The following is a 57,671-nucleotide window of genomic DNA, read 5'->3' as shown; positions in this document are numbered from 1 at the left end:
CGCTGTCGCAGCGGCTGATGACCGAGCTGCTGGCGGCGCTCGCCGAGGCGAACGCCGACGAGCGGGTCCGGGTGATCGTGCTCGACCACACCGGGCCGGTCTTCTGCTCCGGGGCCGACCTGGCCGAGACCGCCGCCGCGGCGAAGTCGGGGCAGATGCCGGCCGCGCTGCTCGGCGACGTGCTGGGCGCGGTGGCGAGGTCGGCGAAGCCGGTGGTGGCCGCGGTGCGCGGACCGGCGCGGGCGGGCGGACTGGGCCTGATCGCCGCGGCCGACCTGGCCGTGTGCGCGGCCCAGGCGACGTTCGCGTTCACCGAGGTGCGGCTGGGCGTGGTGCCCGCGCTGATCTCGGCGACGGTGCTGCCGCGGCTGGCCCCGCGTGCCGCCGCGGAGCTGTACCTGACCGGCGATGTCTTCGACGGCGCCCGCGCCGCCGCGATCGGCCTGGTCACCGCGACCGCACCGGACGACGACCTGGACGCCGTCGTGGCGCGCTGGTGCGACAGCCTGGTCCGGGGCGCCCCCGCGTCGCTGGCGACCACGAAGGAGCTGCTGCGCCGCCGCCCGGAGCCGGAACTCGACGCCGAGCTGGCCTACCTGTCGGAAATCTCGCTGCGCTTCTTCGGCTCCGCGGAAGGCCGGGAAGGAGTCGCCGCATTCCGGGAGAAACGGGATGCCGCATGGGTTCCGCGGTCCGACGAGCACGGTGCCACGGCGGCGGGCACACCGTAGGGTGGCCTGAACGAGCCTGCGGCGGGGGGCACTTTCCCGGGAGAACCGGGAGGTGCCCGCCGACCGCATCGACGTCGAGGAGGCCGCCGTGAAGGGCCGGCAGGTGCTGACCGTCCTGGTGATCCTCGTCGTGGTGTTCGGCGTCGGCGGCTACCTCGCCCGGCAGCAGTTCGACGGCAAGCTGGAGCTGCCCCGGCTGGGCGCGCCCAAGTGCGTGGCCCGCGCCGACGGCGAGGTGCGGCTGGACCCCGAGCAGATGGCCAACGCGGCGACCATCGCCGCCGTCGGCATCGCCCGCAACGTGCCCGATCGCGCGGTGGTGGTCGCGCTGGCCACCGCCCTGCAGGAGTCGAAGCTGCGCAACCTGGAGCACCTCGGCGAGGGCAACGACCACGACTCGCTCGGCCTGTTCCAGCAGCGGCCCAGCCAGGGCTGGGGCACCGCCACGCAGATCATGGACCCGCGGCACGCGGCCCGGCGCTTCTACACCAGCCTGACCAAGGTCAAGGGCTGGCAGAAGATGCGCGTCACCGAGGCCGCCCAGCGGGTGCAGCGCTCGGCCTATCCCGAGGCGTACGAGAAGTGGGCCGACGACGCCACCGTGCTGGCCAAGGTGCTGACCGGCCAGCAGGCCGGCGGTGTGACCTGCGACACCTACGGTTCGGACGGGGTGGACGCCGCCGCGACGTCGACGGCGCTCGCCGACCTGATCAAGGCCGACTTCGGCGCGAAGGCCAAGGGCGTGACCATCGAGGGCACGGCGCTGCGCGTGCCGGCCGCGAACAGCAAGGCGGGCTGGCAGTTCGCGCACTGGCTGGTGGCCCACGCCCCGCTCACCGGGGTCACCCGGGTGACCTACGCCGACCAGCAGTGGTCCGCCGGTGACAGCGTGTGGTCGAGCGCCGAGAAAGTGGCCGAACAGGTGGTGGCCCAGGCCGTCGCGGGCGGGTGACCCTGGTGGCAAGCCGCTTTATCGGTCCCCGCGCGACGACGTCACTCGGGAACGCGAGTTAGTATCGGCACTCGTTCGCGAAGGTTGCTCATCCCGGCACGCCACCCCCCAAGTCGCGCGCCCCGATCCTGCCTTCGACTGTGCCCAAGTCTGGAAGGACGCAAGGGGAGGACATGACCATCACCTCTCAGGAGCCGGCGACGGACTACGCGCCGCTCACCGACGCCGAGCGCAAGGAATTCCACGAGAACGGGTACAAGCACCTCCCCGGTGTCGTCAGCCCCGAGATCGTGGCCGAGCTCCAGGCCGAGGCCGACCGCCTGTACGCCGAGAACAAGAACACCGGCCACATCGACAAGACCGGTTCGCTGCACCTGCTCGGCGCGGTCAGCCACAGCCCGGCCTTCGCCCGGATGCTCGACTACTCCCCGACCTTCCGCTGGGTCTGGGGTCTGGCCGGCTGGAACATCTACTCCCAGCACAACCACCTCGACGTCAACCCGCCGTACGAGGAGGACGAGACCCCTCGCTGGGAGTGGCACCAGGACGGCTGGCGGCAGAACTCCGACGCGGAGTACTACGCGCCGTACTACGGCGACGTCCCGCGGCCGATGCTGTCGATCAAGGTCGCCATCGTGCTCAGCGACATCTCGGAGCCGGGCCGGGGGCAGACCCTGTGCATCCCGGGTTCGCACCTGAACAACCACATGTACCGGCCGACGGACCCGGCGGAGATCGCCAAGGGCCCCGAGGGCGCCGTGCCGTGGCTGGCCAAGCCGGGTGACGCGTTCATCTTCGACCGCCGCCTGTGGCACTCGCGCTCGCGCAACCGCTCGGACGTGACGCGCAAGATGCTCTTCATGAGCTACACCTACCGCTGGATCCGCCCGGTCGACGACATGCCGATCGACCGCGAGTCCGCGTGGTACGCCGGCCTGACCCCCGTGCAGCGTCAGCTGATCGGCGAGGCGTTCGGCAACCTGAAGGTGCAGAACATGTGGGGCGTCGGCGAGGGCGGCTGGATCGACGACACGATCCCGCTGCGCGCCGAGCTCAAGGAGCGCGGTCTGCTGGACCGCAACGTTCCCTGGCTGCGCTGAGCACCGACGGAGCAGCCGCCCCGACGGGCGACTGAACGAAGCAGACAGGCCGGGCCGCATCTCGCGGCCCGGCCTGTCTGTCTGGTACGGGCGATCAGTCCAGGATCTTCTGCCCGCCGGAGACGCACTGGCCGCCGACGAACGCCGAGCTGCCGATCGGCAGCGCCGGACCGAGCTGGCCGAGCAGGCCGGACGACGCGCATGTCTGCAGCGGCAGGATGTCCAGGACCTGGTTGCTGAACAGCGGGAGCACCGCCGGGTTCTTGCGCTTCTGGATGGTGCTGTTGCTGTTGTAGCAGTCACCCAGCACGGTGGTGGGCGACTGGACGGCCGCCGCCACCCCGACGATCGAGGCGGTGGAACCGCAGACCTGGACCGCCGCGGCGTTGACGACCGAGCCGCTGAGCAGGGACACCAGGCTTTGCGGGCCCTTCTGCGCGCCCTCCTTGGGCTCGACGATGTACGTGTTGGCGTTGAAGCAGTCGCCCACCACGGTGGCGGGCGAGCTGACCGCGGCCGTGACGCCGGCGATGGCCGCGTTCGAGCCGCAGACCTGGATCGGCAGCGCGTTCACCGACGTGTCGTCCAGGATCGAGATGACCCCCTGCACCTGGTTCTGCCGGATCAGGACGTTGCCGTTGGCACAGTCACCCAGCACGGTGTTCGGGGAGCGGAGCGCGACCGCGGCCGACACGACCTGAGCCGACGCGGAACCACACGCCTGCCATGCCCCGGTGGTCAGCGCGCTGCCGTTCGCGATGGAGATCAGCGGCTGGCGCACTTCCCGCTGGGGCCCGCGGGCGACGTTCTGCACGGCAGCGAGTGCCTGCCCAGCGGCCTGCTGCACCGCCGCCTGCTTCAAGGTGGTCGCGGCGGTCCTGACGGGATCCGCATGCGCCGGTCCGGCCGCGGGCGCGGCGGTCGCCGCGGAACCCATCACCGCCACCGTAGCGAGCGCTCCGGCCGCGACAACCCCGGCCTTTCCTATCTGCATCGTCACTCCTTGTAGGATTTCTGGCCGCCGGCACCCGAGTCGCAGGGCGACGGCAGCGCGGCATGAGTTGTCGTTGGCGAGCATTCGAAGGGGCGAGTCGCGCTGGCGCGACCCGCCCCGTCTGCCGTGCCGGTTCAGCGACTAGTCGATGACCGTGTTGGCGTTGTAGCAGCTGCCGATGACCGTGTTCGGCGAGGTGATCGGAACCGCCGCGGCGAGGATGTTCGCGCTCGTGGAGCCGCAGGACTGCAGCGGGAGCACGTTCAGCGAGGTGTTGTCCAGGGCGGAGATGACACCCTTGGGGTCGTCCTTGCTGATCTTCACGTTGGCGTTCTTGCAGTCACCGATGACGGTGTTCGGCGAGGTGATCGGGATCGCCAGGCTGAGCACGTCGGGCGAGGTCGAGCCACAGGCCTGGGTCGTGATCAGCTGCACGGCGGTGCCGTTCAGCGCGGAGATCAGGCTCACGGAGTCCTGGTCCCACGGCGCGTCCCAGCCGCCGCCGCGCGCCTGCGGGGCAACGCGGGCGTTGGCTCCCCGCTTGGCCCACGCGCTGCGGTTCTTCAGCGCGCTGACCTTCTTGACCAGAGCCTGGCGAGCCATGTCCATGGCGACCGACTGGCCCATCGGCATGGCCTCGACCCGGCCCGACTCCTGCCAGTGGTCGTTGTCGTCCCACTCGTCGGCGCCGTTGATCTCGATGTTGCTGTTCTGGCAGTCACCGATGACCGTGTTCGGCGAGGTGATCGGCACCGTGATGCCCACGACCTGGCCGTCGGTCGAGCCGCAGGACTGGATCGACGCGATGTTGACCGCGGTGTCGTTGCCGACGCCGAGGATCGCCGCGCGCTTGTCGGTCTGCTTGATCTTGACGTTGGCGTTGGCACACGCGATGTCGTTCTTGTGGCCGTAGCCGTCGTCGTGACCGAAGCCCGAGACCACGGTGTTCGGCGAGGTGATCGGCACCGAGATGCCCACCACGTTGCCGCTGGTGGAGCCACACTGCTGGAGGGCGGCCACGTTGACGACCGTACCGTTGAGCAGTGCGACGACCGACGCCGAGTCGATGTCCCACGGCGCGTCCCAGCCGTTGTTGTCGAAGCCGCCGCCGCGGGCGAGCTTCAGCTGGTTGGCCCCGACCTGGCGCATCGAGCTGGTCTTGCCCTCGGTGGAGGTGCTGGCCTGGGTCAGCGCAGAGGCGTCCGTGCTGGGCGCCGCAGCGGCAGGAGCCCCCATGATCGCCACTGTAGCGAGAGCGCCCGTGGCGACGGCTCCGGCCTTCTTCATCTGCATCGTCACTCCTTGTGCGACTTTGGAACCTGCTTTGCCCTCATATCGGGCGAAAGCGGCAAAACACTGCACTTGGGGTAACGATGGGTAGATTGCCCAGTTACTACGGCTCCAGCCCTTTTGTCGGCAGATCTTGGCCGATCGGCCGACCCCATCGATCGGACGGCCATAACCCACACGGGCGACCGGCGTCCCGGATCACCCCACCATGATCGTCCGACTTGCAGTTTCGGGGAAACTGCACGAATCGCGGGCTCGATTCCGCCACTTTCCCCGAAACTGCGGGCCGGCGCCCGGGGGTGGGGTCAGTGGGTGGGGAGGAGGGTGGCGGCGGCGCGGAGAGCGCGGTCCATCGTGGTGAAGGCCATGGCGGGAGGGTCCGTCAGTGGCAGCCAGGCGGATTCGGACGACTCGTCGGGATCGAGCCGCAGGTGTGCGCCGTCGGGCAGGGTGGCGAGGAAGAAGCAGTCCAGCACGGGCAGGCGCTCGCCCTGGAACTCGTAGTCGCCGACGTACATGCCGACGAACGCGCCCAGCTCGACGTCGACGCCGAGCTCCTCGCGGGCCTCCCGGCGGGCCGCGTCGGCGGGCTCCTCCCAGGCGTCGCAGAAGCCGCCCGGCGTCTCCCACAGCCCTTCGCGGGGCGGCCGCGAGCGGCGCAGCGCCAGGAAGCGCCCGGCGCCGTCGAGCACGATGAGGCTCGCGGTCGGGCGGGCGTTGAGGTATTGCTCGTACCCGCAGCTCCCGCAGATGGACGGCGGCGCGGCCGGAAGGGCCGCGCCGCACCGGAAACAGTGTCCCGCGAAGGTCACTTCTTCTTGCCGCTCTCGGGAGCCTCCGAGGTGGACAGCGCGGCGATGAAGGCCTCCTGGGGCACCTCGACCCGGCCGACCATCTTCATGCGCTTCTTGCCTTCCTTCTGCTTCTCCAGCAGCTTGCGCTTGCGGCTGATGTCACCGCCGTAGCACTTGGCCAGCACGTCCTTGCGGATGGCGCGGATCGTCTCGCGGGCGATGACCCGGGAACCGATCGCCGCCTGGATCGGCACCTCGAACTGCTGGCGCGGGATCAGCTTCTGCAGCTTCGACGCGATGGTCGTGCCGTACGCGTACGCCTTGTCCTTGTGCACGATCGCGCTGAACGCGTCGACCGGCTCACCCTGCAGCAGGATGTCCACCTTGACCAGCTCGGACGCCTGCTCGCCGCTGGGCTCGTAGTCCAGGCTGGCGTAGCCCTTGGTGCGCGACTTCAACTGGTCGAAGAAGTCGAAGATGATCTCGCCGAGCGGCAGCGTGTAGCGCAGCTCGACACGGTCGGCGGACAGGTAGTCCATGCCCTGCAGCACACCGCGCCGGCCCTGGCACAGCTCCATCACCGCGCCGACGTAGTCGTTGGGCGTCAGCACCGTCGCGCGCGCCACCGGCTCGTACACCTCGGCGACCTTGCCGTGCGGGTACTCGCTCGGGTTGGTGACCGTGATCTCCTTGCCGTCGTCGGTGACCACGCGGTAGACCACGTTCGGCGCGGTCGCGATCAGGTCGAGGCCGAACTCGCGCTCCAGGCGCTCCTGGATGATCTCCAGGTGCAGCAGGCCGAGGAAGCCGCAGCGGAAGCCGAAGCCCAGCGCCGCCGACGTCTCCGGCTCGTACACCAGCGACGCGTCGTTGAGCTTGAGCTTGTCCAGCGCCTCGCGCAGCTCCGGGTAGTCCGACCCGTCCAGCGGGTAGAGGCCCGAGTACACCATCGGCTTCGGGTCCTTGTAGCCGCCGAGGGCCTGGGTGGCGGGGCGGGAGTTCAGGGTGACCGTGTCGCCGACCCGGGACTGCCGCACGTCCTTCACGCCGGTGATCAGGTAACCGACCTCGCCGACACTGAGCGACGGCGACTTGATCGGCTCCGGGGAGATCACGCCGATCTCCAGCAGCTCGTGCACCGCGCCGGTGGACATCATCTTGATCCGGTCCCGGGCGTCCAGGCGGCCGTCGATGACCCGGATGTAGGTGACGACACCGCGGTAGACGTCGTACACCGAGTCGAAGATCATGGCGCGGGCCGGCGCCTTGGCGTCGCCGCCGGTCGGCGCGGGCAGCTGCCGGACGATCTCGTCGAGCAGGTGGGACACGCCGTCACCGGTCTTGCCGGACACCCGCAGGCAGTCCTCCGGCTCGCAGCCGATCAGGTGCGCCAGCTCCTCGGCGTACTTCTCCGGCTGCGCCGCGGGCAGGTCGATCTTGTTGAGCACCGGGATGATGGTGAGGTTGTTCTCCATCGCCAGGTACAGGTTGGCCAGCGTCTGCGCCTCGATGCCCTGGGCGGCGTCCACCAGCAGGATCGCGCCCTCGCAGGCGGCCAGGCTGCGCGACACCTCGTAGGTGAAGTCCACGTGCCCCGGGGTGTCGATCATGTTGAGCACGACCTGCTCGCCGGCCCGGTCGCCGTCGCGCACGGTCCACGGCAGGCGCACCGCCTGGCTCTTGATGGTGATGCCGCGCTCGCGCTCGATGTCCATCCGGTCGAGGTACTGCGCCCGCATCTGCCGCGGGTCCACCACCTCGGTGATCTGCAGCATGCGGTCGGCCAGCGTCGACTTGCCGTGGTCGATGTGGGCGATGATGCAGAAGTTGCGGATGGCGGCCGGGTCAGTGTCGCCGGGCTTGTTAGATCCGAGCAGCGGAGGCACGGTGATCCGTTCTATAGAGCGTGAGGCGGAACGCGGGTCGCTGGCGACGGGCCGCGTTCAGCGGAGGCGGGTCATTGCCGCCCCTATGATCCCACGCCCGCGGACAGTGCCGAAGCGGGCTTCAACGTTACCGTCGCCGACCCGGCGACGGGAGTTCGCCGCCACCCGGCCCGAGGCCTGCCACAACGGCAGCGGTCAGCAGCGGCAGCCCTCATTGGCGGGCCAACCCAGCACCAGGGCGCTCAACCGGGGCAGCCGGTGCCGCATCTGGTCGTCGTCCTCGAAGTCCCAGTCCTCGCCCGCGGTGGGCGCCTTCGCCACCTCGGGCAGCACCAGCTCGGCCCCGGCGACCTCGCGGAACGCGTCCGCGGCCGCGTAGCCGACCAGCTCGGCGAAGATCGCGCTGTCGTCGTCCCACTCCACGGCCTCGACCACCGACGGGTGCCCGGCCAGCGCGTCCGGGTCGGCCAGCGCCGCCTCGTACCACTTGCGGCCGGCCGCGATCAGCCCGCTGCGGAAGTCGACGAACGCGTCGTCGGAGCATCCGCCGCCGATCAGGTGTGCCGCGCCCCACAGGTCGTAGCGGTCGGCCGCGGCGCGCAGCGTGTCGAACCGCGTCGCGAAGGCGGCGATCTCCGGCAGGCTCAGCGCCGACAGCCGCGCGGTCAGCGCCTTCGCCAGCCCGGTGCCGTCCTCGCCGATGTCACCCTCGACGTCCGTACGCGCCTGCTCGATCAGAGCCCAGAACCGCTCGATGTCCACAGCAACACAGTGTGCCATCCGAGCCGCGCCCGCCCTCGATCTACGAGCGGGTGTCGCGTCCCGTCACCCGTACGGTCCCCACCGGCCGCCGCCGGCCGCCGCGCGCCCATGATCGGCGTTTCGGGTCGAGAAGTGTGGCGGGACTTCACTTTTCGACCCCGGACGACGATCATGAGCCGCCGGGACACCCGGCCCGGCGCGGGGACGGACCCTGCGCGGTACGCTGTCCGGGTAGGGCACCGCGACGGGTGTCACGTCGGCCGTTTTGGCTGATGCCCAGGCCACCTGGTAACCTGGCACGTCGCGGCTGGTGCTTCGTTGCGCCGGCCCATCCGAACCAGTCAACCGAAACGAGCAGGACGAGGCTGTCGCGTGGCGAACATCAAGTCCCAGATCAAGCGCAACCGGCAGAACGAGAAGGCCCGGCTGCGCAACAAGTCGGTCAAGTCGTCGCTGAAGACCGCTGTCCGCAAGTTCCACGAGGCGACCGTCGCCGGTGACGTCGAGAACGCCACCGCGCTGCTGCGCGACGCCTCGCGCAAGCTGGACAAGGCCGTCAGCAAGGGCGTGATCCACAAGAACCAGGCGGCGAACCGCAAGTCGTCGATCGCCAAGAAGCTGGCTTCGCTCTCTGCCTGATCGTCGCAGCGTGCCTTCACGGCGCCGCCAAGACATCACATGATGCCCGGCTCCCCCCAGGGAGCCGGGCATCTGTGTGTCCACGTGGCGCTACGACGGAGCGAACGTCATTCGTAGCGGTATGCCGCCGACTGACGGGCGCGCTGCTCGGCGGCGCCCAGCCACGGCTCCTCGCCGTCCGGCCCGGCCTGGCTCGGAGCGCCGTGTCCGGAGTCTCCGGACTGCCCGGCGTACGCCTCCTGCTCGCCGTACCCGCCCTGGGCATAGCTGTCCTGCGCGCGGTGATCGGTCTGGCCCGCGTACGTCTCCTGCTCGCCGTAGCTGTTCTGACCTGCGTAGGTCTCCTGCTCGCCGGATCCGTATCGGCCGAGGTGGGACCCCTGGCCGCCGTTGCCGGACCAGCCGGCGAACCCCTCCGGCGCGCCATATCCGGCACGGGTCGGGTACGGGTCGCGGTCGTCGTCCACGGGCCGCTCGACGCGCCGGGGCGGCGGGGCCGTCTCGGCCGGGGCGGCCACCCGCAGGCGCACGGCCGGCTGACCGGGGGCCCGTCGCGCGGTCTTCGACCGGGTGGCCGTGCGCTCGGCACGGGCCGCCGGGGCGCCGGACCGGGTCGTCGCGCCCGCGATCACGTCGTTGAGCTTCACCATCACCGCCACCGAGACCGGCAGCACGACCACCGCCCACCAGCCGGTGAGCTCGGCCAGTGACAGCAGCACGGCCAGCGCCACGGTGCCCTCGAAGAACAGGAAGCACATCAGGTTGCTGGGGCGCACGTACTGCAGGCCCAGCACCCGGGCGTAGAGCGGCCGGTTGCGCGCCTCCTCGGGGCTGATCCCTCCGGCGCGCCGGGATCGGATACCCGCGGTCATCGCCCACCTCCCGCCTGTTTGGCCTGCGCGAACGCCACGATGGTGCGTTCGAGCGCGTAGTCGCGGTCCTCCTCGCCGCCCTTCACGGCGGCGTTGCAGTCGGCGGCCGCCCGCATCGCGAGCACCAGCGCGTCCGGGGTCCAGCCGCGCGCCTGCCGCTGCGCCTTCTCGATCTTCCAGGCGGGCATGCCGAGCGTCGAGGCCAGCTGGTACGCGTTGCCGCGTCCCGCCGAGGCCACCCGCGCGACGGTGCGCACGCCGTCGGCCAGCGCGTCCGCGATCGGCACCGGGTCCACGCCGCTGTGCCGGGCCCAGCGCAGCGCCTCCAGCGCGGCGGGCACGTCTCCGGCGACCGCCGCGTCGGCGACCGCGAAGCCGCTCACCTCGGCCTTGCCCCGGTAGTAGCGGGCCACCGTGGCCTGGTCGATCCGGCCGCCGGTGTCCGCCATCAGCTGGTTGCAGGCCGCCGCGAGCTCGCGCAGGTCGTTGCCCACGGCCTCGATCAGCGCCTCGGCCGCGTCGGGCGCGCAGCGGCCGCCCAGCCGGCGCACCTCGCCCGTGACGAAGTCGACCCGGTCGCGATGCTTGGTCAGCTTCGCCGCGGGCACCACGGACGCGCCCGCCTTGGTCAGCGAGTCGGCCAGCGCCTTGTTCTTCGCGCCGCCCGCGTGCGCGACGACCAGCGTCACGTCCGGGTCGGGCGACTTCGCGTAGTCGAGCAGCACCGCCGTGACGTCCTTCTTGGCGTCCTGGGCGGCGCGCAGCACCACCACCCGTACGCCGCCGAACAGCGACGGGCTGAGCAGTTCGGCGAGTTCGCCGACGAGCATCGCGCCCGTCTCCACCTCGCGGACCTCGGCCGCCGGATCGGCGGCGCGGGCCTGCGCGGCCGCGTCGGCGATCGCGCGCGCGACCAGGAGTTCCTCGTCGCCCAGCACGAGGACCACGGGTGTCAGGACGGGGGGCGGAACCTGGCTCACCACCTCGCTATCGTCGCACGTGCGAACTGGCGGCCGCCCACCGTCACTCCAACGGGCGCGTCGGGAGCACGACGGAAAGCTTCCCGTCGGCGAGCACCACCGCCAGGTCGCCGCTGACGTCGGTGCGCTGCACCCGGGCGCCCCGCCCGGCCAGCCGCGCCAGCACGGACGCGCTCGGATGCCCGTAGTCGTTGCCCTTCCCCACGCTGACCAGCGCGATCCTTGGCGCGACAGCGTCCAGGAGGGACGGATCCTGGAAGGCGCTGCCGTGGTGGGCGACCTTCAGGACGTCCGCGGACACGTACACGCCCCCGGCCAGCAGCGCCTGCTGCCGTTCCGTCTCGGCGTCGCCGGTCAGCAGCACCCGCACCCCGCGTACGGTCGCCACCAGCATCAGCGAGTTGTTGTTCGGATCGCTGCGGGTGCCGCGCTCCGGCGGCGCGGGCAGCACCTCCAGCCGTACGTCGCCGACCGTCCAGCCGCCGGACTCCGGGGCGTCGGACACCGGCACCCGGTGCGCGGCGGCGGCGCGGGCCACAGCCGCCCGACCGGCGGCGGGTTCAGGCCACGGTGTGGTGACCACCGCCCCGACGGGACGCCCGGCGAGCACGCCGTCCAGACCACCGATGTGGTCCACGTGGAAGTGGCTGACCAGCAGCAACGGGACCTCGTCGACGTCCAGCTCGCGCAGGCACCGGTCCACGTCGCGGGGCAGCGGCCCGGCGTCGACCACCACGGCCGCCCCATGGCCCGCGTTGAGCACGGTCGCGTCGCCCTGCCCGACATCGCATGCCACGACCAGCCAGCCGTCGGGCGGCCAGCCACCGGTGAGCACACGCACCGGCAGGGCCCCGAGCACACTCGCCAGTGCGACGACGGCCACCAACCGCCGCACCCCAGGGCGCCGGAAGCCGATCATGAGCAGGACCGTCAGCCCGGCCAACAGCAACGCACCCGGCGGCCCGCCCGGCCACGGCAATACTCCTGCGGGCACCTCGGCGCCCACCCGCGCGACGGTGACCAGCCACCATGCCGGCCAGCTGCCCAGCCACGCGGCGAACTCGGCCCCGGCCGGCCACACCGGCGACAGCAGCGCGGCGGCCACGCCGGTGACGGTCGCGGGTGCGATCGCGGGCACCGCGAACAGATTCGCCGGTACGGCGACCAGGCTCAACGTGCCGCTGATGCCCGCGACGACCGGGCCGCACGCCAGTTGCGCGGCGGCGGGCACGGCCAGCGCCTCGGCGACTCCGCCGAGGACCCCGCGGCGGCGCAGCGCGTCGCGCATCGGCGGTGCCAGCAACAGCAACCCGGCCGTGGCCAGCACCGACAGCGCGAACCCGGCGTCGGCGGCCAGCTCCGGATCGGCCATCAGCAGCACCGCCGCGCCCGCCGACAGCGCGGGCAGCGCCGCCCGTGACCGGCCGGACGCGAGCGCCAGCAGCGCGATCCCGCCCATCACCGCGGCCCGCAGCACGCTCGGCGACGGCCGGGCCAGGATCACGAACCCGACCACGGACACCGCGCACACCACCGCGGTCAGCCGCGGCCCGGCCCTGGTCCACCGGGCCAGCAGCAGCACCGCCCCGGTGACGATTGCCACATTGCTACCCGAAACAGCTGTTAAGTGAGTCATGCCGGTGTCGCGAAAGGACTGCTCGACGGCCGGGTCGAGCCGACTGGTGTCGCCCACCACGAGTCCCGGCAGCAGCCCGCCCGTGGCGGCGTCCAGCGGCGCGCAAGCCCGGCGCAGCCCCGCCCGCAGGCCGCCCGCCGCCCGTTGCGCCCACGACGCCTGCCCCAGCAGCTCCGGCGGCCGTTCGGTGGACAGCACCGCCGCCCGCAGGTCACCGCCGCGCGACGGGCCGAACCGCGCGGGCACCCGCACCCGCTGGCCAGGCAGCAGGCCGGCCCAGCCGTCACCACTGGCCAGCACCAGCACCCCGACCTCGGCACGCAGCTCACCGGCCTGCTCCAGGTCCGCCGCGACCACCCAGGTGGCAGGCCGCCCGACCACCACGGACGCCTGGCGCGGATCGTCGCGCACGGTCAGCACCACCGTCGTCGAGACACGCCCTTCCACCAGCGCAACGACCTCGGGGGCGTCCCGCGCCGCCAGTCGCGCCCCGGTCGCCGCCGCCCCGCACACCACCCCGAGGAACGCCCCGGCCACGATCCACCGCCACCCGCCGGACGTCCCGCCCCTGCCCCACCACGCGTGGACGGCCGCCCCGCCGGTCCGGTCCTGGTCCGACGGGTGACGGCGTGCGACACGCGCGCGGGCAACAGTCGACATGTCACGGCGCGCGACGTGGTCGCGGGCAAAGGTCAGGACGACACCGAGCGCGCCCGCCGCGCCGATCGCCAGGGTGACCCCCAGCCCGGCGAACAGCGCCGCAAGCGAGACCGCCCAGCAGCCCAGGGCGAACGGGACCAACCGCAGATCGGGACCGTCCATCAGACGGTGACCAGGTCCTTGAGCTGCGCGAACTTCGACTCGCCGATGCCCTCCACCTGCCGCAGGTCGCCGACGCTGCGGAAGTCGCCGTGCCGGGACCGATGGTCGAGGATGCGCTGCGCCAGCACCGGGCCGACGCCAGGCAGGGCGTCGAGCTGGGCGAGGGTCGCGGCGTTCAGGTTCACCGGCCCCGAACCGGGTCCCGCACCGGCGGCCGGACCATCCGCGGCGGCCACACCGGGCACCCCGATCGCGATCAGTTCACCGTCGGTGACCTTGCGGGCCAGATTCACCGCGGACAGGTCGGTGTCGGGCAGCACCCCGCCCGCCGCCTCGATGGCATCTGCGACCCGAGCACCCTGAGGCAGCCTCACCAGTCCCGACTTGCGAACCCGTCCGGTGACCGCCACGACCAGCATCGCCGGTGAGGACGGCGCGACCGGCCGACCCGAGTCGGCGACGGGCACCGGCACCGGTTCAGGCGCAGGCTCCACCGACGGCCGCGCCTGCCAAGCCAGGTACGCCGCGAGCGCCACCACCAGCACAGCCACCGCCGCCAGCGCCCGCAGCCCACGCCGCCCAGGATCAAACGCCGACCGACCCGGCAGCGCACTGGATGGAACCTCCGCCGACGGCACGTCCGGATCCGCCCTGACGTCATCCGATGGCCTGGCCGACATGAAGGCAGCCGGTACTGCACCTGAGGGCGCAGCTGTCATTGCAGTAGCCGACACGGAACCAGATGCCGGGAGCACTCCGTGTGACGTCGCCACTGGCAGCACGACATGGCGGGCTGCCGCCGACAGCCCGTCCGCCTGCGGCACGGCAGGCGGGGTCCACGGCCAGACATGTGCCTGCGCGTCGCCCGAGGTCGCCGGGTCCAGCGGCAACAACTGCCGGGTCGGACGTGGCCGCGGGTAGTCGGGCAGCACGTCGAGGAACGGCGCATCCAGGGGCTCCGGCCAGGACGGCGGCGCGGTGGCCGGGGCGAGAACGCGGTGCAGCCGGTCGAGGTCGGCCTCGGCGGGCTGCGGCTTGCGGAACGGGGTCGGCGGCACGCGGCCACGCTAGGCGCGAGCGCGCGGTGGGCGTACCGCTCAATTCTCTTGCCTGTGGACGACGGCCCGCTTGTGGACAACCGCCTGATCAAGACCCCGTGTGTTATGGCGGACGCCCTGGCTAACCCTTGTCCGGCACGAACACGCCCACACCCTGGTGCCCGTTCAACTCCCCCGTGGTGCGCAGTAGCAGAACCGCCTGGCGGATCGTGGTCATCCCCACGCCGTACTCCTCCGCAAGCTGCCGGTGCGTGGGCAACTTGTGTCCAGGCGGCCAGGTGCCGGCGGCGATGTTTTCGCGGATCAGGCGCAGAACACGGTCGAGGTGCGGCTCTATCGGCATGACGGCAGAACTCCCAGCTAGTCCCGCCCATACACCACGCATTTCATCCGGTCGTCTAGCGCCAAGGTCGCTAAAGTCCGCCGCCACCGGAACAGGAGGAGGACGGGCCACAGCCGCATCTGCTCACGCGCGAACTGCCAGGCGATCCGGCAGGCGACGGCAGAGCTGGTCATGGCCGGCCGTGATACCGCGCAGCCGCCCGCATCGCGATGGAGGCGGCTCCTCGCGTGACGCCCGGTGGGCGTACACCTCAAATCTCTTGCCCGTCGACGACGTGCCGTCTGCGGACAACCACCTGATCACGCCCTCGGCACACCATGTGCCGCACGCACCACCAGGAGCGTCCTGTCACGACTTCGAGCATGGGCTGGTTTCTATAAACAGTTTTGACGTTACGAATCGTCGATCGCTGTTAACCGCACTGCCGCAACGGATTCATCTGCTCCTAGGTTCGCGTCACCCCTTCGCGGCCGGCGTCATCGGGACCCGGCCGCGGGGTGGGATCTCTGGGAGGAGAGAACCTTGCGGCATCGAGTTTCCGCCCTCGGCTTCGCGATCATCATCGCGTTCGCCGGGGCGCTCGGCGCGGGTGGGACGGCCAACGCCGCCCCCACCGGACCCGAGGCCCACATCTTGTACGCCGACAGCCCGAACGCGGTCGCCGATCGCTACATCGTGGTGTTCAAGGACGCCGCGGTGCCCGCGAGCACGGTCGGCACCAAGGCCCGTGACCTGGCCGGCCGCTTCGGCGGCCAGGCGCGGCACGTGTACACCGCCGGTCTGCGCGGCTTCTCGGTCGGCATGAGCGCGGCGCAGGCGCGCAAGCTGGCCGCCGATCCCGCGGTCGCCTCGGTCGAGGCGGTGCAGCGCATCGGCGTGCTGGACACCCAGAACAATCCCCCGAACTGGGGCGACGACCGCATCGACCAGGCGAACCTGCCGCTGAACCAGGCGTACACGTACCCCACCAACCCGGGTCAGGGGGTGACGGTCTATGTGCTCGACACCGGCATCAACGCCAACCATGTCGACTTCACCGGCCGCGTCAAGCAGGGCGTGGACATGGTGGACGACGACAGCACGCCGACGGACTGCCACGGACACGGCACGCACGTGGCCGGCACCGCCGTGGGCACCAGCTACGGCGTGGCCAAGAAGGCCTCCGTGGCGTCCGTCCGGGTGCTGAACTGCCAGGGCAGCGGCACCAACGACGACCTCATCGCGGGCATCAACTGGGTGCGCACCAACGCCCAGAAGCCGGCCGTGGTCAACTACAGCATCGGCTGCCAGAGCCGCTGCACCAGCCAGGCCATGGACAGCGCCGTGTCGAGCCTGATCTCGTCGGGCGTGCAGTTCGTCCAGGCGGCGGGCAACTCCTCCGACGACGCCTGCTACTACAGCCCGCAGGCTGTCGCGGCGGCGGTCACCGTCGGCAACACCAACAGCTCCGACGCCCGCAACAGCAGCAGCAACTACGGCTCCTGCCTGGACATCTTCGCCCCGGGCACGAGCATCGTGTCGGCGTCGTACTCCAGCAACACCGGCAGCGCGACGATGACCGGCACCTCGATGGCCTCGCCGCACACGGCCGGCGCCGCCGCGGTGTACCTGGGCCTCAACCCCAACGCCACGCCCGCCCAGGTGCGGGACGCGCTGGTCAACAACGCCACCACCGGCAAGGTCACCTCGCCCGGCACGGGCTCGCCGAACCGGCTGCTCTACACCGGCTTCATGAACGGCGGGACCAACCCGAACAACCCGTCGGTCACCAACCCGGGCAACCGGAGCGGCGTGGTCGGGCAGTCGGCCAGCCTGCAGATGCAGGCCTCCGGCGGCACGACGCCGTACACCTGGAGCGCCTCGGGCCTGCCGGCCGGGCTGTCGATCAGCTCGTCCAGCGGCCTGATCTCGGGCACCCCGACCACCGCGGGCACCTCGAACGTCACGGTGACGGTCACCGACTCGGCCAGCAGGACCGGGACGGCGAACTTCACCTGGACGATCACCACCGGTGGCGGCGGCTGCACCGCGGCCCAGGTCGTCGGCAACTCCAGCTTCGAGAGCGGCACCACGCCGTGGACGGCCGACACGGGCGTCGTCGGCGCCTGGGCGGGCTCGGGCTACCCGGGCAAGACCGGCACCCGCAGCGCCTGGCTGGGCGGCCAGGGCCAGACCCAGACCGACTGGGTCCAGCAGTCGGTGACGATCCCGGCCGGCTGCACCAGCGCCACGCTGCGCTACTGGGTGCGCATCACCACCGCCGAGAACGACGGCCAGGTCTGGGACCGGCTGACGGTGACCATGGGCAGCACGACCGTGGCCACCGCCACCAACCTCGACGCCAACTCCGCCTACGTGGAGAAGGTCGTCAACGTGAGCCAGTTCGCCGGGCAGACGGTGGTGCTGAAGTTCAACGGCGTCGAGGACCAGTCGCTGCAGACGAGCTGGGTCATCGACGACGTCACCATCAGCGTCTCCTGATCCGGGGGGCCTCCTGATCAGGGGCCGACGGGGGGCCGAGCGGCCGGGCATCTCACGACGATGCCCGGCCGCTCACTCCCATTCCCAGCGCATGCCGACGATGCCCGGCGGGATGTCCGCCGCGACCAGGTGCGCGCCGTGCGTCGAGCCGATCCACACCTCGCGTACGCCCTGGTCGGGCGCGTGCAGGCCGCGCCGCTCGAAGCGGTAGCAGCGGGCCGGCACCGCGTCGCGGTCGAACTGCACCTGCAGCACGTACTCCCCCACCGGCACCGAGAAGCCCCGGTAGTAGTTGTCGGTGGCGACCAGCGAGCCGCTCTCGAACTCGTACTCGATGACGACGGTGTCGCCCTGCGAGAGCATCCGGTCGAAGATGATCTCCGCCGCCTGCAGTCCCGACTCCGGATCGGAGCGCACCCGGCCCAGCCGGCAGTTGCGCAGGGCGTGCACGCCGGTGGGCGCGCCCAGGTCGTCGGTGCGGAAGATGCCGACGGTCCGGGCCACCCGGTCCACGTTGGCCCGCAGCACCTGGCGGCAGTTGAGCCGCAGTTCCTGGCGCTGCGCGCCGACCTGGTACAGGTCGTGCAGGCTGATCCGGGTGAGCTCGTGGTAGGTCCACCGGTCCAGCTCGCTGATGATCTTCGAGACGCTGTTGCCGTCCTCGAAGAGCCGGTCGATGTCGATGGTCCCCGGCGGCTGGTTGAGCCAGCGGCCACGGGGGCGGCGCGGGCCGAGCTGGGCGATGAGGGACTCGGCGGGCAGCGACAGGATCTGCTCCAGCATCCGCACCGCCTTCATGGACTCCGGACGCTCGGGGCGGCTGCGACCCCGCCGCCAGTAGCTGAGGGTGGCCAGGCTGACGCTGATCCCTGCGGCCGCCAGCTTCTCCTGTATCTCCTCCGGCCGAATGCCCCGATCTTCGATGGCCAGGTGCAGTGCGGCGGAGAACGGGCCGGTACGCAGCGCATGCGCCAGGTCCCGGCCGAGAAGTTCAGAACGAGCCTTCTCCATGAACGCTGAGTATCGACACTCCCCCGCCCGGGCGCTACCCGTGGCGCCGGGTCAGAGTTGGTCGTCGAGGAGGGACTGCGCGGCCTCGGGCAGGCGGTGCACGACGACGCCGGCCAGGCCGGGGCCGACGTGCGCGGCCACCACCGCGCCGACCTCGCTGGTGTACAGCTCGCACAGCCGGTCGCCGAGCCGTTCGCGCAGCGCCCCCGCCACCCATTCGGCCCGCTCCGCGGCCGCCAGGTGGTGCACGGCCACCTCGACCGGCCCGTCTCCGGCCGCCTCCAGGGCCAGCGCGACCAGCCGGTCCAGCGCGCGGGCCGCGGTGCGCACCTTGTCGCGCATGGTGATGCCGCCCGCGGACACCTCCAGCAGCGGCTTGACCGCCAGCGCGGTGCCCAGCAGGGCCGAGGCCGCGTTGATCCGGCCACCCCGGCGCAGGTGCTCCAGCGTGTCGACGTAGAAGAACGTGCTGGTGCGGTCGATGGTGTGCAGGGCGGCGTCGCGTACGCCCGCGAGGTCCGCGCCCTGTCCCGCGGCCCGCGCCGCGGCCAGGGCCGGGAAGCCGACGCCCATCGCGGCCGAGCAGGAGTCGACGACCTCGACCGGCCCGGCGGCCTCGCCCGCCGCCGTCGACGCCGCGCTCAGCGTGCCCGACAGCGCGCCGGCCAGGTGCACCGAGACGATGGCGTCCGCGCCCGCCGCGAACAGCTGGTCGTAGACCTGCGCGAACTCGGCCGGGGTGGGCTGCGAGGTGGTCACCGCGACGCGGCGGGCGGTCAGCGCGACGGCGACCTCGGCCGGGTTGACCTCGACGCCCTCCCGGCCGGAGACGCCGCCGAGCACGACGTGCAACGGCACGACGGTGAGCGACCCGTCCGCGACGGTGGCGGGCAGGTAGGCAGTGGAGTCGGTGACGACCGCTACGGGCATGCGGGCACGTTAACCCGTCACGACGGCTGCGCCGTGACGACCTCGAGCACGGGGCCCATCTGGCAGATCGTCATGATGTCGGTGCGCACCCGTCCCTGGATCTGCACGGTGGCGCCCGGCTTGACGATCTTCGGATCCCCGCCCATCAGCTGGTAGGTGGTGCCGCTGTCGGCGCGCAGCACGGTGCACCCGCCTTCCAGCTCCACCCGCTCGACCCGGCCGGTGACCGAGATGACCTGGCCGTCCTTGGCGGGCGGCGGCACCTGCGGCGACAGGCTCGGCTTGGGCTTGCCGCCCGGGCTGCTCGGCGGCATCGCGGCCGAGGCCGACGGCTGCGGAGTCACGGAACTGCCCACCTCCGGCTCCTCGGTCGGGGCGCAGCCGGTGAGCAGGAGACCGCCCAGCAGCGCGCCGGTCAGCAGCAGATGAGTGAGGGGGGTTCGTGTGGTCATGTCAGTTCGGACGCTACCGCCCGCGGGCAAGTTGCGCGAGTGGCGTCATGCGCCGACGTTGTACGCCGACACCCGCCAGCCGTAGCTCGGCTGCAGGATCAGGTCGACCCAGTGGCAGTTCTGCACCGGCGCGATCGTCGGCAGCATCTCCTCGGGCCAGCCGAGCAGCGCGGCGACCCCGTACTTGATGGCGCCACCGTGGCTGACCAGGACCGCCGTGCCGCCGGGCACCCGCTCGGCGGCCTGCCGGATCGTCTCGCTGACCCGCTTGCCCAGGTCGGCCAGCGGCTCCAGGCCGTCACCGGGGTCCGGGTCGGCGGCCCGCCAGCGGGCGTACGACTCCGGGAACCGCTCGCGCACCTCCGGGGTGGTGAGCCCCTGCCAGGAGCCGAAGTGCCGCTCGCGCAGCCGGGCGTCCCGCTCGGGCGTCAGCCCGATCAGCTCGGCCAGCGGCGCGGCGGTCTGCGTGCAGCGGCTCAGGTCACTGGTGATCATGAGCTGGGCCTCACCGCGCGCGAGCACGGCGGCCGCGGCCTGGGCCTGGGCCCGGCCGCGGTCGTTGACGGGCACGTCGAGCTGGCCCTGCACCCGCTGGGCGGCGTTCCAGTCGGTGTTGCCGTGCCGCCACAGCAGCACGCGGGTGATCTGCTCCTGGCCCCGTTCCAGGCTCACGCCTTCTCCTCGTTCCGCACGTCGGCGGCGTGAGCAGGACCGAACCAGCCGGCTCGCTCGCGCCGCTCGCTCACGCAGCGTCCTGGGTCGCCAGATCGCGGTCGTTGAACTCGATCCGGGCGCAGTCCTTCCACAGCCGGTCGAGGGCGTAGAACTCGCGCTCCTCGCTGTGCTGGACGTGCACCACGATGTCGCCGAAGTCGAGCAGCACCCAGCGGCCCGCGCGCTCGCCCTCACGGCGGATCGGCTTGGCCTTCTCGGGCATCTTCAGCAGGGCCTCTTCGACAGCGTCGACGATGGCCAGGACCTGGCGCTCGTTCGGAGCGGAGGCGACCACGAAGACGTCGGTGAGGACGAGCTGCTCGCCCACGTCCAGCAGGACGATGTCCTCGGCCTTCTTGTCGGCGGCCGCCTGTGCGGCGGCCAGGGCCATCTCGACGGCACGCTCGGTTGCGGGCACCTTGGTCCTTTCGTCGGTGGCCTGGCCGCGATGCTCGCGATCAGGCTCGCATCCAGAGTCTCACAGGGATTACCCGGTCTGCCGCCGAGATAGTCACGCGGTGGGCCGGGACACCCGGACATCAGCGGTATAGCTGCCGTTTTGTGATGTATTGCACTACCCCGTCCGGTACCAGGTACCACACCGGCTGCCCCGCCGCGACGCGCCGCCGGCAGTCCGTCGACGAGATCGCCATCGCCGGCACCTGGACCAGGCTCACCACGTCGGCGGGCAGGTGCGCGTCGGTGAGCATGAACCCCGGACGGGTGACCCCTACGAAGTGGGCCAGCTCGAACAGCTGGTCCGCGTCCTTCCAGGACAAGATCTTGGAGAGCGCGTCGGCGCCGGTGATGAAGAACAGCTCGGTCTTCTCGCCGTACTGGTCGCGCAGCTCGCGCAGCGTGTCGACGGTGTACGTCGGCCCGACCCGGTCCACGTCCACCCGGCTCACGCTGAACCGCGGGTTGGACGCGGTCGCGATGACCGTCATCAGATAGCGGTCCTCCGCCGGGGTGACCGCGTGCTCGGTCTTCTGCCACGGCTGCCCCGTCGGCACGAAGACGACCTCGTCGAGCGCGTACCGGTCAGCCACCTCGCTGGCCGCGACGAGGTGACCGTGGTGGATGGGGTCGAAGGTGCCGCCCATGATCCCGATACGTGTCGCCACGCGCCGATTCTATGCCGTCGTACGCCCCGCCCCGCCTTGTCATAGACGTTGGCCTATCTGATCGAGTATTCGTAGATCCAACTCGATCAGATAGGCCAACGTCTGTTCAAGGGCCGGGACGACCGGCCGGTTTCCGCCCCGTCCCGCCGAGCGGGGCGGCGGGACGGGATGGCTGGGCAGCTCAGGCGGCCTGCTGGGCGCGCAGGGAGCGGGCCAGGTCGTCGGTCTCGTCGGCCAGGGCGCGGCGCAGCAGCGGGTGCATGTCCCCCGCCAGCGCCGCCTGGGCCGCGGCGAGTGTGTCCTCCGACACCGCGTACACCGGGTAGGCCGCCTTCGCCAGGTGCGCCAGCATGTCGCCGGACCGGCCCTGCGAGCGCGGCAGCTCGGCGAAGTACCGGGCGACGAACGGCGCGGTCAGCTCGGCGTGCGCCGGCTGCCACAGCCCGTCGCCGGCCGCGACCGCGATCCGGTTGGACTGGCCCTGCTCGGTGACGACCAGGTCGAACGCCCGCTCCTTGGCGGCCGGGTCGGGGCGGCACGCGCGCACCCGGACGGCCTCCTGCTCGCCGCGGTCGCTGGTGTCGCGCTGCAGCTCGCCGTCGATCTCCTCCTCGGTGACGTCGCCGAGCACGGCCAGCCGGCCCAGGATCGCCCAGCGCAGCTCGGCGTCGACGCGCAGGCCCGCGGGCACGTCCGCGCCGGACAGCCAGCCGCGCAGCACCGCGCGGTCGTCGTCGGCGGCGGTGGCGATGAGGGAGCGGGCCGCGGCGAGCTGGTGGCCGCTGCCGGGGGCGGCGGTGGCCAGCAGGGTCCTGGCCGCGCCGGCCAGCGCCGAGCGGGCCGCCTCCTGCCGGTCCGCGGGCACCATCCGGGTGGCCGCGTACCGGGCCAGTCCGAAGACCGACTCCACGATGACGACGTCCGGCTCGGCGGGCAGCGACCCGGCGGCCAGCTCGACCAGTTCGATCGCGGGCCACTCGGCGTCGCGTACGGCGTCCCAGGCGCTGTTCCACCGCAGCGCGCGGGCCAGCGAGTCGGGCTGCTCGGCGAGCAGCGCGGGCAGCTCCGCCCGGGTGCGCTCGTCCATCCGGATCTTGGCGAAGGTGAAGTCGCCGTCGTTGAGCAGCAGGCCGCGGCCGCGTACGCCGGACAGCTGCGGCACCGGGGTGCTCGCGCCGGTCACCTCGACCTCGGTGCGCTGCCAGGCGCCGTCCTCGTCGAACCAGCCCAGGCCGATGCGGTGCGGGCGCAGCGTCGGGTACTCCTGCGACGCGGTCTGCTGCACCGTGACGGAGGCGTACGAACCGTCGGGGGCCCACTCGATCACCGGGCGCAGCGTGTTCACCTGCGGGGTGCGCAGCCACGCCTGCGCCCACGCGTCCAGGTCCCGACCGCTGGCCTGCGAGAGCGCGCCGAGCAGGTCGGCCAGGGTGGCGTTGCCCCAGGCGTGCTTGTCGAAGTGCGCCCGCAGGCCGGCCAGGAACGCCTCGTCGCCGATGAAGGCGACCAGCTGGCGCAGCGCCGAGCAGCCCTTGGCGTAGGAGATGCCGTCGAAGTTGGCGAACGCGGCGTCGGTGTCGACCACCTCGGTGGGCGCGATCGGGTGCGTGGAGGGGCGCTGGTCGGCGACGTACCCCCAGGCCTTGCGGCCCACGCCGAAGCGGGTCCAGGACTGCGGCCACGGGGTGACCTCGGCGACCAGGCGGTAGCCCATGTAGGTGGCGAACGACTCGTTCAGCCACAGGTCGTCCCACCAGCGCATGGTCACCAGGTCGCCGAACCACATGTGCGCCATCTCGTGGGCGATGACGGCCGCCCGCTCCAGCCGCTCGGTGTCGGTCACCGCGGCCCGGAACAGCAGCTCGTCGCGGAACACCACGCAGCCGGGGAACTCCATCGCGCCCCAGCTGAACTCGGGCACGAACGCCTGGTCGTACTTGCCGAACGGGTACCGCAGGCCGAACAGCTCGTGGTAGCGGTCCAGGAACGCCTTGGTGAGCGAGAAGATCTCGGGCGCGTCGCGCTCCAGCACCTCGGTGTAGCTGGCGCGGGCGTACAGGCCCAGCGGGATGCCGTCGTGGCTGTCGGTCAGCTCGACGTAAGGGCCGGCCACGAACGTGATCAGGTAGGTCGCGACGGGCTTGGTGGCCGGGAACTCCCAGCGGCCCGGCGTGGCCTGCACACCCTCGGCGTTGGCCCGGACCAGCCAGGACGGGTCGGCGGTGACCGACAGCGTCACCGGCGCCTTGAGGTCGGGCTGGTCGAAGCAGGCCATGAAGCGCGGCGCGTCGGTGATCGAGGGCTGCGCGTACACGTAGACCTGCTTGTCGGCCGGGTCCGTGAACCGGTGCACGCCCTCGCTGGTGCGGGTGTAGGCGTACTCGGCGGTCACCACGACGGTGTTGTCCGCGGCGAGATCCGCCAGCCGCAGCCGGCCCTCGGCGAACGCGTCGGCGGGGAGCGCGACCCCGTTGAGCGTGGCGCCGAGCAGGTGCTCCGGCCGCGCCTCCAGGAACGTCTCGGCGCCGGGATCGGCGGTGAAGCGGACCGTGGTGACCGTGCGGAAGAGTTCGTCTCCCGTGGTCAGATCCACGTCCAGGGCGTACGCGAGGTTCCGGACGGTGGCGGCCCGCGCGACGGCTTCGAGGTGGCTGAGGCAACGATGCGACATGACGCCCATCCTGCCTGACGGCGGCAGGTGGCGAACCGCCGGTAGCCCCTTACCTTCGACAACGTTCTTGCCGATCAAGGCCATGACGGGGACAATGGTCGACATGCGGACGACGAACACCATGTGGTGGCTGCCCTGACGGGCGGCCCGCTTCCGCGAACCCAGCAGACGACCCAGGCCGCCCCTCCGGGCGGCCTTCTTCGTGCACCGCGCGCGCTGTGCCGAGGTCTCCGGACGGGGTGGCCCGACTCCCGAGGAGACCGACATGACCATCGCCCCGACCCGCACCCGCGCCCGCCGGCTGTCCGCCTGCAAGCCGACCGGGCGCCTGCAGCTCGGCAACCTGTTCGGCATGATCCTGCCGCTGGTGGCCGGCCAGGACGACAGCGAGACCGTCACCATGCTCGCCGACCTGCATTCGCTCACCGTCGAGCACGATCCCACCGCGGTACGCGGCCGCACCCTGGAGCAGGCCGCGGTGCTGCTCGCCGCCGGGGTCGACCCGCGGCGCTGCACCCTCTACGTGCAGTCCCACCTGCCCGAGCACACCCAGCTGCACTACCTGCTCGAATGTGCCACCGGCTACGGCGAGGCCCAGCGCATGGTCGCGTTCAAGGAGAAGGCCGGCCGCGGCGAGCAGGTGCGGCTCAGCCTGCTCACCTACCCGGTGCTGATGGCGGCCGACATCCTGCTGCACGACACCGAGCAGGTGCCGGTCGGCGACGACCAGCTGCAGCACGTCGAGCTGGCCAGGACGGTCGCGAACCGGTTCAACGGCCGCTACGGCCCGGTCTTCACGGTGCCCACGGCGGTGCCCGCGCCGGTCGCCGCACGCGTGATGGACCTGGCCGACCCGACGGCCAAGATGGGCAAGACCAATGTGGTCAGCGCCGGAGTGATCAGCATCCTCGACGAACCCGACGTCGTGCGCCGCAAGGTGATGCGCGCGGTCACCGACAGCGGGAGCACGGTGCGCCACGACCGGGAGCGCCAGCCCGGGGTGACCAACCTGCTGGAGATCTATCAGGCCTGCACCGGGACCACTGGCCACTTCAGCTCGTACGGGCAGCTCAAGCGGGAGACAGCCGAGGCCGTGGTGGCGGTGCTGACGCCGATCCAGGAGCGCTACGAGGCCCTGCGCCGGCGTCCGGAGACGGTCGAGGCGGCGCTTGCCGAGGGGGCGCGGCGGGCACGCCCGCGGGCCGCCGCGACGTTGCGGCGAGCCGGCGAGGCGATAGGACTCGTCAGCTCCTGAGGAGCTTCTTCACGAAGCAGACGGAGTAGGGGTTGTCGACGTACCTGCCGTACGGCTCAGTCCGCTGGTAACCGGACGACTCGTACAGCGCGATCGCCTCAGGCTGGTTCACGCCGGTCTCGAGGATGATCGAGTCCCAGCCCTGGGCGGTGGCCCGTCGTTCCAGTGCCGCGAGGATGCGGCGGGCCACCCCGGCGCGGCGATGCGCCGGCATTACGTACATCCGCCTGATCTCGCCGACACCCGGGCTGGACACGACGAGCGCCCCGCAGCCGACAGGCCTGCCCAGCACGTACGCCACGACGAAACGGGCGTGCGGGTCCAGGGGTGATCGGGTGGTGCCCGGATACCGCGTGAAGAGTTCGTCCTCAGCGGCGAGCACGAGCGCGGTGACATCAGGGTGGGTGATCTCACGGTGCTGGATCAACACCGTCAGGACGCTAGCCAGGGCTTGTTTCCACGTTGTTTCACAAACCGCACAGCGGGGCGGATTGCGGTGAGATGACGGACACTGTCACCGAACCGTTAACTGACAGTGTCCGCCCTGGTGCCGACGCCTACTGATCGTCGTCGTCGGCCGGCACGTCCAGCTCGTCCTCGAACCACTCGTCGCCGGCGGTGTCGCCCTCGGGACGCTCCCGCCGCGCCTTGCGGGCCGCGAGCCGCTCCGCGGCCCTCGGACGGGTGATGTCGTCCTCGAGGCGCTCGTCGGTGAAGCGGTTGCCGGGCGTGAAGTCCTTGCCCGCGTAGATCGTCGGCTGCCAGTCGAACTCGCGCTCGCCGATGCGCACCGGGTCGCCGGCCTTCGCGCCCAGCTTGCCCAGCTTGTCCTCGACACCCAGCCGGGCGAGGCGGTCGGCGAGGTAGCCCACCGCCTCGGCGTTGTCGAACGTGGTCTGGCGCACCCAGCGCTCGGGCTTGGCCCCGCTGACCACCCAGACGCCCTCGCGGTCCTGCTTGATCTCGAAGCCGGAGTCGTCGACCGCCTTCGGGCGCAGCACGATGCGGGTCGGCTCCAGCACCGGCGTGGCCGCCCGGTGCTCCTCGACCATCCGCGCCAGCGCGTACACCAGGTCCTGCAGCCCCTCCCGCGTCGCCGCGCTGACCTGGTAGATCGGCCAGCCGAACTTCTCCAGGTCGGGGGTGGTGATGTCGGCCAGGTCCCGGCCGTCCGGCACGTCGATCTTGTTCAGCACGATGATCCGGGGCCGGTCCCCGAGCCCGCCGTACTGCGCGAGCTCCGCCTCCAGGGCCTCGATGTCGGCCACCGGGTCGCGGTCGGTCTCCAGGGTCGCGGTGTCCACCACGTGGGCCAGCACCGCGGTGCGCTCGATGTGGCGCAGGAACTCCAGTCCCAGGCCCTTGCCGGTGGCCGCGCCGGGGATCAGGCCCGGCACGTCGGCGACGGTGAACACATGCTCGCCCGCCTGCACGACGCCCAGGTTCGGCACCAGCGTGGTGAACGGGTAGTCGGCGATCTTCGGCTTGGCCGCGGAGATCACCGAGATGAGCGAGGACTTGCCCGCGCTCGGGAAGCCCACCAGGCCCACGTCGGCGACGCTCTTGAGCTCGACGACCACGTCGAGCCGGTCTCCGGGCTCACCGAGCTCGGCGAAACCGGGCGCCTTGCGCCGGGCGCTGGCCAGCGCGGCGTTGCCGCGACCGCCACGGCCGCCACGGGCGATCTCCAGCGTGGTGCCGGGACCCACCAGGTCGGCGATGATCTGGCCGTCGAGCGTCTGCACGACCGTGCCGGAGGGCACCTTGAGCACCAGGTCGCCGCCGTTGGCGCCTTCCCGGTTGTTGCCCGAGCCGCCCTTGCCGTTGGTGGCCTTGATGTGCGGGTGGAAGTGGAAGTCCAGCAGCGTGTGCACGTTGGGGTCGACCTCCATCAGGATGCCGCCACCGTGCCCGCCGTTGCCGCCGTCCGGCCCCCCGAACGGTTTGAACTTCTCGCGGTGGATGGACACGCAGCCGTGGCCGCCGTCACCCGCCTGCAGGTGCAGCACCACACGATCCACGAACGTCGCCACGTTCCATCCTCCACATACTTCGATTCAAAAAACAGCATATGCCCGCTTGAGCCCGCCCCACCCCTGCCGCAACTCTTGAGGAGCCGCGGCCAAGCGGCCTGCCGAAAGCGCAACTCTTCAAGAGTTGCGGCAGGTGGCCCCTAGGGCAGCGCGCGGTGGGTCCCGGGTGTTCCGGGGTCGCGGGGTTAGCCGCGTCTCACCTCGACGCTTCCGTGGGGCGGAAACAGCAAAGGCGGGAAGGCGCTTCGCGCGCCCTCCCGCCTCCGACGATCTGTCAGGCCTCGACCGGAACGATGTTCACGGTCTTGCGGCCCCGCTTGAGACCGAACTGCACCGAGCCCGCGGCGAGCGCGAACAGCGTGTCGTCGCCACCCCGGCCGACCAGGTCGCCCGGGTGGAACTTGGTGCCGCGCTGGCGGATGAGGATCTCGCCGGCGCTGACGACCTGACCGCCGAAGCGCTTCACGCCGAGTCGCTGGGCGGCGGAGTCGCGACCGTTGCGCGAGCTGGATGCACCCTTTTTATGTGCCATCTCGAGGCCTACTTCCCGCTCTTGATGCCGGTGACCTTGACCTGGGTCAGCGGCTGACGGTGACCCTGCCGCTTGTGGTAGCCGGTCTTGTTCTTGAACTTGTGGATCCGGATCTTCGGGCCCTTGGTGTGGGCCACGACCTCGCCGGAAACAGAAACCTTGGCAAGCTTCGCCGCGTCGGTCACCAGGTCGCTGCCATCAACAAGCAGCACTGCGGACAGCGCCACCACGTCGCCGGGCGCGCCCGCGAGCTTCTCGACCTCGATCACGTCGCCCTCGGCGACCTTGTACTGCTTGCCGCCGGTCTTGACGATCGCGTACATGAGACGCGGACTCCTGTCGTAGGTGCTGGCGGTTGGTTCATCGACCCGCATGGCGGGCCGAGTCTTCACTACTGGGTTGCGCTCGGCAGTCCTGGCCGAAGACGGCCGGCACACACACGCACGCACACGGCGCCCTGTGATGGGCACCGTGGAGAAGACTACGTCATGCCCGACCCGATGCCCAAACCGGGCACCCCCTGGCCCGACGCGCGGTGATGGCGATCACCGCGCGTCGGGACGAGGTCAGTGCGTCAGGCCGCGGCGCAGAGCGTCTTGACCTTGTTGCCGGCCGCGCCGAACTCCGGGGTGGAGATCGCAGCCTGGATCTTGGCGGCGTCACCGTTGGCGGCGACCACGGCGGCCAGGCCGGTGTCCAGCGCCTTGAGGTCGGCCTCGACGGCCGCCTTCAGCTCGGCGTCGGCGAGGGTGCTGACGTCCTTGCCGTACGCCGCCTTGAAGTCCGTGAGCAGCTTGGTCAGCTTCGGGAGCGCGGCCTGCTGGGTGGCCGGGTTGAGCACCTCGGGCACGATGGTCGCGCCCTGGGTCTCCAGGTCGGTGACGGCCTTGGTGAGGTTGGCGCAGGCCGCCTTCTTGTCGGTGCCGGCGGGAGCGGCGGCCGCGGAGGTCGCCGCAGCGCCCGGCGTGGGGGTGCCGGTCGCCTCGGGCTTGGTGTCCGCGCACGCCGCGGCGCCGAACAGGGCGAGACCGAGCGTGGCGGTGGCCAGAATCCGTCGCATGTTCTTCCTTGTCTATGCGGGGTGAAACGGGTGCGTCGCCGTCACCGGCGACACCCGCGATTACTTGCCATATGGCCAGAATTCAGCCTCGTACACACCGAACCCTCGTCTGTGGCCACCGTGGCAGCCTAACCACGGTGGCGGACAACAGGATCAGCAGCCTCACGCGTCACAGGTCCGCACGTTCCCGCCCTGGTCGGCGTCGCCGTGGACGCCCTCGGGCGCCTTGTCGGCGGCGCCGTCGTCGGCCGGAGAGCGGCCCGCACCGGGTGTCAGAGACAGATTCTGGACAAGGGTGTGATCCAGGCCAGCAGCGTCGGCGTGAGCTTCGCCTCGAGGTCGGCGAGCTTGGTGACCCCGTCGAGGAATGCCAGATCGACGCCGGACTGGCGCACGTTCGCCGCGACCTGGTCGAAGGCGGCCTTGGCCGCGGGGTCGGCGGCGACCGCGCCGACGGCCGTGATCTGGGTCTCCAGCGCGGTGAGCGCGTCGCGCAGCTTGGTCTCCGCGGCCTGCGTCTTCGCCGCGTCCGTGCCGGCCCGCGCGGTGAGCACACCGCCGATCGCGGTGGCCAGGTCGGTGCGGGCCTTGCCGTTGAAGACCTTGTCGAACTCGGCGCAGACCGCCTTGGCCGCGGTCGAGCCGCTCGGGGCGGGCGCGGCGGCCGTGCCGGGCGAGGACGCCGGGGCGGGCTTGTCGTCGGCGCACGCGCTCGCGCCGAGCAGGGACGCGGCCACCAGCACGGCGGTCAGCAAACGTCGCATGGGCAGGTGCCTCCTACAGGGGGTGGGGCGGGGTGGCCGTGCCATCCGGGTCGCGGCACGGCCGGTACGTCGTCAGGCTGCCGGGCAGATGTCGTTCAGCGCCTCGTTGGCGGTGGTCAGGTCCGGGCTGAACAGGATCTGCTGCATCTTCGAGGGGTCCTCGGCGAGCTTCTGCGGGTCGCCGAGCTGGGCCACCGAGGCGTCCAGCGCCTTGGCGACGTCCTCCAGCGCCTTGCGCAGCCTCGGGTCGGCGGTCTTGGCCGCCTCGGCCTTCACCGTCGTCGACAGCGCCACGTAGTCCTTGGTCAGCTCGTCGAAGAAGACCTTGACCTTGTCCGGGTCGCTCAGCGCCTGGCCCATCTGCTCCGCCCTGGACACCAGCTTGGAGACGAACTTCTTGCTCTCGGCGATCACCGCGGCGCAGGTCGCCTTCGAGTCGGTGGTGCCGGTGACGGCGCCGGAGGCGCCGGGGACGGCACTCGCGCCCGAGCTCGGGCTCCCCTCGGTCGAAACCCCCGCGGACGGCACCGGGCCCGCGTTCGGTCGCACCGGGTCGCCCGAGCAGGCGGTGGCGGTGAACAGCGCGGCACCTAGCACGGCAGCGGCAAGGATGCGTCGCATGGGGGCGTCCTCCAGGCTCTGAGGGGTCTGGGCAGAGTACTGCCCGGGGATGCGGAAACACATACCCCGGGCAGCTTACGCAAGTCCTCCGCCGGCACATCCGCCGCGAACGATCTCCGTGCGGTGCTACGGGCGGGTGCGCCGCCGACCGCCGCGGCGGGTGCGCCGCCTGGTGGGCGTGTCGCCGCCGTCCTCGCCGGGCTCCTCGCCGGCCTCGTCCTCGTCCTCGGCCGCCACCGTCTCGTACCGCGACAGGTCGTAACCCTCGGTGTCGTAGTACGCAGGCTCCGCGGCCTTCTGCTGCTTCGGCGCGGGCGGCGCCACGGCGGCCTGCTTGACCTGTGCGGGCGGCAGTTGCACCGGCGGCGCGGCCTGCACCGGCGCCCGGCGCTCGGAGACCGGCTCGGTGTGGATGATGACCCCGCGGCCCTTGCAGTGCTCGCACGGCTCGCTGAAGGCCTCCAGCAGGCCCGCCCCGATGCGCTTGCGCGTCATCTGGACCAGGCCGAGCGAGGTGATCTCGGTGACCTGGTGCTTGGTCCGGTCCCGGCCCAGGCACTCGGTCAGCCGGCGCAGCACCAGCTCGCGGTTGCTCTCCAGCACCATGTCGATGAAGTCGATCACCACGATGCCGCCGAGGTCGCGCAGCCGCAGCTGGCGCACGATCTCCTCGGCCGCCTCCAGGTTGTTGCGGGTGACCGTCTCCTCGAGGTTGCCGCCGACACCGGTGTACTTGCCGGTGTTGACGTCGACGACGGTCATCGCCTCGGTCCGGTCGAAGACCAGGTGGCCGCCCGAGGGCAGGAACACCTTGCGGTCCAGCCCCTTGAGGATCTGCTCGTCGATGCGGTACGTCGCGAACACGTCGGAGACGCCGGTGTGCCGGTGCACCCGGTCCACCAGGTCGGGCGACACGTGCCCGAGGTAGGTCTGCACGGTGTCGTAGGCGTTGTCGCCCTGCACCACGAGTTCCTTGAAGTCCTCGTTGAACAGGTCGCGGACCACCCGGACGACCAGGTCGGGCTCACCGTAGAGCAGCGCGGGCGCGCCGCCCTCGGACGCCTTGGCCTGGATGTCCTCCCACTGCGACTGCAGCCGCAGCACATCGCGCTCGAGGTCCTCCTCGGAGGCGCCCTCGGCCGCGGTGCGCACGATCACGCCCGCGCCCTCGGGGACCAGCTTCTTGAGGATGTCGCGCAGCCGCTTGCGCTCCACGTCGGACAGCTTGCGGCTGATGCCGGAGGCGTTGCCGTTGGGCACGTACACCAGGTGCCGGCCGGACAGCGCGACGTGGCTGGACAGCCGCGCGCCCTTGTGCCCGATCGGGTCCTTGGTCACCTGCACCAGCACGGAGTCGCCGGACTTCAGCGCCTGCTCGATGGAGCGCTGGCGGCCCTCCAGGCCGGCCGCGTCCCAGTTGACCTCACCGGCGTACAGCACCGCGTTGCGGCCCCGGCCCAGGTCGACGAAGGCGGCCTCCATGCTCGGCAGCACGTTCTGCACCTTGCCCAGGTACACGTTGCCGACCATGGTGGCGGTGGCGGCGCGGGTGACGTAGTGCTCGACGAGCACGCCGTCCTCCATCACCGCGATCTGCGTACGGTCCGGGTTCTCGCGGATGACCATGACCCGGTCGACCGCCTCGCGGCGGGCCAGGAACTCGGACTCGGTCAGGATCGGCGGGCGGGTGCGGCGCTGCTCGCGGCCGTCCCGGCGGCGCTGGCGCTTGGCCTCCAGCCGGGTCGACCCGGACACGCCCTGCACCTCGTCGCTGACGGCGCGCGGCTCGCGGATGCGCACCACGGTGTGCACGCCGTCCTCGGCCTCGGCGCCCTCGTCCCCGGCGCCCTTGCGGCGGCGGCGACGGCGACGGCGGGTCAGCGGCTCGCCGTCGGCGTCCGTCTCCTCCTCGTCACCGGCCTCGACGGCCTCGGGCTGCTCCTCGTCACCGTTGTCGTCCGCGCCGCCCTTGCCCCGGCCACGGCCGCGACGGCCCCGGCGGCGACGGGCGCGCGCGTTCTCCTCGGTCTCGTCCTCTTCGTGCTCCTCGTCGGCGGCGACGGGCTCGGCGGCCTCCGCTTCGACGGCCTCCTCCTCGTCCCGGCCGCGGCGGCGCTTGCGGCGACGGCCGGTCTCGGCCGGCTCCGCCACCTCCACGGGCTCCTCGACGACGGGACGCGCGGCGGCCACGGGACGCACCGGCGCGGCGGTCGCCTCGGGGGCCATGAACAGCACGGACGGGGCCAGCCGGCGCGGGGCTCCGCCGACCTGCTCGGCAGCCTCGGCGGCGGCCTCGGCCGCCTCCTCGTCCTCTTCGGCTTCCTCGGCGAGCGCGTCGGCCATGGTGGCGGGCGAGAGCTCGGCGACGGCCGGTACGGGCTCAACTACGTCATTCGCCCCAGACTCGCCGTAGATGTCCGGCTCTGCGGCTTTCTTCCGACGGCGGGTCGCCTTCTTGGCCGGCGCGGCCTCTTCGGCAGGCTCCTCGCTCGCGTCCGCGGCCTCGGGAGCCGCCGCCGCGACCGCACGCTTGCGGGTGCGCCGCCGAGTGGGCGCCGCCTCGGGCTCGGCCTCAGCGGGTGCGCCTTCGGCCGCCGCCGCGTCAGCGGCCACCGGCTCCGGCGCCGCGGGCTGGGCCATGACAGGCTCCGGCGTCGCGGGGGCGGGCTCGGGCGTCGCAGGCGCGCCCGTGACGGCGTCGCCGCCGGTGTTCCCGCCGGTCACGGCACTGGGCTGGTCAGCCGAGGCCGCGCTCGGCGCGTTCTGCGAAACGTTGTCGGCATTCTCGTGCCGATCTGCGGGCTCGTGGTCGAGCATCCGGACTGTTCTCCAGTTCTGGCGGTCCCGGGCGCGTAACAACGCAGCCACTCAGGAGCACACCGGTGTTTGCCGCCGGGGTCGCCCGTTCAAGCGCCTGTCGAGGCGCTCGGACGGGCATCCGCCGAAGTCTGCCGAGAGCGGTGACCGGTCGGGTCAACGCTCGCCGATGGCGACGGGCTCGCGATCCGCGTCGAGCGGATCCACGATCTCCCCCTGGGGGGTCAGCGTGCCCTGTGCCAGCCGGGTCGCCCTGGCACTTTTCAGTGAATGGGGCGCCGACGGCTCCAGGTCCGCAACCACGCGCAGGCCGGACAGGACGTCATCGGGCCGTACGGAGGGAGTGACCTGCCGCACGACAAGGTCGAGTATCGCACACGGGGCGGTCGCGACCACGCCAGGTGGTGAGGTCTGTGACGAGACGGCCTCGACGGACACCACGGCGTCCCTGGTGTCGAAGGTGCGCCGGCCCTGTTTGGTCATGCGCTCGACCAACACCTCACTCTGCGCGACGAAGGCCGCCACGGCGGTGGCGAGCTGCTCGTCGGTCACCCCGGGCAGCTCGATGCGCCACCGCGAGGCGGTGATCCGGTCGGCCAGGCTGCCCGGCGCGACGGCCTCCACGGCCTCGATCACGTCCAGGCCCGGCGACAGCGCGGCGTCCAGCGCCTTGCACAGCTCCGCCGGGTCCACCCGCTCCCGCAGGCCGATCTCCAGGTACTCCGCCTCGGAGGCCACGCCGGTGGGTGCGGCACTGGCGAAGGAGATCTTCGGGTGCGGGGTGAAGCCCTGCGAGAAGGCGATCGGCACGCCCGCCCGGTGGATCGCCCGCTCGACGGCGCGGGCGAAGTCGCGGTGCGAGGTGAAGCGCAGCGGGCCGCGCTTGGTGTAACGCAGCCGGATGCGCTGCACGACGGGGGCCTGGCCACCCGTGGGCTGGTTCTTGGTACGTCCCACCGTCAGGCTCCCGCGGGCACGCGCAGGCCGGTGTTGACCGGCGTGATGGGCAGCAGTTTGTGGCCGGTCGGCCCGATCTGGATGCTGGTGTCCATCGACGGGCACACGCCGCAGTCGAAGCACGGCGTCCAGCGGCAGTCGTCCTGCTCGTACTCGGTGAGCGCGTCCTGCCAGTCCTGCCAGAGCCAGTCCTTGTCCAGGCCCGAGTCCAGGTGGTCCCAGGGCAGCACCTCGGACTGCTCGCGCTCGCGGGTGGTGAACCACTCCAGGTCCACCCCCAGGCCCGGCAGCACCTCGGCGCAGGCGTCGACCCAGCGGCGGTACGAGAAGTGCTCGCTCCAGCCGTCGAAGCGCTGGCCGTTCTCCCACACCTTGCGGATGACCGCGCCGACGCGGCGGTCACCGCGTGCCAGCAGGCCTTCGATCAGCGAGGGCTCACCGTCGTGGTAGCGGAAGCCGATGGCCCGGCCCAGCGAGCGGTCCGAGTTGATCTCGTTCTTGAGCGCCTTGAGCCGCGCGTCGATCACCTCGGGGCGCTCCATCGGGGCCCACTGGAACGGGGTGTGCGGCTTGGGCACGAACCCGCCGATGGACACGGTGCAGCGGATGTCCTTGCTGCCGGTCGCCTGGCGGCCCGACTTGATGACGTTGTGCGCCAGCCGCGCGATCTGCAGCACGTCCTCGTCGGTCTCGGTGGGCAGGCCGCACATGAAGTACAGCTTCACCTGCCGCCAGCCGTTGGAGTACGCGGTGGTGACGGTGCGGATCAGGTCCTCCTCCGACACCATCTTGTTGATCACCTTGCGGATGCGCTCCGACCCGCCCTCGGGCGCGAAGGTCAGCCCGGTGCGGCGGCCGTTGCGGGCCAGCTCCTGCGCCAGGTCGATGTTGAACGCGTCCACCCGGGTGCTGGGCAGCGACAGCGAGACGTTGGTGCCCTCGTACTGGTCGGCCAGCCCGGAGCAGATGTCGCCGATCTCGGAGTGGTCGGCGCTGGACAGCGACAGCAGGCCCACCTCGGTGAAGCCGGAGAACTCCAGCCCGTCGTGCACCATCTGCGCCACGGTGGTGATGGAGCGCTCGCGCACCGGACGGGTGATCATGCCGGCCTGGCAGAAGCGGCAGCCCCGGGTGCAGCCCCGGAAGATCTCCACGGCGAACCGCTCGTGCACCGTCTCGGCCAGCGGCACCAGCGGCTTCTTCGGGTACGGCCACGCGTCGAGGTCCATGGTGGTGCGCTTGTGCACCCGGAACGGCACGCCCGGGCGGTTGGGCACCACGCGCTGGATCCGGCCGTCGGGCAGGTAGTCCACGTCGTAGAAGCGCGGCACGTAGACCGACTCGGTCTTGGCCAGGCGCAGCAGGATCTCGTCGCGGCCGCCGGGGCTGCCCTCGCGCTTCCACGCGGCGACGATGTCGGTGATCTCCAGGACGGCTTCCTCGCCGTCGCCGAGCACGGCGGCGTCGACGAAGTCGGCGATCGGCTCCGGGTTGAACGCGGCGTGGCCGCCCGCGACCACGATCGGGTGCGACTCGTCGCGGTCGGCGGCCAGCAGCGGGATCCGCGCCAGGCTCAGCTCGGTGAGCATGTTGGTGTAGCCGAGCTCGGTCGAGAAGGACAGGCCGAACAGGTCGAAGTCGCCGACCGCACGGTGGCTGTCGACGGTGAACTGCGGCACGCCGCGCTCGCGCATCAGCTGCTCGAGGTCGGGCCAGACCGCGTAGGTGCGCTCGGCGAGCACGTCCTCGCGCTCGTTGAGCACCTCGTACAGGATCTGCACGCCCTGGTTGGGCAGGCCCACCTCGTACGCGTCCGGGTACGACAGCACCCACCGGACCGTGGCCGACTCCCATGGTTTGACCACGGCGCCCAGCTCACCACCGACGTACTGGATGGGCTTGCTGACCAGAGGCAGCAACTGCTCAAGCTGGGGAAAGACCGACTCGCCACGCATGGGTATCAAGGGTACGCGGTCGCACACGGGCACCGGACCTCGGGCGATTGCGTACCCGATGTCCGGTGGCGACCTGCGTGTCTACTGTTCCGCGTCGCCGGAGCTGCGCTTCGGAGCGTACCGGGACACATACTCCTGGCCGGTCAGCGCCTGGATGGCTATCATCACCGTGTCCGTGATCTCCCGCGCGGCGGTGCTGGCGGACTCGGCGTCCTTCCACGCCCCGACCTCGATCGGCTTGCCGAACTTGACGGTGACCTGGCCCGGCTTGAGCGACGGGATCGCCTGGCCGATGGGCTGCACCTTCTCGGTGCCGATCATGCCGACCGGGATGATCGGCACGTCCGCGCCCAGCGCGAGCCGCGCCACCCCGGTGCGGCCGCGGTAGAGCCGCCCGTCCGGCGAGCGGGTGCCCTCGGGGTACACGGCGACCAGGCCGCCCTCCTTCAGCACCGGGATCGCCGCGTCGAACGCGCTCAGCGCGGCCCGGCCGCCGGAGCGGTGCACCGGGATCGCGCCCAGGCCGCCCATCAGGGTGCGGAAGAACAGGCCGCTCAGGCCGGTGCCGACGAAGTAGTCCTCCTTGGCCCAGAAGGAGATGTGCCGGTTGACCGAGGAACCGAGGAAGAGTTCGTCGGCGACAGAGAGGTGGTTGCCTGCGAAGATCGCGCCACCCGTGGCGGGGATGTGCTCCGCGCCCTCGACAGTGGGGCGCCAGCCGAGCTTGATCGCGGGCGCCACCGTCCACAATCCGACCGTATAGAGCACCGGCACTTTCTGCCTCCACAGGTGATGAGCTAGCCGGCCAGTGAACTTACCGTAGTCCTCTGAGCGGGCCCATACCCCCGGAACCGATCGCCTATGCGCCCGGAGTCTGAGATACTGACCGGCTCGCCGCCGGCTGTCGTCATGGCCTTGACCTGGGCAGACCTTGCCATGGAAAAGGAACGAGGCGCGGCCTGTGACATTTCCGGCACAGGCCGCGCCTCACTCGTCGATTACCGCCGTCAGCTGCGGGCGACCGCCACCGTGACGTTGCCGCCGTCGCCGGCCTCGCCGGTGAAGCCGCCGTCGACCGCGCCGTAGCTCACGCTGTCGGCCAGCGTCTCGGCCGCCAGGAAGGCCTGGTGCTCGCGCACCGCCGCGGCGACCTCGTCGGACGCCTGCACCGTCAGCGCGATCCGGTCGGTGATGGCCAGGTCCGCCTCGCGGCGCGCCTGCTGCACCACCCGGACCACGTCGCGGGCCAGACCCTCGGCCTCCAGCGCCGGGGTGACGGCGGTGTCCAGCACCACGACCCCGGCGTCGCCGGGCAGCGCGGCGGAGTGCTCCGCGTCGGCGGCGACCAGCTTCAGCTCGTACTCGCCCTCCTGCAGCGTCACCCCGGCGGCGACCGGAGCGCCGTCGACCAGCGACCACTCCCCCGTCTTCACCGCCTTGATGACCTGCTGCACCGAGCCGCCGACGCGCGGGCCGAGCACCCGCGGCACCACCGTGAGCACCTGCTCGCAGTGGCCGGTCAGGTCGTCGCTCAGCTCGACCGACTTCACGTTGACCTCGTCGGCGATCAGCGCCGCGAAGTCGCGCAGCGCGGACGCGTCCGGGGTCGCCACGGTCAGCGAGGACAGCGGCAGGCGCACCCGCAGGCCCTTCGCCTTGCGCAGCGACAGCGCCGCCGAGCAGACCTCGCGCACCCGGTCCATGGTGGCCACCAGGTCGTGGTCGGCCGGCAGCGCCGCCGCGTCCGGCCAGTCGGCCAGGTGCGCCGAGCGCTGCCCGGTCAGCCCGCGCCAGATCTCCTCCGCGGTCAGCGGGGCCAGCGGCGCGACCACCCGGGCCAGCGTCTCCAGCACCGTGTAGAGGGTGTCGAAGGCGTCGGCGTCACCGGCCCAGAAGCGGTCCCGGCTGCGGCGCACGTACCAGTTGGTCAGCGCGTCCAGATAGGTCCGCACCCCGGCGCAGGCCGCGGAGAGGTCGTACGCGTCGAGCTGGGCCGTCGTGGTCTCCACCAGCTCCCGGGTCTTGGCCAGCACGTAGCGGTCGAGCACGTGCGTGGAGTCGGTCCGGGGCCGGGCGGTGTGCCCGGCGGCGTTGGCGTAGAGCGTGAAGAAGTAGTACACGTTCCACAGCGGCAGCAGCACCTGGCGCACGGAGTCCCGGATCCCCGACTCGTTCACGGCCATGTCGCCGCCGCGCAGCACCGGGCTGCTCATCAGCATCCAGCGCATCGCGTCGGCGCCGTAGCGATCGAACATCTCGTAGACGTCGGGGTAGTTGCGCAGGCTCTTGGACATCTTGCGGCCGTCGCTGCCCTGCAGGATGCCGTGGCTCACGCAGCTGCGGAACGCCGGCCGGTCGAACAGCGCGGTGGCCAGCACGTGCATGGTGTAGAACCAGCCGCGCGTCTGTCCGATGTACTCGACGATGAAGTCGCCCGGGTAGTGGTTCTCGAACCACTCGGTGTTCTCGAACGGGTAGTGCACCTGGGCGAACGGCATCGAGCCGGACTCGAACCAGCAGTCGAGCACCTCCGGCACTCGGCGCATGGTCGAGTTGCCCGTCGGGTCGTCCGGGTTCGGCCGGGTCAGCTCGTCGACGTACGGGCGGTGCAGGTCGGTGACCTTCACGCCGAAGTCCTCTTCGAGCTGCGCGAGCGAGCCGTACACGTCGGTGCGCGGGTAGTTCGGGTCGTCGGAGACCCACACCGGGATCGGCGAGCCCCAGAACCGGTTGCGGCTGATCGACCAGTCGCGGGCGTTGGCCAGCCACTTGCCGAACGAGCCGTCCTTGACGTGCTCGGGGGTCCAGCTGATCTGCTGGTTCAGCTCCACCATGCGGTCGCGGAACGCGGTCACCTTCACGAACCAGCTCGACACCGCCTTGTAGACCAGCGGGGTGTCGCACCGCCAGCAGTGCGGGTAGGAGTGGGTGTAGGTCTCGTGGCGCAGCACGACGCCGCGGTCCTTGAGGTCGCGGATGATCGCCTTGTTGGTGTCGAAGACCTGCTGGCCCTCGTACGGCGGGACCAGCGCGGTGAACCGCGCCCGCTCGTCGACGGTCACCACGGTCGGGATGCCCGCCGCGTTGCAGGTGTTCTGGTCGTCCTCACCGAACGCCGGCGCGAGGTGCACCACCCCGGTGCCGTCCTCGGTGGTCACGAAGTCCGCCCCGAGCACCTGGTAGGCGTTGTCACCCGCGTGGTCCACCAGGTACGGGAACAGCGGCGTGTACCGCTTGCCGACCAGATCCGCGCCCTTGACGGTGCCGGTCTGCTCGTAGCCCTCCAGCTCCTTGGCGTAGTAACCGAGCCGGGCCGCGCCCAGCAGCAGCTTCTCGCCGTCCTTCGCCATCACCGCGTAGTCGATGTCCGGGCCGACGGCCAGCGCCAGGTTGCTCGGCAGGGTCCACGGCGTGGTCGTCCACACCGCGACCTTCTCGCCGCTGTCGAGCTGGAACTTGACGGCCAGCGTCGGGTCCTGCCGGTCCTTGTAGACGTCGTCCATCCGGGTCTCGGTGTTGGACAGCGGCGTCTCGCAGCGCCAGCAGTACGCCAGCACCCGGAAGCCCTCGTACACCAGGCCCTTGTCGTGCAGGGTCTTGAAGGCCCACATGACGCTTTCCATGTAGTCCAGGTCGAGGGTCTTGTAGTCGTTGGCGAAGTCGACCCAGCGGGCCTGCCGGGTGACGTACCGCTCCCACTCGTTCGTGTAACGCAGCACGGAGGTGCGGCAGGCCTCGTTGAACTCGGCCAGGCCCATGTCCAGGATCTCGGCCTTGGTGGTGATGCCGAGCTGCTTCTCCGCCTCCACCTCGGCGGGCATGCCGTGGGTGTCCCAGCCGAACCGGCGCTCGACCCGGCGCCCGCGCATGGTCTGGTAGCGCGGCACCACGTCCTTGACGTAGCCGGTCAGCAGGTGGCCGTAGTGGGGCAGGCCGTTGGCGAACGGCGGGCCGTCGTAGAAGACGAACTCGTTGGACCCCTTCGGCCCGGCGTCGCGCTGCTCCACGCTGGCCGCGAAGGTCTTGTCGGCGGCCCAGTAGTCGAGCACGCGCCGTTCCAGGGCGGGCAGGTCCGGGCTGGCCGGCACGCCGTCGGCCGCGTCGTGCAATGGATAAGCCATCGCGGGGCTCCTCGTCACACTCGTCACTGTCGTTTCACAGTGCGAGGACGAGCCGGCAGGCCCGCGGTACCACCTCGCTTGCCCGCCGCAGGTGCACGGCGGACCGCTCGTGTCGGCTGTGACGGGCCGTCCCGTCCGGTTCTACTGAGGCCGTGCGGCCCGTTCTTCCGGAGGCTCACCGGTGATGGCCGGGTCGATGCCTGTGCGCTCCAGGTTACCGCCGCCGCACCCCCGACCGTCCACCGGGTTTCGGGTGAGTCGCCCTACCGGGTCCGCGGGTCGCCGCGGTAGCGCCCGCTGACCACCGTCCAGTCCAGGGTGCCCCGCACCGAACCGGCCACCCCGTCCAGGTGGGCGTGGACCGCCGGGTCGAACTGGGCGCCGAACGAGGGCACCCGCTCCCGCAGCGGGCCGAAGCCGTCCATGCGCTGCTGCCACATGTCCACGGCCTCCTGCACCGCCGCCTCGATGGACAGCTCGCGCTCGTGGGAGATCGCCAGCACCAGGTTGTGGCCACCGGCGGTGGCGATGTCGCGGTCCAGCGAGTAGAGGTCGTTGAACCAGGACAGCAGGTCGGTGCCGGCCAGCCGGACCTCACGCAGCGCCGGGTGGTGGTAGATCGCGTCCGGCAGGTGGGTGTGCGTGGCCAGCTCGGTGAGCAGGTGCGAGATCTCCGCCGCGGAGGCCGTGCGGCGCAGCTCGACGTACTCGTCGACGCCGGGCAGGTGGCCCGTGGCCTTGTTCTCCGCCTCGGTGATCACGCCGTCGAGGTGCACCGCCACCGCGTCGGTGAAGCGGCTCTGCCAGGCGTCGGGCATGCGTTCACGCAGCACGGCCCAGATCTCGGTGAGCATCAGCCGGGCCGAGCCGGCGAAGACCTCGGTGGGCCGGTCCGAGCCGTGCAGCAGGGCCAGCAGCTCGGTGACGAAGCGGCGCAAGCGGGGCGGCTCGGGGTGCGCCGTGCCGTCGCAGATGTCGTCGACCAGGTAGAACCAGGCGAAGATCATCGCGAGCAGGGCGAGGTCCTCCGGTCGCGCATCCGGGAAGATCCGGCCCGCATGTCCGGCGTACGCCTCCCCGGCCAGCCAGTTCTGCCCGTCGCCGTCGCTGATCAGGCCGCACTTGCGGGCCCAGCCGGTCAGGTCCTGTTCGGCGAGGGCCACGTGCGGCGACAGGCGCGAGGTGAGGGGGCAGTCGACCGGGGGGATGGCGAACACGGCGATCCTCCGTTCCGGGAGGCGGGGGCGCTGAGGGCACACGACGGCGTAGCTGCACACACACGCCATCACGTCACGATGAGTTCACGATCCATTACACAAGTGCCAGAGATCGAAGTCAATCCCTCGGACGTGCCACCTCAGCGGCGGTACGGCTCCACCATCGGCTTACGCACCGCGTCCATCGCCGCCAGGTGCGCCTCCCGTGCCACGCCGTCGATCAGGTAGACGCGGGTGACCGCGTTGCCCTTCGCCCGCACCAGCCCGTTCCTCACCAGCGCCTGCACGTCCCGGATGGCCTGATCCCGGCTGAGATCCTCGTCGCCCTGGTAGGTGGCCCGCCGCAACTCACCCAGCGCCGCCGCGTACAGCGCCGACACCGTCCGCTCCGGCAGCCCGCGCTCGGCCACCACCGCTTCGAGAGCCCGCCACAACACCACCGTGTAGTCCACCCGGGCTTGGACCGTCTGCGCCTGCTGGTGGTGCGCGGACAGCACGAAGCGCAGCCAGGTGTGGCAGTCGGCGTCCGGCCGGAAGGTCTCGCCCCGGCTCTGCAGCGCCTGGTAATAGGCCAAAGTGTTGATCTCGTGCCCCAACCATTCCTCGATCGAGGAGAACTCCGCCGCGAGCACCCCGTCCCGGGCGAGCACGAGGGTGTGCAGGCACCGCGCCATCCGGCCGTTGCCGTCGCGCCACGGGTGGATCGAGACGAGGTTGAGGTGGGCCATCGCCGCCCGCACCAGCGAAGGCTGATCCAGGTCTCCTGCGTTGAGCCAGTCGATGAGCTCCTCCATGAGCCCAGGGACCAACTCCGGATCGGGCCCCGTGTAGGCGGGCCGCAACGGGTCGGAGCCCGTGACGAAGATGCCCCCACTGCGGTAGCGGCCCGGCCACTTCGACATGTTGTATTTGACGATCATGAAGTGCAGCGCCGAAAGCAGCGTGCGGTGGTACTCGAAGTCGGCGATGTGCGGGGCCTGCTGCACGTAGGTCAGCGCGTCGCGGTAGCCGCGAATCGCCAATTGGGTCTCGTCGGCCACCTCCACCGACATCGGCTGGCCCTCGACGACAGCGCGCGCGTCGGACATACCGATGGTGATCTTCTCGATCGTGTTCGAGCCCTGGATGGCCGCAGCCGTGAGCTGACGCCGGAGCTGGCCGGTCCAGTGGGGGCGGGCGCGGACGTGCAGTTGCAGGTCGGTGCGCATCTGGTCGATCTCGCCCAGCACGCGGAGATCGTCGGCGTCCAGCTTCGGGGTCTGCAGCAGCATCCCCCCATGCTACTAGCCCAGTAGCACAGTCGCACCGCGCCGCGTACGCGCCGGAATCCGACAGTGATCGACTCGCGCGCGAGCTGGGCATCCGGACCTGCGCTGCCACGTGTCCCACCGGCCCCGTCGCCACTGCCTGGTCGATGGTTGACCGTTCGGTGCCAGGGATACGACCGGCGGTCTAGTGACCAGGCGTTCGTGGACCGCCATCATGGCCGATGTTTGCATACGTGCTGCTGCGTGAGTACACATCGGATAGCGAGAGGCACCTGACGTGTCAGACCCCGACGAGACCACCCCCTCCCCGACCCCGCCGCCCGCCGATGACAAGGGCGGCGACTACAAGCCGGTGCACGGCGCGGACGACAAGGACAAGGACGACAAGGACGACGACGACAAGGGCGGCCGCAAGCGCTGGCTGCTCCTGCTGCTGCTCCTCCTCCTGATCCTGCTCCTGCTGCTGTGCGGCGGCTTCGCGTACATGAAGTGGTGGCAGAAGAAGGACGTGGACCCGGCGGCGTCGCCGTCCGCGGTCGCCACCGCCACCGCCGCACCCCCGGCGGCCAGCCCCAGCGCTGCCGCCAGCCCGACCACCGCGGCCAGCCCCAGCGCTGCCGCGTCGCCGACCGCCGCCCCGTCGCCGTCGCCGACCCCCGGACCGGCGCTGATCGCGGTGCCGAACGTGGTCGGCAAGAAGGCCACCGACGCCGAGAAGATCCTGGCCGACGCCGGCTTCACCAACGTGAAGTTCCTCGGCGACGACGGCAAGGAACTGACCCTGCTGGTCAGCTGGAAGGTCGTCAAGCAGTCCGTGAAGGCCGGCACCAAGGTCGCCGCCGACACCGAGATCGTCCTCACCAACACCTCCGTCAGCAACGGCAAGGGCTGACCCTCCACAAAAGAAGGGCACCTTCTTCACGCCATGCGTGGAAGAAGGTGCCCTTCTTGACATTCGACGGCCCTGAGCTGCGCCGCAGCTGCCCGCTGCGGGGACCGGCCTACGAGGCGGTCAGGCCGCGACCAGTGCCCGCAGCTCGCGGGCGTGGGCGACCAGGCGGCTCGAACCACCCCGGTCGGCCAGCGCCGCGACCTCGGGCGGCAGCTGCGCGGTGCCACAGGCGCGCCCGCACCGCACCGCGAGCGCCATCAGGTCGGCCGTCGCCGGGCGCGCCTTGTCCAGCGCGACCAGCGGCACCAGCGCCGCGACGGCGAGCTGCCACACCGCGGCGACGGCACCCGCCTGCGCGGCCTCGTCCAGTGCGGACACGACCCGGTTCACCTTGAGCACGCCCGCGGCGGCCAGCTCGCCCAGCTCCCGCCCGACCGCTGCCGCGTCGAGGTCTCCGGTCGCGGCCAGGCCGAGCAGCCCATCGACGGCGGCGATCCGGTCGGCCGTCGCGCGCGCGGCGAGGCCGTACGCCAGCGCCAGGTTCACCGCCGGACCGACCGGACCGGCACACTCCGCCAGGTGGGCCAGCAGCAGACCACCGCCGTCGTAATCCAGGTCGGCGTTCGCGGCGAGGACGGGCAGCGCCGACGCGGCCACCACCTCCCGGTGCGAGGGCAGGGCGGCGGCCCACAGCTGCGGCTCCTCGATGCGGCCGGGCGACGGAGTCGGACGGTCGTCCCGGACGATCGTCATCAGCTCCCGGGCCAGCGGGCCCGCATGGTTCGGCGGCGAGAGCGCCACCACTCGCCGGGCCGGGGGCTGCCGCTCCCACCACGAGTTCGACTGCCGGGGGTCGGCGAGCTGCTCCTGCGGCCTCGACACGGGGTCTGCCGTCGGCCCGCTGATCCACCGGGCGAAGGTGACCCCGGCGGGCGAGCGCAGCCGCAGTGCCGCGGCGGCCACCTGGGGATCGGTCTCGCGGGGCAGCCGCAGCAGGGCCTGCTCGAAGTCGAGTGCCCACGGCTGCCACCCGTCACGTTCGGCCTGCTCCAGCCGCCGCAGCAGCTCCGCGGGCGCCAGGCGGCCGTTGGCGTGTGTCGGCGTCGCCATCAGCAGCGGCACCGGCTGGCGGCCCAACTGAGCGGACATCTCCGCGAGCCGGGCCGCGAGCACCAGGTGCAGCCCGCTGCTGTTGCCACGCAGCCTGCGCAGCAGCTGGGTCTGCGTCGCACCGTCGCCACGGAACAGGGCGGCGAGCTGCCGCAACCGGTCCGGCCGCGGGTCGACCGTGGTGACCGCGCGCAGCACCGCGCGCATCCGCTCGGCCAGCTTGCCCCACCAGGCCCCTGTGTCCACGAGCGGTCGCACGGTCCGCGCCAGCGCCTCCGGGTCCTGCACCCGCCAGTGCACGAGGGCGGCCAGCACGCGTTCCACGGTCGGCACCGAGCGATCCCCCGCGAGCAGCGCCGACACTTCCTCGGCCAGTTCCGCGAGACTGCCCAGCGGCGGCCCCAGCGGCGCCGCGACGGGGACCGGCAGCGCGGCCGGCACCGGCTCCGGCGCGGCCGACGCCGGCCCCGCCAGCAGCGCGGCGACCTCCGCCGCGTGCTCGGGCTGCCGCCGCGCCACCTGCCGCAGCCACGTCGTCTGTCCCTTGACCAGCGTCTTCTCCGGCCGGGCGAGCGCGAGCTCGGCGACCTCGCGCAGCGTGTCCCAGGCCAGCAGCCCGGCCTCGTCGACGCCGCGCAGCGCCTTCAGCGCCATGCCCGCGACCGGGGAGCTGCCTGCCTCCACCAGGCGCAGGTAGTCGCCCGCCCCAGCCGCCGCTTCCTGCGCCGTCACCGCCAGCGCCTCGTGCAGCCGGGTGTACGCGCGCAGCTCCCCCGGCTTGCCCCCGCGCAGCAGCCGGGCCCGGCAGCCCTCGACTAGCATCCGGCGCACTGCCGCGTCGCCCCCGCCCAGCCGGATCAGGGCGGGCACGAACCCCCGCGCGTCCGGCTGGTACTCGAAGTCCAGCCGCGACCCGAGCCGGTCGTGCGTGAACAGCATCGGCACCATTGCCGCCGTGTAGGGGCTGTCGCGCAGCGCGGCGTCGGCGTCGTCCGCGTACCGCATCGCGTCAATCCAGCACGACACGAACGCCTCGCCGGTCGGCACCGCGCAGGCGCTCTCCCGGACCAGGACGTCCACGAACTGCCAGTGACCCGTCGCGCCCCAACTCCCGTCGACCGGCAGTCGGTCGGCCATCAGCTGCGCGAACTCGGCGAGCCACGGCACCTGCCGCAGCCGCAGCACCTCCAGCACCGGCCCGGGCTGCGCCGCCCGCAGCCCCCACCGCAGCTGACCGCGATGCAGCGCGGCCACGGCCTTCTTCGCGGTCGACGCGCAGCCCACCAGCGCGACGGTCCGGGCCGCCGCCCGCCGCTGCGACACCTGCCAGTCCTCGGTCTGCCGGGCCGCGGCCGCCAGCTCGGCGAACGCCGCCCGGCGCTGCTTCTCCCCGGCCTGGCGCAGCCAGTCCACGACGGCGGCGACGTCAGCCGCGTCGACGGCCCGCCGCAGCTCATCCGCGCCCGCCGCGGCGTTCACGCGGGCACCTGCGAGGTCACCGTGATCCGCACCGCCAGCTGGTGACGGCAGGGTCCCCGGTCGCCGCGGTGTTTGGCCCACCACTGGCAGGTGCAGCCGGCCGGGGCGCCGTCGACGAGCCGGACCTGATACACGCCCTCGGTGCCGCGCACCGAGGCGACCTCGCCGGACACGGTCACCGCACCGGCCTCCAGCAGCGCCCGCGCGCCCGCCAGCCGGGGGTTGAGCTTCTCGGCGGCGGCGGTGCCGAACGGCATCACCCGGTGGAAGTAGTTCGCCTCGGCGACGTCGTAGCCGACCCGCCCGGCGGTGCCCAGCAGGGCGAGCCCGGAACGGACCTGCACCGGGGTCAGGCCGGTGGCGGTGGCCAGCGCGTCGGCGTCGAGGGTGGGCGCGAGCGCGAGCAGCTCGCTGATCCGGTCCGCCGCGTCGGCGGCGTCGTCGGAGGCCAGCGCGGACAGCACCGCGCCCTCGCCGGAGAAGCCCCGGTACGGCTCGGGCGACAGCGTCAGCGACAGGCGCAGGGTCGGGGTCTCCAGCTCCCACACCGAGGCGACGGGTGCGCTGCCGGAGCGCACGGCCGGGCCGTACACGGTGAGGGTGCTCGCGTGCCGCAGCAGCCCGCGCAGCGCCCCGAGCCGGTCGGTGCCGGTCAGGCAGACGGCTCCCGGCACCGGCCGGGCGGTCAGCCGCAGGCCCTGCCCCGCGGGCACCACCCACAGCGTGTCGCGGCCCTTCGGCAGGCGGCGCAGGAACTCGGCGGCCGCGGCCGCGCCGACCCGCACCCGCGGCTCCATGCCCGCGGTGACCGCGTGGACCTGGGCGAAACCGCGCAGCCAGCGGCCGGGCAGCGGCACCTTGCGCTCGACGACCGAGCCGTCCATGGTGGACACGGTCAGGTCCTGCGGGCCGACCGCGAGGTGCAGCGGGTCGAGCCCGCCGACGCGGGCCAGGGCGAGCTGCAGCGGCACGTTCACGTCGACGTTGGTGGTGCCGTGCTCGGGGCGCTCACCGTCCAGACCGGACGGCAGCACGTCCATCCGCGCGTACACCCCGCAGCAGCCGCTGAACGACTCGAACCGCAGCATGTCCTCGCTACCGGTGACCACCGGATCGAGGCTGACCCAGCCGGTGCGCTGGTGGTAGCGGGCGCGGGCGACCTCGGCGACGGCCAGCAGTCCGGTCGCGACGGTCTGCGGGGTGGTCATGAACCCGTCGAAGAAGCGGGGATGCGTGCCGCACCCGCCGGACGTCTGCAACGCGAGACCCTCCGCGGTCAGCGCGGAGGGCCCCGGGTACGAATAGGTGGCTACCGACATGGCGGCCACCGTAGGGACGGGCTACGACAGTTCCGGGAACCAGAGCTTGATCTCGCGCTCGGCGGACTCGGCCGAGTCGGAGGCGTGCACCAGGTTCTCCCGGTTCGACAGGGACAGGTCGCCGCGGATGGTGCCCGCGGCCGCGGCCCGGCCGTCGGTCGCGCCGACCAGCAGGCGGATCACCGCGATGGCCTCGTCACCCGACACGATCGCGGCCACCAGCGGCCCGCTGGTCATGAAGGCCTTGAGCGGAGGGTAGAACGCCTTCTCCACGTGCTCGGCGTAGTGCGCGTCGGCGAGATCGGCGTCCATCGTGCGCAGCACGAGCGCGTCGACGGCGAGCCCCTTGCGCTCGAACCGCGCGATGATCTCCCCGACCAGGCCACGGCGCACGGCATCCGGCTTGATCAGCACGAGCGAACGTTCCGACACGAACTTCCTCCTTGACGGCGACACATGCCCCCACCTGCGGCAACACGAGGTGGGCTCATCAGCCTACCGAACTGCACTTTCCTCGATCGACGGACCCGCCTAAGGTCATGGATTGAAGACACAGCGTTGCGGGGAGGCGGCGCGCTGTGGTCCGTGCACACAGCGCTCGGGGAGGCACGCGTTGGCACGGTTAGGGCGCAAACCGGTCCGGCCCGGCCGGGTGACCACCGCCGTGTGCCTCGGCGCACTGGGTCTGTTCGTCATCTCGATGTCCGCCGGTCTGGGCAGCTGGCCGCTGGGCGCGGTCGGCGCGGCGATGGTCGTCGTCGGGGTGGCCCTGCTGACCACCGCCTCGATGCTCGGCGCCGACAAGGCATACGTGGTGGGCACCGTGCACGTGGTGAAGGCCTCGGAGCCGCCGCTGAACGCGGAGTTCGGCCGCTGCGAGATGCAGGTGCTGGTGGACGCGCCCGGCCATCCCGGTCAGACCGTGGTGATGAACGACCCCCGGGTGCCGGTGCTGAAGTGGCCCGACGCGGGCGACACGCTGCCCGCTCTGGTCGCCGTCGCCGACGCGCGGCGCATCAAGATCCAGTGGGAGAAGATCGGCACCCACGGCGAGCGGTACGAGCAGGGCTTCGACCACGGCGACGACGAGTTCTACCACGACCCGGGCGACGACTACGACGATCCGCACTACGACGACCAGCACTACGACGACGCCCCGGGCCACGACGACCCGCACGGATCCGACGACACCTACGCCGGCTTCCGCGACGACGACCCGATCGACCTCGACGCGGTGCCGGTGAACGACCCCCTGCCGCGCCGCCAGCCGAGCCCGCACCGCCGCCCGGCCCCGCACGAGGACCCGGTGCAGGTCGCCGTGCTGGAAGGCGAGCTCTACACCGGCGAGGTGCCGGGCCCGCGCACCCCGATGGACGAGGAGTCGCCGGACTTCACCTCCGTCGACATGATCGACTTCGCGGACGTGCCGGAACCCGCCGCGCCCACGATCTCCGACACCTTCACCGGGCCGGTGGCGCTGCCGTCCGCGGCCGGCGCCGGCATCGACGACCTGCTCGTCGCGTCACCGCACGCCCGGCCCGCGTCCGCCGGGTCGATCCAGGGCGTGGGCATCACCCTGCTGGTCACCGACCTGGCCCGCTCCCGCGGCTTCTACCACGACCTGCTCGGCTTCTACGAGATCGACGGCGGGCCGGGCAACCTGGTGCTCGCCTCCGGCGACACCCGGCTCGTGCTGCGCACCACCCCTGAGCTGGCCCCGGTCAACCGCCGGCACGTGCACCTCAACCTGGAGGTCGGCGACGTCGACGCGGTCTACCAGGAGCTGAAGGTGCGCGGCGTCAAGTTCACCTACGCGCCCCGGGTGGTCAACCACGGCGAGCGCCTCGAACTGTGGGCTGCCTCGTTCAAGGACCCCGACGGCCACGGCATCGCGGTCATCGAGTGGAAGGCGCGCGGCTAGCCGGTGATGGTCCGGCGCACGTAGAGCACGTACGCCCAGGTGAGCCCGAACACGACGCCGACCACCGCGAAGGCCCAGTGCAGGAAGCCCAGCAGCAGCAGCGCGACCTGGAAGACCGAGACCAGCCACCAGCCCCACGGGAAGCGCAGGGTCGCCGTCAGCGCCATGGACACCACCACGGCCACCAGCGCCACGGTCACCGCGGCCATGCTGCCGCCCGGCGGGCGCAGCACCCAGATCGGCATCAGCGCCAGCAGCAGCACCAGCGCCTCCAGCACCAGCGTGCCCGCGGCGAGTCCGCGCACCGCGCGGGTCGGGTTGCGCAGGCCGCTGGGCTTGCCGCCCAGGCTCAACTGCAGGTCGCGCTCGCGGGCCTCACCCGGCTTGTGCCCGGCCGGGCCCTCGGGCGTCGAGCCGGCCGCGGCCTCACTCGGGTGGCTGTGCTCGGTCATCCCCGCTCCTTGCTGCGTTGCGCCTGAGCCGATCCGGGCCGCCTGACCCGCGTGCTCATGCCCGTTCTTCCCGCGCCGGTGCGCCGGGCCCCGTGCTCACCGGTGGAACAGCTTCCGCGCGTCGGCGACGGTGACGACGGAGCCGGTGATGAGCACGCCGACGCCGCTGATGCCCGCATCGATGTCCGACTCGGCCAGGGTCACCGCGGCCTCGATGGCGTCGGGCAGCTCGGGATGGACGTGCACCCGGTCCTCCCCGAAGATCTCGTACGCGATCTCCGCCAGCTCCTCCGCGGGCAGCGCCCGAGGCGAGGAGTTGCGCGTGCAGACCAGCTCGTCGACCACCGGTTCGAGCAGGTCCAGCACCCCGGCCGCGTCCTTGTCACCGAGCATGCCGACCACCGCGACCAGGCGGCGGAACGAGAACTCCTCGGTCAGCGCCGCGACCGTGGCGGCCATGCCGTGCGGGTTGTGCGCGGCGTCGACCAGCACGGTCGGCGCGTTGCGGACCCGCTCCAGCCGGCCCGGCGAGGAGCTGGACGAGAAGCCCTCGCGCACCAGCTCCACCTCCAGCTGCCGGTCCTTGCCCGCGCCGAGGAACGCCTCGACCGCGGCCAGCGCCAGGGCGGCGTTCTGCGCCTGGTGCGCGCCGTGCAGCGGCAGGAAGATCTCGTCGTACACCCCGCCCAGGCCCTGCAGCGTCAGCACCTGGCCGCCCAGCGCCACGTTCCGCTCGATCACGCCGAACTCGCTGCCCTCGCGGGCCACCGTCGCGCCGACCTCGGCGCAGCGCTCCAGGATCGGCTCCATCGCCTCCTCCGGCTGCAGCGCGCAGATCAGCGTCGCGCCCTCGTGCACGATGCCCGACTTGGCCAGCGCGATGTCGGCGATGGTGTCGCCGAGCCACTCGGTGTGGTCCAGCCCGATCGGGGTGATCACCGCGACGCCGGCCTGGATCACGTTGGTCGCGTCCTCGGCCCCGCCGAGCCCGACCTCGACCACGGCGACGTCCACCGGGGCGTCGGCGAACGTCGCGAACGCCAGCGCGGTGGTCATGTCGAAGTAGGTCAGCGGCTCGTCGCTGCGCGCGTCGATCAGCTCGGCGAGCGGGCCGACCTCGGCGTACACCGCCGTGAAGCGCTCCTCGTCGACCGGCTGCCCGTCCAGGCTGATCCGCTCCCGCACCGTCTCCAGGTGCGGGCTGGTGTACCGCCCGGTGTGCAGCCCGTGCGCGCGCAGCAGGCTGTCGATCATGCGAGCGGTCGAGGTCTTGCCGTTGGTGCCGGTCAGATGGATCGACGGGTACGCCCGCTGCGGGCTGCCGAGCACGTCCAGCAGCTCCTCGATGCGACCGAGGTCGAAGACCATCCGGGTGAAGCCGCGCCGGTCCAGCGCGGCCTCCACCTCGGCGTAGGTGATGTCTTGCCCGTCTTGAGCGGAAGAGCTCACGAATGTCACCCTAGCTGCGCGAGCGCGGCGTCGATGCGAGTCACGTCGGCTTCGGCCGTGGCGAGCCGTTCGCGCAGCTTCGCCACCACCTGCTCCGGAGCCTTGGCCAGGAATCCTTCATTGCCCAGCTTCGCGGTCGCCTGGGAGATCTCCTTCTCCGCGGCAGCCCGGTCCTTGGTCAGGCGGGCCCGCTCCGCGGCCACGTCGATGCTGCCCCGGGTGTCCAGGGACACCGTCACGCCGCCCGCGACCGCGACCGTGCCGGTGGCGGTGAAGCCGTCCCCGGGCACGTCGAGCCGGGCCAGGAAGCGCATCAGCGGCTCGTGCGCGGCGATGCCGGCCGCGGCCAGCCCGTCCAGCGACGCGGCCACCCGCTGACCGGGCTTGAGGCCCTGGTCGGCACGGAAGCGGCGGACCTCGGTCACCACCCGCTGCAGCGTCTCCAGCTCGGCCTCGGCCGCGTCGTCGATCAGCGCCGGGTTCGCCGACGGCCACGCCGCGACCATCACCGACGCGTCGCCCTCGACCTTGTTCAGGGCGCACCACAGCTCGTCGGTGACGAACGGGATGACCGGGTGCAGCAGCCGCAGCAACTGGTCCAGGACGTGCCCCAGCACCCGGCGGGTGCGCTCGGCCGCCTCGGCGTCGTCACCGGTCAGCACCGGCTTGGCCAGCTCCACGTACCAGTCGCAGACGTCGTCCCAGGCGAAGTGGAACAGGCTGTCGCAGACCTTCGCGAACTCGTAGTTCTCGAAGTACTCGTCGACCTCGGCGATGGTGTGCTGCAGCCGGGACAGGATCCAGCGGTCGATGGTCGACAGCTGCGCGGGCAGCTCGCCCTCCGTGTGCGCGCCGTTGATCAGGGCGAACCGGGTGGCGTTCCAGAGCTTGTTGCAGAAGTTGCGCGAGCCCTGGCACCACTCCTCGCTGACCGGCACGTCCGAGCCCGGGTTCGCGCCGCGGGCCAGGGTGAACCGGGTCGCGTCCGCGCCGAAGCGCTCGATCCAGTCCAGCGGGTCGACGACGTTGCCGAACGACTTGGACATCTTCTTGCCGTACTGGTCACGGACCATGCCGTGCAGGGCGACGACATCGAACGGCTGCTTGCCGTCCATGGCATAGAGGCCGAACATCATCATCCGGGCGACCCAGAAGAACAGGATGTCGTAGCCGGTGACCAGCACGCTGGTCGGGTAGAACTTCGCCAGGTCGGCGGTCTGCTCGGGCCAGCCCAGCGTGGAGAACGGCCACAGTGCCGAGGAGAACCACGTGTCGAGCACGTCCTCGTCCTGGCGCCAGCCGTCGCCGCTCGGCACCTCGTCGTCGGGGCCGACGCAGACGACCTCGCCGTCCGGGCCGTACCAGACCGGGATGCGGTGGCCCCACCACAGCTGGCGCGAGATGCACCAGTCGTGCATGTTGTCCACCCAGGCGAAGTAGCGCTTGGACAGCTCGGCCGGCTCGATCTTGGTGCGTCCGTCGCGCACCGCGTCGCCGGCGGCCTTCGCCAGCGGGCCGGTGTTGACGAACCACTGCAGCGACAGCCGCGGCTCGACCGTCGTCTTGCAGCGCGAGCAGTGCCCCACCGCGTGCACGTACGGCCGCTTCTCGGCCACGATCCGCCCCTGCTCGCGCAGCGCGGCGACCACGGCCGGGCGGGCCTCGTACCGGTCCAGGCCGAGGAACGGCCCGTGCACCGTGATGATCGCCCGCTCGTCCATCATCGTGATCGACGGCAGGTTGTGCCGCTGGCCGATCTCGAAGTCGTTCGGGTCGTGCGCCGGGGTCACCTTCACGCAGCCGGTGCCGAACGCGGGGTCGACGTGCGCGTCGCCCACGATCGGGATGCGCCGGCCGGTCAGCGGCAGCTCCACCTCGGTGCCGATGAGGTGCTTGTAGCGCTCGTCGTCGGGGTGCACGGCCACCGCGGTGTCGCCGAGCATCGTCTCGGCGCGGGTGGTGGCGACCACGATCTCGTCGCTGTACCGGATGGAGACCAGCTCGCCCTCGTCGTCGCTGTGCTCCACCTCGATGTCGCTCAGCGCAGTCAGGCAGCGCGGGCACCAGTTGATGATGCGCTCGGCGCGGTAGATCAGGTTGTCGTCGTACAGCTTCTTGAAGATGGTCTGCACGGCCCGCGACAGGCCCTCGTCCATGGTGAAGCGCTCACGCGACCAGTCGACGGAGTCGCCGAGGCGGCGCATCTGCCCGAGGATCGCGCCGCCGGACTCGGCCTTCCACTGCCACACCCGCTCGACGAACGTCTCGCGGCCCAGGTCGTGACGCGACAGACCCTCCGCGGCGAGTTTGCGCTCCACCACGTTCTGGGTGGCGATGCCCGCGTGGTCCATGCCCGGCAGCCACAGCGCCTCGAAGCCCTGCATGCGCTTGCGGCGGATCAGCGAGTCCTGAATGGTGTGATCGAGCGCGTGGCCCACGTGCAGCGAACCCGTCACGTTCGGCGGCGGGATCACGATCGCGAACGGCGGCTTGTCGCTCTTCGCGTCGGCGTCGAAGTGACCGGCGGCTACCCACTGCTCGTACCGCCGCTGCTCTACCTCGCCGGGCTGGTACGCGGCGGCAAGCTCGGAGGACAACGGGGCGCGCGGCTCGCGCGGCTGCTGGCTGAGTTCGGTCACCCGCCAAGTCTACGAAGCGAGCTTGGGTCCACCGCTGGCAGGCTGCGGCTTGCTAGGCTCCGCGGGTCGGCGGAAGGTGGGCACATGTCAGAGCAGGACGCGAAAGTACGGCCGGAAGCGGGTACGCCGGACACCGGCGAGATACCGCAGTACGCCCGTCCCGCCGTGCGGATGATGCCCGGCCCCGCGACCGCCGAGCCCGAGGACGGGCCCGCGCCGCACAGCAAGCGCCGCCGCTGGACCCTCACCGCGATGGCCGTGCTCGGCGCCGGCGCGATCGCCGCAGCGTTCACGCTCGGCCCCACGCTGATCCGGATCACGCAGCAGAACGACGCCAAGCTCACCATGCCCGAGAAGATCGGCGCGATGGTCCGCGACGACAGCCCCGCGGCCAAGGACACGGCCGGCTACCTGCTGACCGCGCTGGCCGCGGGCATCGAGCTCGACTCCTCCACGTCGGCCATCTACACCGACCCGGCCGAGGGCGCCGCGAAGAGCGTCATGGTGTTCGGCGGCACCACCACCATGTACAGCCCCGAGCGGGAGCTCGACACCGTGCTGAAGCTCATGGAGGACCAGACCGGAGGTGTCGCCGGCCTCACCGACTACGAACCCGGCGACCTCGGCGGCGTGCTCAAGTGCGGCTCCACCGACGGCCCCGACGGCGTGATGGCGGTCTGCGGCTGGGCCGACCACGGCAGCCTCGCCCTGGCCCTCTTCCCCGGCCGCACCCCCGCCGAAGCCGCCCCCCTCATGACCACCATCCGCACCACCACCCTCACCCGCCCCTGACCCCCCTCCCCCCTCTGCGTTGATCATGAACTTATGGCAGGGGTCGACGGCGTGTCGGTGCCCTAACTTCATGATCGATCGTGCTCCGGCTCGCGCTCGCCGGGCCGCCTGGAGCAGGCGGCCCGGCTACGCGGATCAGCCCACGTGGTCGGTTCGGTCGGTCGCCAGGATCAGCTCGTAGGCGCTCATACGTTGTGCCGGGCCGAGGGTGACCAGCTCCCAGGCGAGCAGTTCACCTGTCCGGGGCTGGAAGATCAGCAGGTGCTGCGTGCCGTGTACGCGGTCGTCGAAGGTGACCGCCACGCCGTCGCGGCCGGCCCGGTCGGTCACCTCACCACGCCACTGGAAGCCCGGCACGTCGGCGAGGACGCGCAGGATCTCCGCCCGGGTCCGCCGCGGCACGGCGTACCGGCCGAAGGTCTTGCTGGTCTCCTTGCTGGCGACGCCCGCACCCAGGTCGGTCTTGAGCAGTCCGGCCAACCCCGCCCGGTCCGCGGGCAGGACGGGGTCGAACGGCGGCTGCGGGACGTCGTCGATCGGAGAAGCCTCGGTGCCGGCCAGTAGGCCCGCCCAGTGATCGCGCGATGCCCGGTCCGGGTATTCGGGCACGCCCGCGGAGGTCGTCTGCCGGCCCGTCGCGCCGGGGGTCCACCAGACCGTCGACTCCCGGGCGAAGGCGACGGAGAACCGGCCGTCGGGCGACGTCATCACCGGATCACCCCACACCTTCGTGTGGTGATAGGTGAACCGGCCCGCGCTGTTCTCGTACGGCGCGTCGACCAGCCCGTCGGCCAGCGCCCGCAGCCGAGGCCCTGCAGCGGTCTCGGCCGAGCCCGGCTGATACGCCACGGGAACGAGGACCCGCCCCGCCGCCGCGCCGGACGGATCGGCGGGATCGGGCTGCACCCCGGTCGGCACGTCCCGCGACCCGAGCACCACCACGGCGCCGGCCGCCACGGCGATCGCACCGGTCGCGAGAACCATCCGCCGGGGCAGCCGGCTCTCACGGCGAGCGGTGACCGGCTCGGCGGTCGCGCCGGCCCAGGCGATCAGCTCGCGAGCCGAGAGCCGGGGTGGCTCGGGTGGCAGCTCGCGCGCCGGGTCGGCGGGGCTGAGGAGGGTACGGGTCCGCTGTTCTCCGAACATCACAGGTCCTCTCACGATCGGGCCAACCGGCGGTGTGGCACGGGTGGGGTGGGTGGCGCCGCCATGGCGGCGGTGAGCCGCCCGCGGGCACGGTGCAGCCGCACCGCCGCGGTCGTACGGCTGCAGCCGAGCACCTGCGCGGCCTCGGCGACCGTCAGCTCCTCCCAGCCGATCAGCCGGAGGATCTCCTGGTCGAGGTCGGACAGCGAACGCAAGGCGGCCCGGACGTCGGCGACCCCGACGGTCGCGTCGGCACCGGTCGCGCCCGGTTCCCGCAGGACGTCGGCGTCGGTGATCGGCACCTGCCGTCCCGCCGCCCGCCGGGCCCGCCAGTGGTTGGCCAGCAGGCGCCGGGACACCCCGTACAGCCAGGGCAGGCAGCGGTCCGGCACCTCGTCGCGGCGCCGCCACGCGACGGCGAACACCTCCTGCGCGAGTTCAGCAGGCGCGTCCAGATCGGCCAGCCGCCGCCGGCCGTACTGGAGGATCTGCTGATAGTGCTCGTCGTAGACCTTGGTGAACCAGCCTTCGTCGCGGCCGGGCGGCGGGCCCATGCGAACTCCTCACTGCGATGGCGATTGTCACCCTGCTCTGTGTCGGCGGCAGCACGATGATTACCGGCGAGATCGGAAATCGTGCACGGACGGGAACGCCACCGGCCCGGCCGGAGGGCCGGTTGCCGGCGATCACCTTGGTTAGGGTGTCGGGTGTGTCCCACACCCATGAACTGACGGTCGAGGGAACCCGGCTGACGAAGCGCTATGTCTCCTGGGAACGCGACGAGCATCTGCGCGAATGGGCGGCGCTGCGGCTGGCGCACCGCCACGAACCCGGTCTGGTGCCGCAGCCCCTGACCGCGGATCTCACCGCCACTCCGCCGACGGTGACCATGTCGGTGGTGCCCGGCGAACCCCTCATGGGCGAACTCACCCCGGCACAGGCTGATGCGCTCCATACGGCGCTGACGGCGCTCTGGCGCGTTCCGCACGAGGAACTGGCGGCGGAGTGGCCCTGGTCGGACGACCTCCGTTTCGCGCGGATGCTGACCGACGGGCGGCGCCCTGACGACGACCTCACCGCCGAGGCGTTCGACGCCGCCGTCGCCTGGTGGGACGGCCCGGATCCGGAGTCGCTGCGCCGGCCACCGGCGGCCACGGTGCTTGGGCAGCGCGATCCGCACCTGGCCAACTATCTGTGGGACGGGCACCGCGTGCGCATAGTGGACTTCGAGGATGCCGCGGTCTCGGATCCCGCGATGGAACTGGCCATCCTGTCCGAGCACCTGTCACTGCGCGCGACCGACACCGAGGCGTTCTGCGCACGGTTCGACGTGGACCATTCGCGCCTGCGGGCGGCCCGCCGGGTGTGGGCCATGTTCTGGCTGCGGCTGCTCCTGCCCGGCGGCAAATCCGCTCAACGCAATCCACCAGGCGCGGCCGAGGCTCAAGCCGTGCGCCTACTCCGATTGCTACACCAATGAGCCGCGCAAAGGAACGGCGATGCAGTCCGGATACGCGTCAAGGCCCACCCCGTGAGGGGTGGGCCTTGAACAGCGATGTTTGTCCGGCGGCGTCCTACTCTCCCACAACGTCCCCGTTGCAGTACCATCGGCGCTGGAGGGCTTAGCTTC

General features: G+C 71.7%; 49 protein-coding genes and 1 rRNA gene (1 of these 50 running past the window's edge). 10 read left to right on the top strand and 40 right to left on the bottom strand.

The genetic code is table 11. The annotated features are described in order from the left end of the window. The 3 genes from HAV39_RS22725 to HAV39_RS22715 all read left to right on the top strand — a co-directional run. Positions 1-731, top strand: partial view of an enoyl-CoA hydratase-related protein gene (locus tag HAV39_RS22725; protein WP_191841181.1) — the 3' portion only. 88 nt of this gene lie to the left of the window's left edge; 731 of the gene's 819 nt are visible here — the last part of the coding sequence; the start codon falls outside the window, past its left edge; it ends in the stop codon at positions 729-731. Between the two features lie 52 nt (positions 732-783). Further along, entirely contained in the window at positions 784-1,683 is a 900-nt protein-coding gene (locus HAV39_RS22720) for a hypothetical protein (protein ID WP_239120292.1), read from the top strand. Positions 1,684-1,856: 173 nt separating this feature from the next. Further along, positions 1,857-2,783 (top strand): phytanoyl-CoA dioxygenase family protein, encoded by a 927-nt coding sequence (locus tag HAV39_RS22715; protein ID WP_120316503.1) that lies wholly within the window; start codon positions 1,857-1,859, stop codon positions 2,781-2,783. Positions 2,784-2,877: 94 nt separating this feature from the next. On the opposite strand, the gene HAV39_RS22710 is transcribed toward HAV39_RS22715, so the two are convergent. The 5 genes from HAV39_RS22710 to HAV39_RS22690 all read right to left on the bottom strand — a co-directional run bounded on the left by HAV39_RS22710 (position 2,878) and on the right by HAV39_RS22690 (position 8,509). Beyond that, on the bottom strand, positions 2,878-3,777 hold the full coding sequence (locus HAV39_RS22710) for a hypothetical protein (protein WP_147432783.1): 900 nt from the start codon (positions 3,775-3,777) through the stop codon (positions 2,878-2,880). A 141-nt stretch (positions 3,778-3,918) separates the two neighbouring features. Continuing rightward, positions 3,919-5,070: a hypothetical protein gene (locus HAV39_RS22705; protein WP_191841180.1), complete on the bottom strand. Its 1,152-nt coding sequence runs from the start codon at positions 5,068-5,070 to the stop codon at positions 3,919-3,921. A gap of 302 nt (positions 5,071-5,372) precedes the next feature. Then, positions 5,373-5,879: an NUDIX hydrolase gene (locus HAV39_RS22700; RefSeq protein ID WP_191841179.1), complete on the bottom strand. Its 507-nt coding sequence runs from the start codon at positions 5,877-5,879 to the stop codon at positions 5,373-5,375. Then, on the bottom strand, positions 5,876-7,747 hold the full coding sequence (gene lepA / locus HAV39_RS22695) for a translation elongation factor 4 (RefSeq protein WP_120316507.1): 1,872 nt from the start codon (positions 7,745-7,747) through the stop codon (positions 5,876-5,878). Before lepA ends, HAV39_RS22700 begins: the two co-directional genes overlap by 4 nt. 195 nt (positions 7,748-7,942) lie before the next feature. Beyond that, positions 7,943-8,509, bottom strand: a complete 567-nt coding sequence (locus HAV39_RS22690) for a DUF4240 domain-containing protein (RefSeq protein WP_191841178.1) — start codon at positions 8,507-8,509, stop codon at positions 7,943-7,945. 372 nt (positions 8,510-8,881) lie between these two features. On the opposite strand from HAV39_RS22690, the gene rpsT reads away from it, so the two are divergent. Next, positions 8,882-9,148 (top strand): 30S ribosomal protein S20, encoded by a 267-nt coding sequence (gene rpsT, locus HAV39_RS22685; RefSeq protein ID WP_120316509.1) that lies wholly within the window; start codon positions 8,882-8,884, stop codon positions 9,146-9,148. Positions 9,149-9,255: 107 nt separating this feature from the next. Here the strand turns inward: rpsT and HAV39_RS43640 are convergent, their stop codons facing one another. The 5 genes from HAV39_RS43640 to HAV39_RS22660 all read right to left on the bottom strand — a co-directional run bounded on the left by HAV39_RS43640 (position 9,256) and on the right by HAV39_RS22660 (position 14,859). After that, positions 9,256-10,020, bottom strand: a complete 765-nt coding sequence (locus tag HAV39_RS43640; RefSeq protein ID WP_373311627.1) for a hypothetical protein — start codon at positions 10,018-10,020, stop codon at positions 9,256-9,258. After that, positions 10,017-11,000, bottom strand: coding sequence for a DNA polymerase III subunit delta (holA, locus tag HAV39_RS22675; RefSeq protein WP_191841313.1), 984 nt, complete (start codon positions 10,998-11,000; stop codon positions 10,017-10,019). Before holA ends, HAV39_RS43640 begins: the two co-directional genes overlap by 4 nt. 43 nt (positions 11,001-11,043) lie before the next feature. After that, complete coding sequence (locus tag HAV39_RS22670) at positions 11,044-13,458, bottom strand: ComEC/Rec2 family competence protein (RefSeq protein WP_239120294.1); 2,415 nt, start codon at positions 13,456-13,458, stop codon at positions 11,044-11,046. Continuing rightward, positions 13,458-14,177 (bottom strand): helix-hairpin-helix domain-containing protein, encoded by a 720-nt coding sequence (locus HAV39_RS22665; RefSeq protein WP_191841311.1) that lies wholly within the window; start codon positions 14,175-14,177, stop codon positions 13,458-13,460. The genes HAV39_RS22670 and HAV39_RS22665 overlap by 1 nt, the downstream gene beginning before the upstream one ends. Positions 14,178-14,637: 460 nt before the next feature. After that, the gene (locus HAV39_RS22660) at positions 14,638-14,859 is read right to left on the bottom strand and encodes a winged helix-turn-helix domain-containing protein (protein WP_120316513.1); all 222 of its coding nucleotides are present in this window, start codon (positions 14,857-14,859) and stop codon (positions 14,638-14,640) included. A 522-nt stretch (positions 14,860-15,381) separates the two neighbouring features. Between HAV39_RS22660 and HAV39_RS22655 the strand changes: the two genes are divergently transcribed. Beyond that, entirely contained in the window at positions 15,382-17,340 is a 1,959-nt protein-coding gene (locus HAV39_RS22655; protein WP_203736102.1) for a S8 family peptidase, read from the top strand. Between the two features lie 72 nt (positions 17,341-17,412). On the opposite strand, the gene HAV39_RS22650 is transcribed toward HAV39_RS22655, so the two are convergent. The 7 genes from HAV39_RS22650 to pepN all read right to left on the bottom strand — a co-directional run bounded on the left by HAV39_RS22650 (position 17,413) and on the right by pepN (position 24,242). Continuing rightward, positions 17,413-18,351, bottom strand: coding sequence for a hypothetical protein (locus HAV39_RS22650; RefSeq protein ID WP_191841177.1), 939 nt, complete (start codon positions 18,349-18,351; stop codon positions 17,413-17,415). Between the two features lie 51 nt (positions 18,352-18,402). Next, positions 18,403-19,281 carry a DegV family protein gene (locus tag HAV39_RS22645; RefSeq protein WP_191841176.1) on the bottom strand — a complete coding sequence of 293 codons (879 nt, stop codon included), beginning with the start codon at positions 19,279-19,281 and terminating at the stop codon, positions 18,403-18,405. 17 nt (positions 19,282-19,298) lie between these two features. Beyond that, positions 19,299-19,733 (bottom strand): DUF5818 domain-containing protein, encoded by a 435-nt coding sequence (locus HAV39_RS42285; RefSeq protein ID WP_203736103.1) that lies wholly within the window; start codon positions 19,731-19,733, stop codon positions 19,299-19,301. Positions 19,734-19,778: 45 nt separating this feature from the next. Then, complete coding sequence (locus HAV39_RS22635) at positions 19,779-20,378, bottom strand: histidine phosphatase family protein (protein WP_191841309.1); 600 nt, start codon at positions 20,376-20,378, stop codon at positions 19,779-19,781. 97 nt (positions 20,379-20,475) lie between these two features. Then, complete coding sequence (rsfS, locus tag HAV39_RS22630) at positions 20,476-20,865, bottom strand: ribosome silencing factor (RefSeq protein WP_120316516.1); 390 nt, start codon at positions 20,863-20,865, stop codon at positions 20,476-20,478. Between the two features lie 121 nt (positions 20,866-20,986). Next, the gene (gene nadD, locus HAV39_RS22625; RefSeq protein WP_191841175.1) at positions 20,987-21,571 is read right to left on the bottom strand and encodes a nicotinate-nucleotide adenylyltransferase; all 585 of its coding nucleotides are present in this window, start codon (positions 21,569-21,571) and stop codon (positions 20,987-20,989) included. A gap of 181 nt (positions 21,572-21,752) precedes the next feature. Beyond that, complete coding sequence (pepN, locus tag HAV39_RS22620) at positions 21,753-24,242, bottom strand: aminopeptidase N (RefSeq protein ID WP_191841174.1); 2,490 nt, start codon at positions 24,240-24,242, stop codon at positions 21,753-21,755. Between the two features lie 265 nt (positions 24,243-24,507). Here pepN and trpS point away from each other — a divergent pair, with 265 nt between their 5' ends. Beyond that, positions 24,508-25,497, top strand: coding sequence for a tryptophan--tRNA ligase (trpS, locus tag HAV39_RS22615; RefSeq protein ID WP_191841173.1), 990 nt, complete (start codon positions 24,508-24,510; stop codon positions 25,495-25,497). Here trpS and HAV39_RS22610 read toward each other — a convergent pair. The 14 genes from HAV39_RS22610 to HAV39_RS22545 form a co-directional block, all read right to left on the bottom strand. After that, positions 25,487-25,927 carry a GNAT family N-acetyltransferase gene (locus tag HAV39_RS22610; protein ID WP_191841172.1) on the bottom strand — a complete coding sequence of 147 codons (441 nt, stop codon included), beginning with the start codon at positions 25,925-25,927 and terminating at the stop codon, positions 25,487-25,489. The two genes, trpS and HAV39_RS22610, sit on opposite strands and share 11 nt — an antisense overlap. Positions 25,928-26,054: 127 nt before the next feature. Beyond that, positions 26,055-27,530, bottom strand: coding sequence for a GTPase ObgE (gene obgE, locus HAV39_RS22605; RefSeq protein WP_191841171.1), 1,476 nt, complete (start codon positions 27,528-27,530; stop codon positions 26,055-26,057). Positions 27,531-27,804: 274 nt separating this feature from the next. Continuing rightward, entirely contained in the window at positions 27,805-28,062 is a 258-nt protein-coding gene (rpmA, locus tag HAV39_RS22600) for a 50S ribosomal protein L27 (RefSeq protein ID WP_191841170.1), read from the bottom strand. An 8-nt stretch (positions 28,063-28,070) separates the two neighbouring features. After that, a complete protein-coding gene (rplU, locus tag HAV39_RS22595) occupies positions 28,071-28,385 on the bottom strand; it encodes a 50S ribosomal protein L21 (RefSeq protein WP_155374923.1) in 315 nt (104 codons plus the stop codon). Positions 28,386-28,636: 251 nt separating this feature from the next. Next, positions 28,637-29,122 (bottom strand): hypothetical protein, encoded by a 486-nt coding sequence (locus HAV39_RS22590; RefSeq protein WP_191841169.1) that lies wholly within the window; start codon positions 29,120-29,122, stop codon positions 28,637-28,639. Between the two features lie 272 nt (positions 29,123-29,394). After that, positions 29,395-29,886: a hypothetical protein gene (locus HAV39_RS22585; protein WP_191841168.1), complete on the bottom strand. Its 492-nt coding sequence runs from the start codon at positions 29,884-29,886 to the stop codon at positions 29,395-29,397. A 72-nt stretch (positions 29,887-29,958) separates the two neighbouring features. Then, entirely contained in the window at positions 29,959-30,507 is a 549-nt protein-coding gene (locus tag HAV39_RS22580; protein ID WP_191841167.1) for a hypothetical protein, read from the bottom strand. Between the two features lie 126 nt (positions 30,508-30,633). Further along, positions 30,634-33,324: an Rne/Rng family ribonuclease gene (locus tag HAV39_RS22575; RefSeq protein WP_191841166.1), complete on the bottom strand. Its 2,691-nt coding sequence runs from the start codon at positions 33,322-33,324 to the stop codon at positions 30,634-30,636. Positions 33,325-33,480: 156 nt separating this feature from the next. Further along, positions 33,481-34,236 (bottom strand): TIGR03936 family radical SAM-associated protein, encoded by a 756-nt coding sequence (locus HAV39_RS22570; protein WP_191841308.1) that lies wholly within the window; start codon positions 34,234-34,236, stop codon positions 33,481-33,483. A 47-nt stretch (positions 34,237-34,283) separates the two neighbouring features. After that, positions 34,284-36,236, bottom strand: a complete 1,953-nt coding sequence (locus HAV39_RS22565) for a TIGR03960 family B12-binding radical SAM protein (RefSeq protein WP_191841165.1) — start codon at positions 36,234-36,236, stop codon at positions 34,284-34,286. 81 nt (positions 36,237-36,317) lie between these two features. Then, positions 36,318-37,010, bottom strand: coding sequence for a lysophospholipid acyltransferase family protein (locus HAV39_RS22560; protein WP_191841164.1), 693 nt, complete (start codon positions 37,008-37,010; stop codon positions 36,318-36,320). Positions 37,011-37,243: 233 nt separating this feature from the next. Then, positions 37,244-40,357, bottom strand: a complete 3,114-nt coding sequence (gene ileS, locus HAV39_RS22555) for an isoleucine--tRNA ligase (RefSeq protein ID WP_191841163.1) — start codon at positions 40,355-40,357, stop codon at positions 37,244-37,246. Between the two features lie 263 nt (positions 40,358-40,620). Further along, positions 40,621-41,574, bottom strand: coding sequence for a terpene synthase family protein (locus HAV39_RS22550; protein WP_191841162.1), 954 nt, complete (start codon positions 41,572-41,574; stop codon positions 40,621-40,623). Between the two features lie 140 nt (positions 41,575-41,714). Next, a complete protein-coding gene (locus HAV39_RS22545) occupies positions 41,715-42,845 on the bottom strand; it encodes a Fic family protein (RefSeq protein WP_191841161.1) in 1,131 nt (376 codons plus the stop codon). Positions 42,846-43,119: 274 nt separating this feature from the next. Here HAV39_RS22545 and HAV39_RS22540 point away from each other — a divergent pair, with 274 nt between their 5' ends. Further along, on the top strand, positions 43,120-43,734 hold the full coding sequence (locus HAV39_RS22540; RefSeq protein ID WP_191841160.1) for a PASTA domain-containing protein: 615 nt from the start codon (positions 43,120-43,122) through the stop codon (positions 43,732-43,734). 120 nt (positions 43,735-43,854) lie between these two features. Here the strand turns inward: HAV39_RS22540 and HAV39_RS22535 are convergent, their stop codons facing one another. Genes HAV39_RS22535 through ndk form a run of 3 tightly spaced genes read right to left on the bottom strand, consistent with a single transcriptional unit; the run spans position 43,855 to position 48,074 of the window. Continuing rightward, complete coding sequence (locus HAV39_RS22535; RefSeq protein ID WP_191841159.1) at positions 43,855-46,323, bottom strand: DUF7824 domain-containing protein; 2,469 nt, start codon at positions 46,321-46,323, stop codon at positions 43,855-43,857. Then, positions 46,320-47,642 (bottom strand): SWIM zinc finger family protein, encoded by a 1,323-nt coding sequence (locus HAV39_RS22530; protein ID WP_191841158.1) that lies wholly within the window; start codon positions 47,640-47,642, stop codon positions 46,320-46,322. Before HAV39_RS22530 ends, HAV39_RS22535 begins: the two co-directional genes overlap by 4 nt. 21 nt (positions 47,643-47,663) lie before the next feature. Further along, the gene (ndk, locus tag HAV39_RS22525; RefSeq protein ID WP_155386285.1) at positions 47,664-48,074 is read right to left on the bottom strand and encodes a nucleoside-diphosphate kinase; all 411 of its coding nucleotides are present in this window, start codon (positions 48,072-48,074) and stop codon (positions 47,664-47,666) included. Positions 48,075-48,255: 181 nt separating this feature from the next. On the opposite strand from ndk, the gene HAV39_RS22520 reads away from it, so the two are divergent. Next, complete coding sequence (locus tag HAV39_RS22520; RefSeq protein ID WP_191841157.1) at positions 48,256-49,563, top strand: VOC family protein; 1,308 nt, start codon at positions 48,256-48,258, stop codon at positions 49,561-49,563. On the opposite strand, the gene HAV39_RS22515 is transcribed toward HAV39_RS22520, so the two are convergent. The 3 genes from HAV39_RS22515 to HAV39_RS22505 form a co-directional block, all read right to left on the bottom strand. Then, positions 49,560-50,015: a DUF4233 domain-containing protein gene (locus HAV39_RS22515; protein ID WP_191841156.1), complete on the bottom strand. Its 456-nt coding sequence runs from the start codon at positions 50,013-50,015 to the stop codon at positions 49,560-49,562. The genes HAV39_RS22520 and HAV39_RS22515 overlap by 4 nt on opposite strands. A 96-nt stretch (positions 50,016-50,111) precedes the next feature. Continuing rightward, complete coding sequence (locus HAV39_RS22510) at positions 50,112-51,383, bottom strand: bifunctional folylpolyglutamate synthase/dihydrofolate synthase (protein WP_191841307.1); 1,272 nt, start codon at positions 51,381-51,383, stop codon at positions 50,112-50,114. 86 nt (positions 51,384-51,469) lie between these two features. Continuing rightward, on the bottom strand, positions 51,470-54,061 hold the full coding sequence (locus HAV39_RS22505) for a valine--tRNA ligase (protein WP_239120309.1): 2,592 nt from the start codon (positions 54,059-54,061) through the stop codon (positions 51,470-51,472). Positions 54,062-54,187: 126 nt separating this feature from the next. On the opposite strand from HAV39_RS22505, the gene HAV39_RS22500 reads away from it, so the two are divergent. Further along, positions 54,188-54,895: a hypothetical protein gene (locus HAV39_RS22500; protein WP_191841154.1), complete on the top strand. Its 708-nt coding sequence runs from the start codon at positions 54,188-54,190 to the stop codon at positions 54,893-54,895. Positions 54,896-55,030: 135 nt separating this feature from the next. Here HAV39_RS22500 and HAV39_RS22495 read toward each other — a convergent pair whose 3' ends face one another. Continuing rightward, on the bottom strand, positions 55,031-56,041 hold the full coding sequence (locus HAV39_RS22495) for a CU044_5270 family protein (protein WP_191841153.1): 1,011 nt from the start codon (positions 56,039-56,041) through the stop codon (positions 55,031-55,033). A gap of 11 nt (positions 56,042-56,052) precedes the next feature. Further along, positions 56,053-56,595, bottom strand: coding sequence for an RNA polymerase sigma factor (locus HAV39_RS22490; RefSeq protein WP_191841152.1), 543 nt, complete (start codon positions 56,593-56,595; stop codon positions 56,053-56,055). 17 nt (positions 56,596-56,612) lie between these two features. On the opposite strand from HAV39_RS22490, the gene HAV39_RS22485 reads away from it, so the two are divergent. Next, positions 56,613-57,521, top strand: a complete 909-nt coding sequence (locus HAV39_RS22485; RefSeq protein WP_191841151.1) for an aminoglycoside phosphotransferase family protein — start codon at positions 56,613-56,615, stop codon at positions 57,519-57,521. Between the two features lie 81 nt (positions 57,522-57,602). Here HAV39_RS22485 and rrf read toward each other — a convergent pair. Then, positions 57,603-57,671, bottom strand: a 5S ribosomal RNA gene (gene rrf / locus HAV39_RS43635); the annotation flags it as partial.

It is taken from the genome of Catellatospora chokoriensis (assembly GCF_011297315.1).
Taxonomy (GTDB): Bacteria; Actinomycetota; Actinomycetes; order Mycobacteriales; family Micromonosporaceae; genus Catellatospora; species Catellatospora citrea.
Note: the sequence above shows the minus strand (reverse complement) of the source record. Positions and strands in the feature narration are given on the sequence as shown.

Coding starts and splice junctions, on each gene's coding strand:
- HAV39_RS22715 (WP_120316503.1), top strand. CDS start 1,857: ATGACCATCACCTCTCAGGAGCCGGCGACGGACTACGCGCCGCTCACC.
- HAV39_RS22710 (WP_147432783.1), bottom strand. CDS start 3,777: ATGCAGATAGGAAAGGCCGGGGTTGTCGCGGCCGGAGCGCTCGCTACG.
- HAV39_RS22705 (WP_191841180.1), bottom strand. CDS start 5,070: ATGCAGATGAAGAAGGCCGGAGCCGTCGCCACGGGCGCTCTCGCTACA.
- HAV39_RS43640 (WP_373311627.1), bottom strand. CDS start 10,020: ATGACCGCGGGTATCCGATCCCGGCGCGCCGGAGGGATCAGCCCCGAG.
- HAV39_RS22670 (WP_239120294.1), bottom strand. CDS start 13,458: ATGGACGGTCCCGATCTGCGGTTGGTCCCGTTCGCCCTGGGCTGCTGG.
- HAV39_RS22665 (WP_191841311.1), bottom strand. CDS start 14,177: ATGACAGCTGCGCCCTCAGGTGCAGTACCGGCTGCCTTCATGTCGGCC.
- HAV39_RS22660 (WP_120316513.1), bottom strand. CDS start 14,859: ATGCCGATAGAGCCGCACCTCGACCGTGTTCTGCGCCTGATCCGCGAA.
- HAV39_RS22650 (WP_191841177.1), bottom strand. CDS start 18,351: ATGGAGAAGGCTCGTTCTGAACTTCTCGGCCGGGACCTGGCGCATGCG.
- HAV39_RS22645 (WP_191841176.1), bottom strand. CDS start 19,281: ATGCCCGTAGCGGTCGTCACCGACTCCACTGCCTACCTGCCCGCCACC.
- HAV39_RS42285 (WP_203736103.1), bottom strand. CDS start 19,733: ATGACCACACGAACCCCCCTCACTCATCTGCTGCTGACCGGCGCGCTG.
- pepN (WP_191841174.1), bottom strand. CDS start 24,242: ATGTCGCATCGTTGCCTCAGCCACCTCGAAGCCGTCGCGCGGGCCGCC.
- trpS (WP_191841173.1), top strand. CDS start 24,508: ATGACCATCGCCCCGACCCGCACCCGCGCCCGCCGGCTGTCCGCCTGC.
- rpmA (WP_191841170.1), bottom strand. CDS start 28,062: ATGGCACATAAAAAGGGTGCATCCAGCTCGCGCAACGGTCGCGACTCC.
- rplU (WP_155374923.1), bottom strand. CDS start 28,385: ATGTACGCGATCGTCAAGACCGGCGGCAAGCAGTACAAGGTCGCCGAG.
- HAV39_RS22590 (WP_191841169.1), bottom strand. CDS start 29,122: ATGCGACGGATTCTGGCCACCGCCACGCTCGGTCTCGCCCTGTTCGGC.
- HAV39_RS22585 (WP_191841168.1), bottom strand. CDS start 29,886: ATGCGACGTTTGCTGACCGCCGTGCTGGTGGCCGCGTCCCTGCTCGGC.
- HAV39_RS22580 (WP_191841167.1), bottom strand. CDS start 30,507: ATGCGACGCATCCTTGCCGCTGCCGTGCTAGGTGCCGCGCTGTTCACC.
- HAV39_RS22575 (WP_191841166.1), bottom strand. CDS start 33,324: ATGCTCGACCACGAGCCCGCAGATCGGCACGAGAATGCCGACAACGTT.
- HAV39_RS22565 (WP_191841165.1), bottom strand. CDS start 36,236: ATGCGTGGCGAGTCGGTCTTTCCCCAGCTTGAGCAGTTGCTGCCTCTG.
- ileS (WP_191841163.1), bottom strand. CDS start 40,357: ATGGCTTATCCATTGCACGACGCGGCCGACGGCGTGCCGGCCAGCCCG.
- HAV39_RS22545 (WP_191841161.1), bottom strand. CDS start 42,845: ATGCTGCTGCAGACCCCGAAGCTGGACGCCGACGATCTCCGCGTGCTG.
- HAV39_RS22530 (WP_191841158.1), bottom strand. CDS start 47,642: ATGTCGGTAGCCACCTATTCGTACCCGGGGCCCTCCGCGCTGACCGCG.
- HAV39_RS22515 (WP_191841156.1), bottom strand. CDS start 50,015: ATGACCGAGCACAGCCACCCGAGTGAGGCCGCGGCCGGCTCGACGCCC.
- HAV39_RS22510 (WP_191841307.1), bottom strand. CDS start 51,383: ATGGTCTTCGACCTCGGTCGCATCGAGGAGCTGCTGGACGTGCTCGGC.
- HAV39_RS22500 (WP_191841154.1), top strand. CDS start 54,188: ATGTCAGAGCAGGACGCGAAAGTACGGCCGGAAGCGGGTACGCCGGAC.
- HAV39_RS22495 (WP_191841153.1), bottom strand. CDS start 56,041: ATGTTCGGAGAACAGCGGACCCGTACCCTCCTCAGCCCCGCCGACCCG.
- HAV39_RS22490 (WP_191841152.1), bottom strand. CDS start 56,595: ATGGGCCCGCCGCCCGGCCGCGACGAAGGCTGGTTCACCAAGGTCTAC.
- HAV39_RS22485 (WP_191841151.1), top strand. CDS start 56,613: ATGGCGATTGTCACCCTGCTCTGTGTCGGCGGCAGCACGATGATTACC.